Origin of the sequence: Citrobacter sp. CK199, assembly GCF_030333285.1 — a bacterium.
In the GTDB taxonomy this organism is placed as follows: Bacteria; Pseudomonadota; Gammaproteobacteria; order Enterobacterales; family Enterobacteriaceae; genus Citrobacter_B; species Citrobacter_B koseri.
Genome location: NZ_JAOWGF010000024.1, coordinates 519,044 through 575,669 on the forward strand (window position 1 = coordinate 519,044; position 56,626 = coordinate 575,669).

Below are 56,626 nucleotides of genomic sequence, written 5' to 3' on the forward strand. Positions count from 1 at the left end.
ATGTGCTGTCACCGGATTCTCAGAGCGATATTATGAAAACCTTTATCCTTGGCCTCTCACTCATAGCCCTGACGGGATGTACCCTCACCAAGCAAGCGCAGGTCAGTGAAACCAACCCGACAAGCGGGATTGTCCGCCTCAGTTATAACCAGGCGATGATGCAAACGGCGCGCGCGGATGATTATGTTGCGCACGGTACGGCGACACGCGAATGTCAGCAGATGGGATACGCCAACGCCATCGCATTCGGTCAGCCAGTGTCAACCTGTAGCGTTTATGCCGGTTCGCTGTGCATGAACACCAGAATCACGCTGTCTTATCAGTGTCAGGGCGTAGCCATCCAGCCAATATCCGCTGGCGGGTATTAATATCTTTAGCCAGCATGACGCTGCTGGCTTTAATTATTCTCATTGTATATTTTTATATTTAATAGCGTTAATGCGTTTTATTCCCATTCGCATTTTTAATAATTAAATTTATTATTTTACCTTTTGCAAATAATTAAATAACAAATTATAGTGACGCCACATCAACGTATAATGATTCTTTGTGGAGCGGAACCATGCTGAAAACAGAAATGATCGACAAACTGAATGAGCAAATGAACCTTGAATTATATTCTTCTCTGCTCTACCAACAGATGAGCGCATGGTGCAGCTACCATAGCTTTGAAGGGGCGGCAGCGTTCCTGCGTCGTCACGCGCAGGAAGAGATGACGCATATGCAGCGCCTGTTCGATTATCTGACCGATACCGGTAGCTTACCGTGCATCAATACGATCTCTTCGCCTGCTGCCGAATATGCTTCACTGGATGAACTGTTCCGCGCCACCTACGAACACGAACAATTAATTACGCAGAAAATTAATGAACTGGCGCATGCCGCGATGACCAACCAGGATTATCCGACATTCAACTTCCTGCAATGGTATGTCGCTGAACAGCATGAAGAAGAGAAGTTATTTAAATCTATTATTGATAAATTAACGCTGGCAGGGAAAAGCGGTGAAGGTCTGTACTTCATCGATAAAGAACTGTCTACGCTTGATACCCAAAACTAAAATTAAACGGTGAGGCTCCCTCACCGTTTACGCTCAATGGCGGCAGATCTTGCTTTCGTGCGTAGAGAAGCCGTCATCCTTCGCAATAAACTTACCCTTCGCCGCCAGAAACGCCACCAGCTCCGCCGCCGTCATATCAGCAGCCGAACAGGTATGAAAACGCGCCTGTTCACCAAAACGCGCCGTAATCGCCGCTTCCAGGCTGGCATTCGAATACTGCTCGCCTGACTCAATCATCATATTCAGCACTTCGTGGCCGTGAATAGAATCCATACATCCTCCTCAATAAAGCCTGTAGCCTACCGGGAGCCGGCGAATACCGCTTTGCGCTAACGCAGGTTTACATGCACAGCCGATGCAATCGTGGTGGCGCACGCCTTCATGCCAATTTTCGTAAACAATGGTATACACATGTTGTAACGGTCATTTGACGAAAATAATGTTATGCCTTACCCTGCGCCGCAGATATAACCGTTGATTATCTCTGGGACAGAGGAAAGCGTGAAAAATAGAACTCTGGGTAGTGTTTTTATCGTAGCGGGCACCACTATCGGCGCCGGTATGCTGGCGATGCCGTTGGCCGCCGCTGGCGTTGGTTTCAGCGTCACACTGGCGTTATTGATTGGGTTATGGGCATTAATGTGCTACACCGCGCTGTTGCTTCTGGAAGTATATCAGCACGTTCCGGCAGATACCGGGTTAGGAACGTTGGCAAAACGCTACCTCGGACGTTATGGGCAATGGATCACCGGCTTTAGCATGATGTTTCTGATGTATGCGCTCACAGCGGCCTATATCAGCGGGGCTGGCGAGCTGCTGGCCTCAAGCATCAGCGACTGGACGGGCGCCGATATGTCTCCGGCGATGGGCGTTTTGCTGTTCACCGTGGTTGCCGGTGGCGTCGTGTGCGTCGGAACCTCGCTGGTCGATCTGTTCAACCGCTTTCTCTTCAGCGCCAAAATTATCTTCCTGGTCGCCATGCTGGCGCTGCTGATGCCGCATATTCATAAAGTGAATCTGCTTACGCTGCCGCTGCAACAGGGTCTGGCGTTATCAGCAATTCCGGTCATTTTTACGTCGTTCGGTTTTCACGGCAGCGTACCCAGCATCGTCAGCTATATGAACGGTAATATTCGCAAACTGCGATGGGTATTTATCACCGGTAGCGCAATCCCGCTGGTGGCATACATTTTCTGGCAGCTTGCCACGCTCGGCAGTATCAACTCCTCTACCTTTATGGGCTTGCTGGCCGATCATGCCGGGTTAAATGGCCTGTTGCAGGCCTTGCGTGAGGTGGTTGCCTCGCCGCACGTTGAACTGGCGGTGCATCTGTTTGCCGACCTGGCGCTGGCGACATCGTTTTTGGGTGTGGCGCTGGGATTATTTGATTATCTGGCAGATCTGTTCCAGCGACGCAACACCGTCGCCGGGCGTCTGCAAACCGGCGCAATTACCTTCCTGCCGCCACTGGCGTTCGCACTCTTTTACCCACGCGGCTTTGTGATGGCGCTGGGATACGCTGGCGTCGCGCTGGCGGTGCTGGCATTGCTGATCCCTTCCCTGCTCGCGTGGCAAAGCAGGAAGCATAATCCGCAGGCAACGTATCGCGTAGCGGGCGGCGTTCCGGCATTAGCCCTCGTCTTTACCTGTGGGATAGTGGTGATCGGCGTACAATTCTGTATCGCTGCCGGGCTGCTGCCTGAAGTGGGATAAAACAAAAGGGGCGCTAAGCCCCTTTTTTGTGTTTAGTGCAGACAGCACTGTTTATATTTTTTACCGCTGCCGCAGGGGCAAGGATCGTTGCGCCCTACCTTTACTTCCGCTCTTACCGGCACCTGCACCGGCGCTTCCTGCGGGTGCGCCATCCAGTACGCGTGTAAATCCAGGGCCGCCAGACGAATCGCGTTAACGCTCTCCTCAAACGCTTCTGGTGACATTTTTTCAACCACGGCGAAGTTCTCTTCCGTACCGTGCAACGCAATGGCTTTCAGCGCGGGTTGTAGCGTATCCGGTAAGGTGGACCAGTCAGAGAGCGCGACCCCGCGCATATAGCCAAAGCACCACTCTTCCACGATGGTCAGCTCATGACCTTCGACTTCACGCAGACCGAACAGCGGTTCAAACTGTTCCGGGAACTCATTAAGCCTGTCTGCCGTATCCGCCATATGCTGAAACGCCAGTTCCATAAAACGCGTCATCTCCTTTTCAGAGGACCAGCGCGGAACATATTGCGCCCCCCCCCATACCGCGACCAGCCATTGCTCTGGCTCAATCTCATACGGCGAACTGAGTACAGCCGTCAGTAAACCATCCAACTCTGACACATCCAGAATCGCGTGATCGGTATTGTACTTTGTCAGTACATCATCCAGCCATTCCAGCTCGCTTTCGTTTAACGGTCCTGTTTTCATAACGCTTTTCCTCAGTGAAATACTCTCGCCCGCAATTATCTTACATGGCTGACGAAGTAAGGGATACTTATTGGGGAAGGAATGGCAGACAAGATCATCAGCGAACAGATGACAGACACAAAAAAACCACCCGGAGGTGGTTTTACGACACTGCTTATTGCTTTGATTATTCTTGTCTTTCCCATGGTACCCGGAGTGGGACTTGAACCCACACAGCGCGAACGCCGAGGGATTTTAAATCCCTTGTGTCTACCGATTCCACCATCCGGGCTCGGGAAGAAAGTGGAGGCGCGTTCCGGAGTCGAACCGGACTAGACGGATTTGCAATCCGCTACATAACCGCTTTGCTAACGCGCCATATTCTTCAGGCTTTTCAGCCGGACACCCGCTATTGCCGATGTCTTTAAACTGGAGCGGGAAACGAGACTCGAACTCGCGACCCCGACCTTGGCAAGGTCGTGCTCTACCAACTGAGCTATTCCCGCATCATCAAGTAACTTTGTTAATCACTTGATTTTGTTATCGTCTGGCAACCTGCGCCGCCGTTCGATGCGTTGCATTCTACTTACCTGACGCAACGAGTCAACGATATTTTTCGCCACCCACGATCGTTTGCTGAAATTTGCGGCGAAACGATCACTGATCAAGCAAATCCCCGCGTGCAGCGCTCAAATACTGGAACATAGACCACAGCGTCAGCACGGCAGCAACGAAGAAAAGCGCGATCCCGGCATATTCCACCCAAATGTTTGGACGCCACAGCAGCCACGCCAGCGCCGCCATTTGCGAGGTGGTTTTCACTTTGCCGATCCAGGAGACCGCCACGCTGCTGCGTTTGCCCAGCTCGGCCATCCATTCACGCAGCGCGGAAATAATAATTTCACGCGCAATCATGGTCGCGGCAGGCAGCGTCACCCACCAGCTGTGATAATGCTCCGTCACCAGCACCATGGCGATCGCCACCAGCACCTTATCCGCCACCGGATCAAGGAACGCGCCAAAACGCGTACTCTGGTTCCAGCGACGCGCCAGAAAACCGTCGAACCAGTCGGTCACGGCGGCGATACAGAAGATTAGCGCGGTAACGAAGGGAGCCCATGTAAATGGCAGATAAAACACCAATACAAAGAATGGGATCAGAATGACGCGAAACAGCGTGAGCAACGTAGGGATATTAAATTGCATAGTGACGGGTAACTATCTGTTGTCAGAGAAATTACCCCTATGTTGCTACAGAGACCTCAATGTTTCAACGAGTAGAAGATCTTTTCTGCCAGACCTTGCGAAATACCCGGCACTTTTGCAATTTCCTCAACACTCGCGTTACGTAGTCCTTGCAAACCGCCCATATATTTCAACAGCATTTGTCGACGTTTTGGCCCGACGCCTTCGATAGTTTCCAGCGTGCTGGTGTTTTTCACCTTCGCCCGTTTTTTGCGGTGCCCGCTGATGGCGTGATCGTGCGATTCATCGCGGATATGCTGAATAACGTGCAGCGCAGGCGAATCCGGCGGCAGGCTAAAGCCCTCCCCTTCGGGTTCAAAGAACAACGTCTCCAGACCGGCTTTACGATCGGCGCCTTTAGCAACGCCCAACAATAAAGGATGATTTTTATCCCACGGCACATCCAGTTCAGCAAAAACGGTCTTCGCCTGACCAAGCTGGCCTTTACCGCCATCAATCAGGATAACGTCAGGAATCTTACTTTCTTCAATCGCCTTGCCATAGCGTCGGCGCAGAACCTGATTCATCGCCGCATAATCATCGCCCGGCGTAATTCCGGTAATGTTGTAGCGACGATACTCCGCACGCAGCGGCCCGTTAGCGTCAAAAACCACGCAGGAGGCCACCGTCTGTTCTCCCATCGTGTGGCTGATGTCAAAACACTCCATCCGCTTCACCGCAGGCAACTTCAGCACGCTTGCCAGCGCGGTCAGACGCTGCGTGATCGTTGATTGCTGCGACAGTTTGCTGATCAGCGCCGTCGCGGCATTGGTTCGCGCCAGCTTCAGGTAACGAGCGCGATCGCCGCGCGGTTTGGTCTGCACATTAATGCGCCGCCCGGCCAGTTCGGACAAAGAATCCGCCAGCAGCGTTTTATCGCTCAGGTTGAAATCCAGCAGGATCTCTCCTGGCAGCGTGCGCATCTGGCTGCCTTGCAGATAGAACTGGCCGACGAACGTTTCCACCACTTCGCCCAGTTCCGTCCCGTTCGGCACTTTCGGGAAATAGCTACGGCTGCCCAGCACCTTGCCCTGGCGGATAAAAAGCACATGCACACAGGCCATACCCGCATCGAACGCCACGCCGATAACGTCCAGATCGTCGCCGGTATTGGAGACAAACTGTTTCTCAGTAACGCGGCGCACAGCCTGAATTTGGTCGCGTATGCGCGCGGCCTCTTCAAATTCCAGATTCTGGCTGGCTTTTTCCATTCGGGCGATCAATTGGGTCAGAACCTGATCGTCTTTCCCGGATAAAAACAGCCGAACGTACTCCACCTGCTGCGCATACTCATCTTCACTCACCAGTCCTTCTACGCACGGCCCGAGGCAGCGGCCAATCTGATATTGCAGACAAGGACGCGAGCGGTTGCGGTAGACGCTGTTTTCGCACTGACGAATGGGAAAGACTTTTTGCAGCAGGGCCAGGGTTTCACGCACGGCATACCCGTTCGGGAACGGGCCAAAGTATTCACCTTTGGCATGTTTCGCCCCGCGATGCATTGCCAGGCGTGGATGGGTGTCACCGCTGAGAAAGATGAAAGGATAGGATTTATCATCGCGCAATAACACGTTATAGCGCGGTTGATACAATTTGATGTAGTTGTGTTCGAGCAATAGCGCTTCGGTCTCGGTGTGCGTCACCGTGACATCAATTTGCTGAATTTGCGCAACCAATGCTTCGGTTTTTCGCGAAGCAAGGTTGCTGCGGAAATAGCTGGAAAGCCGTTTTTTCAGGTCTTTCGCTTTACCGACATAAATAACCGTACCACCGGCATCATACATACGATAAACGCCGGGTTGGCTGGTCACGGTTTTTAAAAATGCTTTCGCATCAAACAGAACACTCACTAGCTTGTTAACGTCTCCGCATTACACAGGCCGTGGCGAATTGCCAGGTGAGTCAACTCAACATCACCATGAATGTTTAGTTTACTGAACATTCTGTAGCGATAGCTGTTCACCGTTTTAGGACTGAGATTCAGTTGTTCCGAGATCTCATTAACCTTCTGGCCCCTGGTGATCATCAGCATAATCTGCAACTCGCGTTCAGACAAACTGGCAAAAGGCGTTTCTGTTTTCTCAGGCTCAATCTGGCTCAGCGCCATCTGTTGAGCGATATCTGAAGCAATATAACGCTGCCCGGAAAAAACCGAACGAATCGCGCTGACCACTTCCTGAGGCGCAGCGCCTTTACTCAGATACCCTGCGGCTCCGGCCTGCATGACTTTCGCCGGTAGCGGGTTTTCCGTATGGATCGTCAGCATGATCACTTTAATATCAGCGCTTGAGCGGGCAATTTTGCGCGTCGCCTCAAGACCGCCGATTCCGGGCATGTTCATGTCCATCAGCACAACGTCGACGGTGTTCGCGCGGCACCACTTTACGGCGTCCTCGCCACAACAGGCTTCACCGACAACCTTTATGCCCTTTATATCTTCCAGAATGCGTCGTATCCCTGCGCGCACCAGTTCGTGGTCATCAACAAGAAGAACGTTGATCAAAGGAATATCTCCAGAATAGGGATAACGCTACTGATAGTTAATCGACCCTATATTAGCGGGTTTTATCTCAACTTTGAAACGTAAAAAACGTGGGGCATTCGATTTTGCTCTCGTTTTTGGAAATTAGATTGTACGCTTCGTGGAAACTCCCACAGCTAACGGCCTTTTTTTACCCTCTATTTCTGCATAATAGTTTCAGAATAGTGACAAAAAATTCACTCACTTCCGTCGAAATGCTAAATAGGCAAGCAAGTTTGTAACAATAATTAACGCGTGAAATACGCGAGGTAAACAAAAAAATGAGGAAAATATATGCCTCGCAAGGCGTTGTTTATTTTAATGGCGCTGGTTTGATTTGCGATCAAAAAACAACCACTGCTATTTTTGGCGCAGCTTATGGTATACTCCGCCGCCTTAACATTTGCCATCGCACTTTTTCACTGAAACATAACGAGGAAAATAAATGAGTACGCCTGATTTTTCCACTGCCGAGAATAATCAAGAACTGGCCAATGAAGTCACCTGCCTGAAAGCCATGTTGACCCTGATGCTACAGGCAATGGGGCAAGCCGACGCAGGGCGCGTGATTCTTAAGATGGAAAAACAGATCGCGCAGATTGAAGATGAAACGCAGGCCGCGGTATTTTCCAGCACTGTTAAGCAAATTAAACAAGCTTACCGCCAGTAACAGGAAACCGGCTGAGAGTGAAACTTTCAGCCGGTTTTGCGTCTGGCACGCAGAACATTCGTTTTTTCAGATCAGGCCCGTCGCGGCCGCATAGCAGGCAATCTGCGTTTTATTCGGCGCGTTAAACTTTTTCTGCATGTTTTTCTGATGAAAGTTAACGGTGTTCTCTGAGATTGACAGAATCATCGCGATCTCTGATGACGTCTTTCCTTCCGCCGTCCACTTCAGGATCTCTTTCTCTCGCTTACTGAAGCGCATTTCTGGCGTCATCACCATTTCATCCTCCAGCCGCGTCAGCGCCGACAGGCTCTCACGCACCAGCAGTTGCAACCGGAGTTCAATTTCATCATGTGCAAACGGCGCATGGCGGGCGCTCGCCCGGGAGACAGAGAGGAAGCCCAGCGCCCGATTCGGCAGCATCAGGCATTGCGTCGCCCCCCGGCGTAGACCGTGCGCGCGCGCCGCGTCCCATAGCGACTGCGCTTCGCTAAATAAGGCATCATTCCATGCCAGATGCCCCTGGCGGAAATTTTCCGGCTTTAATACCGGATCAATAGAGAAATAGTTTTCAGACTGATAATGCGCCACCCACGCTTGCGGGTACGTGGTGTGAACGGAGATTTTTGGCCGCGTAAACGGGACGGGATGGCGAACGCACAGCGCATAATAATCATATTCAAGCTGCTGTGTCTGATGTTGTAATTCAGTGTAGACATCTTCTGCCGTCGCCATTTCCTGAAAGCGTACCAGCATACTCCGTCGCCAGGTGAAGAAATCATTTTCCTGCATACTAAACGGTAACACCCCTGAGATTGATAATCATTATAATGTTTAAAACAAGCTAACACATAAATGAAGTTTATATGTAGAAAATATCGGTCAGATGGCGAATTACTTGAGGTGTGTTTCACCCGGCAGGAGAACACAAAGGGATTACGGCTATAATCAGGCGGGTATTATTGATATTTATTTAAATACACTCGCCCAAAACGGGATTATTTCAGGCGAGTGCGCAAAAACACTTATTGCATCAGGAACTTCTCAAGAAACTGACGCGTGCGTGGTTGCTGAGGATTGGCAAATAACGGTTTGGCCGCGCCCTGCTCCACAATGCGCCCTTGATCCATAAATATCACCCGGTCAGCCACGTCGCGCGCAAAGCTCATTTCATGCGTCACAATGACCATCGTGCGCTTTTCCTGCGCCAGCTGGCGTATCGTACTGAGCACCTCCCCCACCAGCTCAGGGTCGAGCGCGGAAGTCGGTTCATCAAACAAAATCACCTCCGGGCGCATCGCCAGCGCGCGGGCAATCGCCACACGCTGCTGCTGCCCGCCGGACAGACGACGCGGATAGCTGGTCTCTTTCCCGGCCAGTCCTACCTTCGCCAGCAGTTCCCGCGCTAATGCCGTTGCTTCGGCTTTGGGCTCGCCTTTCACAATCACCGGCCCTTCAATGATGTTCTCCAGTACGGTACGGTGCGGAAACAGATTAAAGTTCTGGAATACGAACCCCACATGCTGACGCAACTGGCGAATTAGCCCTTTTTGCTTGTTTAACGAGCTTGCGGTATCAATGGTAATGTCGCCCACTTTGATGGTGCCCGCCTCAGGCTGCTCCAGCAAATTAATGCTGCGCAACAGCGTTGTTTTACCGGAACCGCTGGGGCCGATAATCGCCACCACCTCACCAGGTTTCACCTCCAGGTCGATGCCGTGCAACACCGTCTGACCGTGGAACTTTTTCACCAGGTTTTTAACTTCAATCGCACTCATTTTGGATCTCTCTCCTGGCGGTTAAGCTGCTCTTCAAAATAGTTTTGCAGCGCGGAAAGTACCGTCGCCATCACCCAGTAGATCAGCGATGCCGCCAGATACATGGTGAAGACTTCCAGCGTACGCGAGGTAATCAGCTGCGCCTGACGGAACAGTTCCGGCACCTGAATCGTCGCGGCCAGGGAGGTATCTTTCACCAGGCTGATGAAACTGTTGCTCAGCGGCGGCAACGCCACGCGGGCGGCCTGCGGCAAAATCGCGCGACGCAGCGTTTGCCACGGCGTCATACCGATACTTGCCGCGGCTTCCCACTGACCTTTGTCGATAGAAGAGATCGCCGCACGCAGCGTTTCCGAAGTGTAGGCTGCGGTATTCAGCGACAGGCCAATCATCGCCGCCGGGATCGGGTCCAGCTCAATGCCAAACTGCGGCAGGCCGTAGTAGATCATAAAAAGCTGGGCAATCAGCGGCGTACCGCGAAAAATGGAGATATAAAAACGCGCCAGCCAGCGGACAGGCAGCAGGGGCGACATGCGCATCAGCGCGAGAATGAAGCCCAGCAGCAGGCCGAAAAACATCCCGCCAATACTCAGCTGTAGCGTAAACACCGCACCTTTAAGCAGATACGGCAGCGAGTCAATCACCAGTTGGATACTTTCTTGCATGAGTGTTTTTCTACCCGGAAGTTACACGTGAGGATGGTAGGCAAACAGCGCTGGCGCCCCACCGGTATGAATAAAGAGAATCGGACCTTCATCGTTGAAGCGCTTCTGGCTGATGCCATCGATCAGGCCCGCCATCGCTTTCCCCGTATAGACCGGGTCAAGCAGAATGCCTTCCAGGCGCGCCAGCAGCTTCACGGCCTCCATCCCCTCTTCATTCGGCGTTCCGTATCCCGGCGCGAAATAGTCGTCCCACAGCAGGATGTCCGCCGAGGCGGTCAGTTCCAGCTCTTTAGCAATCGCTTGTTGTAGCGTAACCACTTTGGGCTTCTGATCGATAACCTTGCGCGACACGGTCACGCCGATCAACTCAACATCTGGCATCAGTTGTTCCAGACCTACCGCCAGCCCGGCGTGCGTACCGGCGCTTCCCGACGCCACCACAACGGAGGACAGCTGTACCGCGCCCTCGCACTGTTGGGCGATTTCCAGCGCGCTTTCCACGTATCCCATTGCGCCTAATGGGCTGGAGCCGCCGACCGGAATCACATACGGCCTGAACCCCTGCGCCTCAATACGGGTCGCCAGTTCCTGTAGCTGGGCGTCAGGATCGGTCAGCGCGTCGCACATCTCAATTTGCGTGTTAAAAAGATCCAGCAGCAGACGATTGCCGTTGGTCAGGTAGTTTTCCGCCGTCGTACCGATGGGATTTTCCAGTAACGCAACGCAGTGTAATCCCAGTTTTGCCGCTACCGCCGCCGTCTGGCGAACGTGGTTCGACTGGATGGCGCCCGCCGTAATCAGCGTATCCGCGCCTTCACGCAGCGCATCGGCAGCCAGAAATTCAAGCTTACGCAGTTTATTCCCGCCCATCGCCATCGGCGTTACGTCATCGCGTTTAATGAAAATGTCGCGACCCAGATAATCAGATAAACGCGGCAGGTATTCGAGTGGCGTTGGTGCGCCAATAAATTCCAGGCGTGGGAACCGCGTTAAATTATGCAGTGGCATAAAGCCTCCGGTATTCATTGTTGTGATGTTCTTTTTATTATGCACGTTCAAACGGATGAAATAAAAAAGGCGCCGTATTAAAGCGCCTTTTTTTGCAATTATGACGATTATTTAGTCACATCTGCGCCAAACCATTTCTCAGACAGCGCTTTCAGCGTGCCGTCTTTCTGCATATCGGCAATGGCGCCATCTACCGCTTTCAGCAGATCTTCATTGCCTTTACGCAGCGCCACACCGGCTTCCTGACGGGAGAACGCTTCGCCGGTAACGGCCAGCGTGTCTTTGGTTTTCTTCACCAGATCCAATGCGGCCAGGCGATCCACCAGAATAGCGTCAATACGGCCTACGCGCAGATCCTGGTATTTCGTCGGATCGTCATCATAGGTGCGAATGTCTACACCCTGTACGTTCTGGCGCAACCACTCTTCGTAGTTTGTTCCCAGACCAACGCCGACTTTCTTACCTTTCAGGTCAGCCGCCGTTTTGATGCTGCCTTCATTGCCTTTTTTCACCAGCGCCTGAATACCAGAAATGGTATAAGGTGTTGAGAAGTCGTATTTTTTCTTACGTTCGTCGGAGATGGTGACCTGGTTGATAACCACATCAATACGTTTGGAATCCAGCGACGCCAGCATACCGTCCCATTTGGTCGGTTTCAGCGAGGCTTTTACGCCGAGGTGTTTCGCCAGTTCTTCTGCGAACTCCACTTCAAACCCGGTCAGTTTGCCGTCATCACCCTGGAAACTGAACGGCGGGTAAGTCCCTTCCAGGCCTACCAGCAGCGTGCCGCGCTCTTTTACTTTGTTTAACAGACCTTCATCTGCATAACTCTTCACGCTCATCCCGGCGACAAGTGCAACTGCCATCACACCCATCAGAGCCTGACGTCCCAGAAGTGCTAATTTCATAGTTACCCCGAATGTTGTCATTGATGACCGTAGTGTAGAGGGTTTGCTGCTAATCACAAACACGACTCCGCTACATGTTATTCATTTTTAATATATATCAGAAGTAGCCATCCGGGATGATTTCTGCATCTGTCCGGCATGCGTATGCGTTTTATACTGTTCGTACTTACGCAGCGCGATCCGATAGTTATTGGTGCTGGTTTCGGGTAACCACGGGGCCAGGTTTTCATCAAGAAAACCTTCCTGTAGCAGGTCGTGAGAGATGTTCTGTTCGGTGAGATGGTTGCCCAGGCGACGCAGGCGTACGACATATTCACGCACGGTGCCGTGGCTCATTTCGGTTTGCTCAAACAAAAATTGTTTAAAACCGATGATGTCAAAGAAGTCACTCTGCTCTTTGCAGTGCAGATCGCCGCAGAAACGGCACAGCGCCGACCACTCCTTCTGCTCCTCCTGCCATTGTGCGTCGTCCATCAGCGTATCCAGGCGGGAAATCGCGATTTTATTGACAATCTGCCCCCGGCGAACCAACGTGATCCTGTCGAGCAATTTATGGCAATGAGCGCAATGCGTCTGGCTGTGTTTAAAGTCTTTGAGGTAGCGGCTTAGTGGCCGTCTTTTAGATTGCTGCACCGTCATGAGAACTCCTGGTAGTCAATACGTTGTGCGGCACTATTAAGGGGCGACGACGATCGCCCTTTATAACTTACCCAGCTTGGTGCGTAGACGTTTGATGGCCTGGCTGTGCAACTGGCTTACCCGTGACTCGCCGACTTCCAGCACCGCGCCAATCTCCTTCAGATTGAGCTCTTCCTGGTAATACAGCGTCAACACCAGCTGTTCGCGTTCTGGCAACGATTCAATCGCATCCATCACACGCTGGCGTAAATTGCTCTCAAGGAGCTGTTGTAACGGGTTTTCCTGCTGGTGTTCTTCCGTCACCAGCTCAATGCTATCGCCATGCTCTTCCCGCCACTCGTCATAAGAGAAGAGTTGGCTGTTATTGGTATCAAGCAACATCTGACGATACTCTTCCACAGGAATCGCCAGCCGCTCCGCCACCTCAGTTTCCGTCGCGTTGCGCCCTAATTCCTGCTCCAGTTGCCCCATCGCCTGCGCCACTTCGCGAGCATTGCGCCGGACGCTACGCGGCACCCAGTCACGGCTGCGTAGTTCATCCAGCATCGCTCCACGAATACGCTGCACTGCGTAAGTGGTAAATGCCGTTCCTTGCAGAGCGTCATATCGGTCAACTGCATTCAATAACCCGATACCGCCCGCTTGTAGCAGATCGTCCAGTTCCACGCTCGCCGGCAAACGCACCTGCAGGCGCAATGCTTCGTGACGCACCAGCGGTACATAACGCTGCCACAGCGAGTGTTTATCCATTACACCTTCAGCGGTATACAGTGAATTCACGATAAACAGCCCTGCGTTAGTTGAGTTATCGGCATGATTATCCGATTCTGGAGGGGTTTTAATCGGGTGAATAGTGGGTGAAATGAGGGGTTATTTGGGGGTTACCCGTAAAAGCCAGATAGAAAAAACCCCGCCGAAGCGGGGTTTGCGCGATAAATATGAATTAACGCAGCAGGGACAGCACGTTCTGAGGAACCTGGTTGGCCTGCGCCAGAACAGAGGTACCCGCCTGTTGCAAAATGTTTGCACGAGACATGTTGGATACTTCAGTCGCGTAGTCAGCATCTTCAATACGGCTACGAGCTTCAGACAGGTTATTTACGGTGTTGCCCAGGTTGGTGATAGCAGAATTGAAACGGTTTTGTACCGCACCCAGATCGGAACGTAAATCAGCGACTTGCGCCAGGGCGGCATCAATTTTCGCCAGCGGACTTTCAGTTTTGGTTGCAGCCACTTCGTTCAGTTCAGTACCTGACTGGAAGTTATGACCTTTAACATTCGCTGCAAGGTACTGTTTGTCGTCAACAGTAACCACTTCTGTTTTACCGTTCACTCCGCCAAACTGGACAGCCGCTTTCGCAGAGGCACCGGCATCATCAGTGTAATCAACGGTTTTAGCGGTGATTTTGCCTGTTTTCTCGTCATAATCCGCCGCATAGAACTTACCATCTACTTTCAACGCATAACCGCCGTCAATAGATTTGCCGTTTTTGTCTTCAAAGGACATTTTCACCAGGGAGGTGTTAGCGGCAGTCGCACCAGTCACGCCCGCAGCCACCAGATCGGCTGCCGCATCAGTGGTATCGATGGTGTTGGCTTCTTGCACATTAGCTACGGCAGTTGTTTCGGCCAGAGTCACGGTAGTTTCTTTAGCGCCGATAGTAATGGCACCCGTACCAGCATCTACGGTTGCTTTATACAGACCATCACCATTCGTACCACCGGTAGAACCTGTAATATTGACGTAATAGTTGCCATCTTTGAACTGAATAGTTCCAGCACCACCATCACCCGCAGCAGTCCCCGCTGCAGCTTCTAGTTCACCAGCAGTCGGTGCAGTAATAGCCTGTGTACCATCGTGATAACCCGTTGCGTTAACTGCAGTATCTACTTGCTTGTAGGCATCCTGTACGCTCAGGCTATCAAGGCCCAGCGTTTTGGAATTAATTTCTTTCAGGTTAATATCAATGGTTTCGCCATCGTCAGCACCAACCTGAATAGTCAGAGTGCCTTCTTTTGCCAGCACTTTCACGCCGTTGAACTGAGTTTGACCAGATACACGGTCAATTTCATTCAGACGTTGGGTAATTTCGGCCTGGATGGAGTCCAGGTCTGACTGGGAGTTAGTGCCGTTGGCGGACTGCACTGCCAGCTCACGAACACGCTGCAGGTTGTTGTTGATTTCGTTCAGCGCACCTTCGGTGGTCTGTGCGATAGAGATACCGTCGTTAGCGTTACGGGAAGCCTGAGTCAGGCCTTTAATGTTAGAAGTAAAACGGTTTGCAATCGCCTGACCAGCAGCATCATCTTTCGCGCTGTTGATACGCAGACCGGAAGACAGACGCTCAATAGCGGAACTCAGGGAGGACTGAGATTTATTCAGGTTATTCTGGGTCAACAGCGACAGGCTGTTTGTATTGATGACTTGTGCCATGATCTTTTCCTTATCAATTTACATCTTGATGTTATTGGGCCGTTGCCCACGGTTTCTCACCGTAACCCTTGTATCGGCACCTTAAATTCGAACTTTAGAAAATTTTTTGTTTCCGCATCACTTTTTCTTAGTCCACGAAATACCCGCTTTATAGGCCATTATTCTGCGCATCATTTTCACAAAATTATTATTAAACTTTGCCTCCAGATTGCCGATAACGCGCTTATCTACTGTTTGCAATCACAAGGAATAAGGCATGGCTTCAATCTCATCACTGGGCGTCGGTTCAAACTTGCCGTTGGATACTTTGCTGACGAATCTGACCACCGCCGAAAAAGGACGTTTAACGCCAATCACCAAGCAACAGAGCGCCAATACAGCTAAGTTGACGGCCTACGGCACCCTGAAAAGCGCGTTGGAAAAATTCCAGACAGCAAATACCGCATTAAATAAAGCAGACTTATTTAAAACAACAACCGCTTCCAGTACCTCCGAAGATCTTAAAGTCAGCACTACAGCAGGTGCTGCGCCAGGTACATATAAAATAAATGTAACCCAACTTGCCGCAGCACAATCGCTGGCAACCGATGCGACTTTCGCCACGACAAAAGAACAGTTAGGTGATACCTCAGTCTCTTCACGCACCATCAAGATTGAGCAACCAGGACGTAAAGAGCCGCTGGAAATTAAGCTCGACAAAGGTGATACCTCAATGGAGGCCGTTCGAGATGCAATCAACGATGCAGACAGCGGTATTTCTGCAAGTATCGTCAAGGTATCTGAGGACAAATATCAGTTAGTCCTCACCGCAGACAGCGGTACAGACAACACAATGAAGATTTCTGTCGAAGGGGATACCAAGCTCAACGAACTGCTAGCCTACGATAGCACTACCGGCACTGGAAATATGAAAGAGCTGGTTAAAGCACAAAACGCAGAACTTAATGTTAATGGTATCGACATTGTTCGTCAGAGCAACACCGTCACCGATGCGCCACAAGGCCTGACATTGAACCTGACGAAAACCGTTAATGACGTGACAGTCACAGTGACAAAAGACGATTCCAAAGCAACAGAGGCGATAAAAACCTGGGTAGATGCTTATAACTCACTGGTCGACACATTCAGCACTTTAACGAAATACACAGAAGTAGAACCTGGTGAAGAAGCAAGCGACAAAAATGGCGCACTATTGGGCGACAGCGTTTTACGGACGATTCAAACAGGTATTCGTTCGCCATTTGCAAACAGCGGTAGTGATTCGTCTTTCAAAACGATAGCAGAAATTGGTATCACCCAAGATGGTACTACCGGAAAACTCAAAATTGATGAAGAAAAACTCGCAAAAGCACTAAAAGAGAATACAGCATCAACCCGTGAATTATTGGTTGGCGACGGTAAAGAAACTGGAATTACGACGAAGATCGCCACCGAAGTAAAAAGTTACCTGGCTGATGACGGCATTATTGATAATGCCCAGGACAACATCAACGCCACTCTTAAGAACCTGACCAAACAATATTTATCAGTCAGTAATAGTATTGATGAAACCGTCGCCCGTTATAAAGCCCAGTTTACCCAACTGGATACAATGATGAGCAAGCTCAATAGCACCAGTTCTTATCTGAGCCAGCAATTTGCTGCAATGAGCAATTCCTGATAACACGAGGTAACCATGTACACCGCGAGCGGTACCAAAGCTTATGCGCAAATCGGAGTGGAAAGCGCCGTAATGAGCGCCAGTCCGCACCAGTTGATAGAGATGTTGTTTGACGGCGCGAATAGCGCCCTGGTGCGCGCTCGCCTGTTTTTAGAACAAGGCGACATCGTCGCTAAAGGCGAAGCATTAAGTAAAGCCATTAACATTATCGATAATGGCCTTAAAGCGGGTTTAGATCAGGAAAAAGGCGGTGAAATTGCCGCCCATCTTTCAGACTTATACGACTATATGATCCGCCGTTTGCTACAGGCAAACTTGCGTAATGACAGTCAGGCTATTGAAGAAGTGGAAGGGTTACTCGGCAACATTGCGGAAGCCTGGAAGCAGATTTCACCGAAAGTATCTTCCCAGGAGTCTCGTTAATGACCTCAGCCGTGGAGTTTATCAACCGTTGGCAGCGTATTGCGCTGCTTAGCCAATCGTTACTGGAACTTGCGCAGCGAGGAGAATGGGACCTGTTACTGGAACAGGAAGTCACCTACCTGCAAAGTATTGAAACGGTTATGGAAACACAAACTCCACCGGGCATTACGCAAAGCCTTCAGGATAGGGTTGCGGGGTATATCAAACAGACGCTGGATAATGAACAGCTTTTACGCGAGTTGCTACAAAATCGGCTGAACGAACTCAGCAATTTGATTGGTCAGTCGACGCGGCAGAAATCGCTGAATAACGCCTATGGTCGGCTATCCGGTATGTTGCTGGTTCCTGACGTCCCTACCGCCCCACAATAATTTTTATCCACCTGTGAAAAATCATCCATACTCCAGAAGTTGGCCTGACGGCTTCTGGAGCACGGAAGATGAAAAACCCCACGCTATTGCAGTACTTCCACTGGTATTACCCTGACGGCGGCAAGCTCTGGCCAGAACTGGCTGAGCGCGCTGGCGGCCTCAATGATATCGGCATTAATATGGTCTGGTTACCGCCCGCCTATAAAGGCGCGTCCGGCGGATATTCCGTAGGTTATGATTCGTATGACCTGTTTGATCTGGGTGAGTTTGATCAGAAAGGATCTGTCGCCACAAAATATGGCGACAAAGCGCAGCTGCTGGCCGCCATTGAGGCGCTAAAACAAAATGACATTGCGGTTTTGCTCGACGTGGTCGTCAACCACAAAATGGGCGCGGATGAAAAAGAGTCCATTCGCGTACAGCGGGTCAATGAAGATGATCGCACGCAAATCGATGACGAGATCATCGAATGTGAAGGCTGGACGCGTTACACCTTCCCTGCCCGCGCCGGTCAATATTCGCAGTTTATCTGGGATTTCAAATGCTTCAGCGGTATTGATCACATCGAAAACCCGGACGAAGACGGCATCTTTAAGATCGTCAACGACTACACTGGCGACGGCTGGAACGACCAGGTCGATGATGAAATGGGTAATTTCGACTATTTGATGGGCGAAAACATCGACTTTCGCAACCATGCGGTCACCGAGGAGATCAAATACTGGGCGCGTTGGGTCATGGCGCAAACCCATTGCGACGGCTTCCGCCTGGATGCGGTCAAACACATTCCGGCCTGGTTTTATAAAGAGTGGATAGAACACGTCCAGGAGGTAGCGCCAAAGCCGCTGTTCATTGTGGCGGAGTACTGGTCTCATGAAGTGGACAAGCTACAAGCCTATATCGATCAGGTGGATGGAAAGACCATGCTGTTCGACGCGCCGCTACAGATGAACTTCCACGAAGCCTCTCGTCAGGGGCGTGATTACGATATGAGCCAGATTTTCACCGACACGCTGGTGGAAGCCGATCCTTTCCATGCCGTAACGCTCGTGGCAAATCACGATACCCAACCGTTACAGGCACTTGAAGCGCCCGTTGAAGCCTGGTTTAAGCCGCTGGCCTATGCGTTGATCCTGTTGCGGGAGAACGGCGTACCGTCAGTGTTCTACCCTGATCTCTACGGCGCACACTACGAGGATACGGGCGGCGACGGTGAAACCTACACCATTGATATGCCCGTTATCGAACAACTCGATCAACTGATTCTCGCGCGCCAGCGTTTTGCCCACGGCATCCAGACGCTCTTTTTCGACCACCCCAACTGCGTTGCCTTTAGCCGTAGCGGTACAGACGACGATCCTGGCTGCGTGGTCGTACTTTCCAACGGCGATGACGGCGAGAAGACCATTACGCTAGGTGAAAATTACGCCAACAAGACCTGGCGTGATTTTTTAGGCAATCGGGAAGAGCGCGTAACCACCGATGAACAGGGGGAGGCCACGTTTACCTGCAACGGTGGCTGCGTCAGCGTATGGGTCATTGAAGATGTGCTGTAAGTACAGGAGAGAACACCGGCCGGGTAAGCGTTAGCGCCCCCGGCATCAACATGATTACCGCCAGCGTTTACCGAAAATGTTTACGGTAACTGACTCGCGAGCGGATGTTTCGATAAATAGTCGGCGCATTCGGTCGTGGGTCGGTCCACGCGTTGCAGCGTCATACCATCATATTCCAACGTGTTCCCTTCACGCTCAATCTCATAGAGTTCGCGCTTCACCGTAACGTTGGTTAAATCACCGGAAAGCAGCGTCAGTTTACCCGGCAGGGCAATCACCCGCTGCCACTGACGGCAATCCAGGGTATCTCCTTCTTTGGTCACCACCAGACTGGCTATCGCCTCAGGGCTTACCAGTTTGCGCTGAGGGCCTTTTGACTGCCAGTATCCTTCCAGTCCGGCTGGCGCTGGCGTCTTCACCACATCGTTATAATTCTGTACCTCTGCACACCCGGTAAGGACCAGAAATGCGCCAACGATCGCTATTTTTTTCATCATTCATCCTGCATGCGAAGAAAACAGGATTGTGGCATTAAAGCCCTGATGTCGCCAGCCTTTCAGGGCCAACAAGTAATATTGATCCAGTCGATATTACTTCTTATTGGTAGTAGGCAAAAAATCTGATCGGTGTACTATCCGCTCTTCTTTTATTTTCCTTCTGAGTTCAGAGGCTAAGAAAGCATGTCATGGCAACAATTCAAACAAGCCTGGTTAGTTAAATTCTGGGCGCCTGTCCCTGCGGTCATCGCAGCAGGTATTCTCTCCACTTATTATTTCGGTATCACCGGTACGTTCTGGGCTGTTACGGGCGAATTCACCCGCTGGGGTGGACAAATCCTCCAGCTGTTTGGCGTTCATGCTGAAGAGTGGGGTTACTACAAGCTGATCCATCTGGAAGGCTCCCCCCTTACCCGCATCGACGGGATGATGATCCTCGGCATGTTCGGCGGCTGCTTTGCCGCGGCACTGTGGGCCAACAACGTTAAATTACGTATGCCGCGCAGCCGTATCCGCATTATGCAGGCGATTATCGGCGGGATGATTGCCGGTTTTGGCGCACGCATGGCGATGGGCTGCAATCTGGCAGCCTTCTTCACCGGTATTCCGCAGTTTTCTCTTCATGCCTGGTTCTTTGCGCTGGCAACCGCCATCGGTTCCTGGTTCGGCGCGCGCTTCACGCTACTGCCCATATTCCGTATCCCGGTCAAAATGCAGAAAGTCTCCGCTGCCTCGCCGCTGACGCAGAAGCCGGATCAGGCGCGCCGCCGTTTCCGTCTGGGGATGCTGGTCTTTATCGGCATGATCGGCTGGGCGCTGCTGACGGCGATGAACCAGCCAAAACTGGGGCTGGCCATGCTGTTCGGCGTGGGTTTTGGTCTGCTGATTGAACGTGCGCAAATTTGTTTCACCTCGGCCTTCCGTGACCTGTGGATCACCGGTCGCACCCATATGGCGAAAGCCATCATCTTCGGGATGGCGGTGAGCGCTATCGGAATTTTCAGCTACGTGCAGTTAGGCGTGGAAGCGAAGATTATGTGGGCTGGCCCGAACGCCGTTATCGGCGGTCTGCTGTTTGGTTTTGGCATCGTGCTGGCGGGCGGGTGTGAAACCGGCTGGATGTACCGCGCCGTGGAAGGTCAGGTGCACTACTGGTGGGTGGGCCTCGGCAACGTTATCGGCTCCACTATTCTGGCATATTACTGGGATGATTTTGCCCCGGCGCTGGCAACCCGTTGGGACAAAGTGAATCTGCTCGACACCTTCGGCCCGCTGGGCGGCCTGCTGGTCACTTATCTGCTGTTGTTTGCCGCGCTGATGCTGATAATCGGCTGGGAAAAACGTTTCTTCCGTCGCACCGGGTTAACCCCTGCTAAGGAATCCGCATGAAAAATATCGTTCCTGATTACCGTCTTGATATGGTTGGCGAGCCCTGCCCTTACCCGGCCGTCGCCACGCTGGAAGCGATGCCGCAGTTAAAAAAGGGAGAAATTCTGGAAGTGGTGAGCGACTGCCCGCAATCCATCAATAATATTCCGCTGGATGCGCGCAATCACGGCTATACGGTGCTGGATATTCAGCAGGATGGCCCAACGATTCGCTATCTGATTCAGAAGTAATCATTTGCCGGATGACGGCGCAAGCGCCTTATCCGGCCTGTATGATGCATTCAGCAGGTCTGGCTACACCTGCATCGACATCACTTCCTGGTACGCCGACATCAGTTTGTTGCGCACCTGAATGCCCATCTGCATTGAGACAGACGCTTTTTGCATATCGGTCATCACATCATTAAGCGCAATGCCTGGCTCACCCAGAGTAAATTTTTCTGCCTGTACGCGCGCGGTGGTTTGCGTGTCACTGATGCGATTCAGTGCCGCATGCAGTTGACCGGCAAAACTTACGGTTGGTTGCGGCAGCGCGTCTTGCGCCCGTGCGGACATCGCCGTTGCCTGTAGCTGGCTGATGACCCCTTCAATCCCCTGTATTGCTGACATGCTAATCCCCTGGATGATTTTTTACACAGCAGAGATTACCAGTTTGTCAATAAGATAAAGGCGCTAAATAGCGATAAAAAACCTCGGTTTTTGGCGCATAGAAAAATTCGAAACCGCAAATAATGAGACCGTCAATTTTTCGAGTTTGCTGACCCGGGAGTGAGTCTTGTTCCACTTTGCAAAAAACGCCGTCCACGATCAGTCACGAGGTGCGAGATGAGTGCGACTGCATCGACTGCAACCCAACCTAAACCTCTCGAGTGGCTTAATCGCCTGCGCGCGAATCCCAGAATTCCTCTGATTGTGGCGGGATCAGCCGCCGTTGCCATCATCGTTGCTATGGTTTTGTGGGCGAAAGCGCCAGATTATCGCACGCTGTTCAGCAACCTTTCCGATCAGGATGGCGGGGCCATTGTCACGCAGCTGACCCAGATGAACATCCCTTACCGCTTCACCGAAGGAAGCGGTGCGATTGAAGTGCCTGCCGATAAAGTGCATGAGCTTCGCCTGCGCCTGGCGCAACAGGGATTGCCAAAAGGCGGCGCTGTCGGCTTCGAGTTGTTAGACCAGGAAAAATTCGGCATCAGCCAGTTCAGCGAGCAGGTCAATTACCAGCGCGCGCTGGAAGGCGAGCTGGCCCGCACTATCGAAACCCTGGGGCCGGTAAAACGCGCCCGTGTCCACCTGGCGATGCCGAAACCTTCTCTGTTCGTGCGCGAGCAGAAATCCCCTTCCGCTTCCGTGACGGTCAATCTTGAACCAGGCCGCGCGCTGGATGAAGGGCAAATCAGCGCGGTGGTGCATCTGGTATCCAGCGCCGTTGCGGGTCTGCCGCCAGGTAACGTCACGCTGGTCGATCAGGGCGGTCATCTGTTGACTCAGTCCAATACCAGCAGCCGCGATCTGAACGACGCGCAGTTGAAATACGCCAGCGATGTGGAAGGACGCATTCAGCGCCGTATCGAATCGATCCTTTCGCCAATCGTCGGCAACGGCAACGTCCATGCTCAGGTTACTGCGCAGCTGGATTTTGCCAACAAAGAGCAAACGGAAGAGCAATACCGTCCGAACGGCGACGCATCGCAGGCCGTGCTGCGCTCACGCCAGCTTAATGAAAGCGAGCAAATCGGCTCCGGCTATCCGGGCGGCGTACCGGGTGCGCTGTCGAATCAGCCTGCGCCGGCGAATGCTGCGCCGATCAGCACACCGCCTGCTAATCAGCAAAACGCGCAGAACACGCAGACGACCAACAATGCGAACAGCAATGTGCCGCGCAATACGCAGCGCAACGAAACCAGTAACTATGAAGTGGATCGCACCATTCGCCACACCAAACTGAACGTGGGCGATGTGCAGCGACTCTCCGTGGCGGTCGTGGTGAACTACCGCGCCCTGCCGGACGGCAAACCGCTGCCGTTAACCACGGAACAGATGAAGCAGATCGAAGATCTGACCCGCGAAGCAATGGGCTTCTCCGACAAACGCGGCGATACCCTTAACGTGGTGAATTCACCGTTTACCGCAACGGACGACCTGGGCGGCGAGCTGCCATTCTGGAAACAGCAAGCCTTTATTGAGCAGTTGATCTCCGCAGGTCGCTGGCTCCTGGTTCTGCTGGTTGCCTGGATTCTGTGGCGCAAAGCGGTTCGACCGCAGCTTGCTCGCCGCGCTGAAGAGACGAAAGCCGCGCAGGAACAGGCGCAGGTTCGTCAGGAAACCGAAGAAGCGGTAGAAGTTCGCCTCAGCAAAGACGAACAGACCCAGCAGCGCCGGGCGAACCAGCGTCTGGGTGCAGAAGTGATGAGCCAGCGTATTCGCGAAATGTCAGATAACGATCCGCGCGTCGTGGCGCTGGTCATTCGCCAGTGGATGAATAACGATCATGAGCAATAAACTTACCGGCACCGATAAAAGCGTCATCCTGCTGATGACCATTGGCGAAGACCGTGCGGCAGAGGTGTTTAAGCACCTCTCCACGCGCGAAGTGCAAACCCTGAGTTCGGCAATGGCGAACGTGCGCCAGATTTCCAACAAACAGCTGACCGATGTGCTGGCGGAATTTGAGCAAGAAGCCGAACAGTTTGCCGCACTCAACATCAACGCCAACGAATACCTGCGTTCCGTGCTGGTTAAAGCGCTGGGTGAAGAGCGTGCCGCCAGCCTGCTGGAAGATATCCTCGAAACGCGGGATACCGCCAGCGGTATTGAAACGCTCAACTTTATGGAGCCGCAAAGCGCCGCCGACCTTATCCGCGACGAACACCCGCAGATTATCGCCACCATCCTGGTGCATCTCAAACGCGGCCAGGCCGCCGATATTCTGGCGCTGTTCGACGAACGTCTGCGCCACGATGTCATGCTGCGTATCGCGACCTTCGGCGGCGTACAGCCAGCCGCACTGGCGGAACTGACCGAAGTGCTGAATGGCCTGCTCGACGGTCAGAACCTCAAGCGCAGCAAAATGGGCGGCGTGAGAACCGCGGCAGAAATCATCAACCTGATGAAAACCCAGCAGGAAGAAGCGGTTATCAGCGCCGTACGCGAATTCGATGGCGAACTGGCGCAGAAAATTATCGACGAAATGTTCCTGTTCGAAAATCTGGTGGAAGTCGACGATCGCAGCATCCAGCGTCTGTTGCAGGAAGTGGATTCCGAGTCGTTGCTGATCGCCCTGAAAGGCGCCGAGCCGCCGCTACGCGAGAAATTCCTGCGCAACATGTCGCAGCGTGCTGCCGATATTCTGCGCGACGACCTCGCCAACCGTGGCCCGGTACGTCTGTCTCAGGTGGAGAACGAACAGAAAGCCATTCTGCTTATTGTGCGTCGTCTGGCGGAAACCGGCGAAATGGTAATCGGCAGCGGCGAGGATACCTATGTCTAACGAATTGCCGTGGCAGGTCTGGACACCGGACGATCTCGTCCCTCCCCTGGCCGAGTTTGTGCCAATGGAGCACCGCGACGAACCGATAGCCATCGATGACGAACCGGAGCTGAGTGCCGAACAGCAGCTTGAGCAGCAACTGGCGCAGCTGAAAATGCAGGCGCACGAGCAAGGGTATAACGCGGGCCTCGCCGAAGGCCGCCAGAAAGGCCACGAACAGGGCTATCAGGAAGGATTAGCGCAAGGGCTGGAGCAAGGCCAGACACAGGCGCGCGCTCAACAGGCACCGCTGAATGCCCGAATGCAGCAACTGGTCAGCGAGTTTCAGAATACGCTGGACGCGCTGGACAGCGTGATTGCCTCGCGCCTGATGCAAATGGCGCTGGAAGCCGCTCGTCAGGTGATCGGCCAGACGCCAGCGGTGGACAACTCCGCGCTCATTAAACAGATCCAGCAATTGTTGCAACAGGAACCGTTGTTCAGCGGGAAACCGCAATTACGCGTTCACCCGGATGATTTACAGCGCGTCGAAGAGATGCTCGGGGCCACGCTCAGCCTGCACGGCTGGCGTTTGCGCGGCGATCCCACGCTGCATCATGGCGGCTGTAAAGTGTCCGCCGATGAAGGCGATCTGGACGCCAGCGTCGCCACGCGTTGGCAAGAACTCTGCCGCCTGGCGGCTCCCGGAGTCGTCTGATGACTACGCGCCTGACCCGCTGGCTGAATACGCTGGATAACTTCGAAGCCAAAATGGCGCAGCTCCCGGCGGTACGTCGCTACGGGCGACTGACCCGCGCCACCGGTCTGGTGCTGGAAGCCACCGGCTTGCAGCTACCGCTCGGCGCGACCTGCGTCATTGAACGGCAGGACGGGACGGAAACACGCGAAGTGGAAAGCGAAGTCGTCGGCTTTAATGGCCAGCGGCTGTTTTTAATGCCGCTGGAAGAGGTCGAAGGCATTCTTCCCGGCGCACGCGTTTACGCAAAAAATATTGCCGGGGAAGGTCTGCAAAGCGGAAAACAGCTGCCGCTCGGCCCTGCCCTGCTGGGGCGCGTGCTGGACGGCGGCGGCAAGCCGCTGGATGGTCTTCCCGCGCCAGACACCACGGAAACCGGCGCGTTAATCACTCAGCCATTCAACCCCTTGCAGCGAACGCCCATTGAGCATGTGCTGGATACCGGCGTCCGCCCCATCAACGCGCTGCTTACCGTCGGACGCGGACAGCGTATGGGGCTGTTTGCCGGTTCCGGCGTAGGTAAAAGCGTTCTGCTCGGCATGATGGCGCGCTATACCCGCGCGGACGTTATCGTCGTCGGGCTGATTGGCGAACGTGGCCGCGAAGTTAAAGATTTTATCGAAAACATTCTGGGCGCTGACGGGCGCGCGCGTTCGGTGGTGATTGCCGCGCCTGCGGATGTCTCGCCACTGCTGCGAATGCAGGGAGCGGCCTATGCCACGCGTATTGCCGAGGATTTCCGCGATCGCGGGCAGCACGTACTGCTGATCATGGACTCCCTGACCCGCTACGCGATGGCGCAGCGTGAGATTGCGCTGGCGATCGGCGAACCACCTGCGACCAAGGGGTATCCGCCTTCGGTCTTCGCAAAATTACCTGCGCTGGTGGAACGTGCGGGGAACGGCATTCACGGCGGCGGCTCCATCACCGCGTTTTATACGGTATTGACCGAAGGCGACGATCAGCAGGACCCGATCGCCGACTCGGCGCGTGCGATCCTGGATGGACACATTGTGTTATCCCGTCGTCTGGCCGAAGCCGGTCACTACCCGGCCATTGATATTGAAGCGTCGATCAGCCGTGCGATGACGTCGCTGATCACCGAGCAACACTATGCACGCGTACGGAATTTCAAACAGTTGCTGTCCAGTTTCCAGCGTAACCGCGATTTGGTGAGCGTCGGCGCGTATGCCAAAGGCAGCGATCCCATGCTGGATAAAGCCATCGCGCTGTGGCCGCAGCTGGAGGCGTTTTTGCAACAAGGTATTTTCGAACGAGCCGACTGGGAAGATTCTCTCCAGGCGCTGGAACTGATTTTCCCGACGGTGTGATGAAGCAGGAGGGCATAGGTCATGGCACAACATGGTGCGCTGGCAACATTAAAAGATCTGGCCGAGAAAGAAGTGGATGATGCCGCTCTCTTATTAGGGGAAATGCGACGCGGATTCCAGCAGGCGGAAGAACAACTGAAAATGCTGATCGATTATCAGCATGAGTATCGCAACAATCTCAATGCCGATATGGGCCAGGGGATTGCCAGCAACCGCTGGATTAACTATCAGCAATTTATTCAGACGCTGGAGAAGGCCATTGAGCAGCATCGCCAGCAGCTGACGCAGTGGACACAAAAAGTGGACGTGGCGCTGAACAGCTGGCGTGAAAAGAAACAACGGCTTCAGGCCTGGCAGACCTTACAGGACAGACAAAGTGCGGCAGCGTTATTGGCTGAAAACCGCCTGGATCAGAAAAAAATGGATGAATTTGCTCAGCGTGCTGCAATGAGGAAAACCGAATGATCACCTTGCCCCAACTGATCACGACCGACACAGACGTAACGACAGGCCTTCAGGCCGGTAAAACAGCCGATTCAGCCCAGGATTTTCTGGCGCTGTTAGCCGGTGCTTTGGGTGCAGGCGACGCGCAGGGTAAAGATGCCCCGCTTTCGCTTGCCGATCTCCAGGCGGCAGGCGGCAAACTGCAAAAAGGATTGCTGCAAAAAAATGGCGATACGCCGCAGACGACAGCGCTGGCCGATCTTCTGGCGCGCCAGGATCTGCTGACGGATGACGCCACAGCAGACCTGACCGACGCACAGCAGTTGCTGTCCACGCTGACGCCTTCGCTGAAAAGCAACGCCCTGAACGCGTTAAGTAAGACTGCCCGGCAGGACGACAACGCACCGGCGCTGAGCGATGAGGATCTCGCGAATCTGAGCGCGCTCTTCGCCATGTTACCGGGCCAGCCGGCGCTGACGCCAACCACGCGAACCGCGTCGGCTGAAGGCGCACTCTCCGCCCCGGCATCGCTGCGTGGCGATACACGCGCCGCTATGCAGGATGCGGTTGCCGGGCTGACGACGGGCGAGCTGAAAAAAGGGAAAGTCGATGCCGCGCCTGACGTCACCGCAAACTCAGCAAGCAACCAGCCGGTAACGCCGCTGGTCGCCGCCGCTGCCGCTAAAGCCGACATGGAAAGCACGCCTTCTCCGGTCACGACCATTGGCGCCATGACCACGCCTGGCGGTATGACGACGCAGACGCAACCCGCGCCTGTCGCAGCCGCCCCGGTGCTCAGCGCGCCGCTGGGCAGCCATGAGTGGCAGCAGTCATTAAGCCAGCATGTGACGCTGTTTACCCGCCAGGGGCAGCAGAGCGCGGAACTGCGTCTGCACCCGGAGGAACTGGGGCAGATTCAAATCTCCCTCAAAATGGATGATAACCAGGCGCAACTGCAAATGGTGTCAGCGCATAGCCACGTTCGCGCCGCGCTGGAAGCCGCGTTACCCGTACTGCGTACCCAACTGGCGGAAAACGGCATCCAGCTGGGACAAAGCAGTATCAGCAGTGAAAGTTTCGCCGGACAGCAGCAGTCGTCATCCCAGCAGCAGCACGCTTCCCGCGCACAGGGACAAGAGGCTTTTGCCGCCGAAGATGACATCGCACTGACGACGCCGGGCTCACTCCAGGCTGCCGCTCGCGGCGATGGCGCGGTGGATATCTTCGCCTAACGCCAGAGGTAGCATGATTATCCGCGTCTTTTCCACGCTTTGCCGTGGACAGGACACGGGATAATCAGCCAATAAGCTGTACCGAAACAGGAAGCCCGTATCTGATGACTGACTCCGCGATTAACAGAAAGAGCAAACGCTCAATTTGGATCCCTTTGCTGGTGTTGATTACTCTTGCCGCCTGCGCAACCGCCGGCTATAGCTACTGGCGGATGCAGGAGCACCCGACCGCCAGCGCTAGCGCGGCCCCGCCACCGCCGCCAGCGCCCGTATTTTTCGCGCTGGATACGTTTACCGTCAATCTGGGCGATGCCGATCGCGTGCTGTATATCGGGATTACGCTGCGCCTGAAGGACGAAGTGACGCGCGCGCGTCTGAGCGAATATCTGCCAGAAGTGCGCAGCCGTCTGTTGCTGCTGTTTTCGCGTCAGGATGCCACTGCGCTTTCGACGGAAGCCGGGAAGCAGACGCTGATCGCGGCAATCAAAGAAACGCTCTCTACTCCGCTCGTTGCTGGACAACCGAAACAGGAAGTCACCGACGTTCTTTATACAGCTTTCATTCTGCGGTAAAGACATGGGCGATAGTATTCTTTCTCAGGCTGAAATCGATGCGCTGCTCAACGGCGACAGCGAGGCCAAAGACGAACCCACCCCTGGCGGCGTGGGCGACAATGATATTCGTCCTTATGATCCCAATACACAGCGTCGCGTGGTGCGCGAGCGCTTGCAGGCGCTGGAGATCATTAACGAACGTTTCGCGCGTCAATTCCGTATGGGACTGTTTAACCTGCTGCGTCGCAGCCCGGATATTACCGTAGGCGCGATCCGCATTCAGCCATATCACGAATTTGCGCGTAATTTACCCGTACCGACCAACCTGAACCTGATCCATCTGAAGCCACTGCGCGGTACGGGTCTGGTGGTGTTTTCGCCGAGTCTGGTGTTTATCGCCGTGGATAACCTGTTTGGCGGCGACGGGCGTTTTCCGACCAAAGTGGAAGGTCGTGAGTTTACGCATACCGAACAGCGCGTTATCAACCGCATGCTGAAGCTGGCGCTTGAAAGCTACAGCGACGCGTGGAAAGCGATTAACCCGCTGGAAGTGGAGTACGTTCGCTCTGAGATGCAGGTGAAATTCACCAATATCACCACCTCTCCGAACGACATTGTGGTGAACACGCCGTTCCACGTCGAAATTGGCAACCTGACAGGCGAGTTCAACATCTGCCTGCCTTTCAGCATGATTGAGCCGCTGCGGGAGCTGTTGGTGAACCCGCCGCTGGAAAACTCGCGTCATGAAGATCAGAACTGGCGCGACAATCTGGTGCGTCAGGTTCAGCATTCAGAGCTGGAGCTGGTGGCGAACTTTGCGGACATCCCGCTGCGCCTTTCCCAGATATTAAAGCTGAAACCCGGCGACGTGCTGCCGATTGAAAAACCCGACCGCATTATTGCTCATGTGGACGGCGTACCTGTACTGACCAGCCAGTATGGCACCGTGAACGGTCAGTATGCGTTGCGCGTAGAGCATTTGATCAACCCGATTTTGAATTCGCTGAATGAGGAACAGCCCAAATGAGTGACATGAATAATCCGTCCGATGAGAATACCGGCGCATTGGACGATCTGTGGGCTGACGCGTTAAACGAGCAAAAAACAACGACCAGCAAAAGCGCGGCCGATGCCGTCTTCCAGCAGTTGGGCGGCGGCGACGTCAGTGGAAACCTACAGGATATCGATTTAATCATGGATATTCCGGTCAAGCTGACCGTGGAGCTGGGTCGCACGCGCATGACCATCAAAGAGCTGCTGCGCCTGACGCAGGGTTCAGTGGTCGCGCTGGACGGACTGGCAGGCGAGCCGTTGGATATTCTGATTAACGGCTACCTGATTGCCCAGGGTGAAGTCGTGGTGGTCGCCGATAAATACGGCGTGCGCATCACGGATATCATCACGCCGTCTGAACGTATGCGTCGTCTGAGCCGTTAAGCATGAAAACCCAGGCTACCGTTTCACAGCCCTCTGCCGTATCAGGCTCGCCGTTAGTTCAGGTGAGCGGCGCGCTGTTTGGGATCATCGTGTTGATTCTGGTCGCAGCCTGGGTCATTAAACGCCTGGGGTTTGCGCCCAAAGGCGCCGGTACGCGAGGGTTGAAAGTGTCAGCCAGCACCTCGCTGGGCCCGCGTGAGCGCGTGGTCATTGTCGATGTTGAAGACGCTCGGCTGGTACTGGGCGTCACGGCCACGCAAGTCAATGTGTTGCATACCCTCCCCCCTGCGCCTGTCGTTGCAGAAGAAAAACCGGCCGCCCCTGCGGATTTCCAGGCCATGATGAAGAGTTTGTTGAAGCGTTCCGGGAGATCCTGATGCGCCGTTTGTTATCCCTCACGCTGATGGCTTTGTGGTTTATCAGCCCTGCCGCGTTCGCACAATTACCCGGACTGGTCAGCCAACCGCTACCCGGCGGCGGGCAAAGCTGGTCCCTGCCGGTACAGACACTGGTCTTTATTACGTCACTGACGTTCCTGCCCGCCATTTTGCTGATGATGACCAGCTTTACCCGCATCATTATCGTCTTCGGCTTGCTGCGAAACGCGCTGGGAACGCCCTCTGCGCCGCCAAACCAGGTGCTTCTCGGGCTGGCGCTGTTCTTGACGTTTTTTATTATGTCGCCGGTTATCGACAAAATTTACGTGGATGCCTGGCAGCCTTTCAGCGAAGAGAAGATTTCCATGCAGGAAGCGCTGGAAAAAGGCGCTCAGCCGCTACGGGAGTTTATGCTGCGGCAGACCCGTGAGGCTGACCTGGGCCTGTTCGCGCGTCTGGCAAACAGCGGCCCGCTACAGGGGCCGGAAGCCGTGCCGATGCGAATTTTGCTCCCGGCCTACGTCACCAGCGAGTTAAAAACCGCTTTTCAGATCGGTTTTACGATTTTCATCCCCTTCCTGATTATCGATCTGGTTATCGCCAGCGTGTTGATGGCGCTCGGGATGATGATGGTGCCGCCGGCCACCATTGCGCTGCCGTTTAAGCTTATGCTTTTTGTCCTGGTCGACGGCTGGCAGTTGCTCGTTGGCTCTCTTGCCCAAAGTTTTTACAGTTAGAGGCGCGAAATGACACCCGAATCGGTCATGATGATAGGCACGGAGGCAATGAAGGTCGCGCTTGCGCTTGCCGCGCCTCTGCTGCTGGTTGCGCTGTTTACCGGCCTTATCATCAGTATTTTACAGGCCGCCACCCAGATCAACGAAATGACGCTGTCATTTATCCCGAAAATTGTGGCGGTATTTACGGCGATTATTGTGGCGGGCCCCTGGATGCTTAACCTGCTGCTGGATTACGTGCGTACGCTGTTCAGTAACTTGCCGTATATCATCGGATAAGACGCGATGTTGCAGGTCACAAGCGATCAATGGTTATACTGGCTTAACCTCTACTTCTGGCCGCTGCTACGTGTACTGGCGCTGATCTCTACCGCGCCGATCCTCAGTGAACGCACGGTTCCCAAACGGGTAAAGCTGGGGCTGGGGTTTATGATCACTCTCATTATCGCCCCTTCACTCCCGGCAAATAATGTGCCTGTTTTTTCCACCGAAGCCTTATGGCTCGCCATGCAGCAAATCATGATCGGCATTGCGCTAGGGTTTACCATGCAGTTTGCCTTTGCTGCGGTGCGTACGGCGGGGGAATTCATCGGTCTGCAAATGGGTCTCTCTTTCGCCACGTTTGTTGACCCGGGCAGCCGCCTCAATATGCCGGTACTCGCCAGAATCCTCGACATGCTCGCCATGCTGCTGTTTCTTACGTTTAACGGCCATCTGTGGCTGATCTCGCTGCTGGTAGACACCTTCCATACGCTGCCTATCGGCGGCGACCCGGTCAACAGCAATGCGTTTCTGGCGCTCGCCCGGGCAGGCGGACTGATCTTCCTCAACGGACTCATGTTAGCCTTGCCGGTCATTACGTTACTGCTCACCCTCAACCTGTCGCTCGGGCTATTAAACCGTATGGCTCCGCAGTTATCCGTATTTGTTATTGGCTTCCCGTTAACCTTATCCGTCGGCATTTTGTTAATAACCGCGCTCATGCCATTAATTGCCCCTTTCTGTGAACACTTATTCGGTGAAATTTTCAATTTGCTTGCTGATATCGTTAGCGAAATGCCGACAACCAATAACCCATAATTTTCATCCTGTCTTACTAAGGATTTTCCTAAATTTAAAATCTAAAAACATCTACCAGGATATATCTGCTGCGCTTTATTTGTTTTTACCTTACTCACATAACATAACATTTACTTTACTTTGAGAAGATTCCTGGCAAATTATACGTAACTTTACGGGATAGTAAGTTCGCCTGAAAACAGCGAAAGCGTCATCTTAGGTCACTATTATTGTTCCGTTGGGTTGTGATGAGATATTCAGGTAAGGGGAATTATCGTTACGCATTGAGTGAGGGTATGCCATGTCAACGATTATTATGGATTTATGCAGTTACACCCGGCTAGGTTTGACCGGGTATCTGGTAAGCAGAGGGGTGAAAAAAAGGGAAATCAACGACATTGAGACCGTTGACGAACTCGCCATCGCTTGTGACTCACAGCAGCCTTCTGTGGTGTTTATTAATGAGGACTGTTTCATCCATGATCCATCTAACAGTCAGCAAATAAAGCAGATCATTAATCAGCATCCCAACACGTTATTTATTGTTTTTATGGCAATTGCTAATGTGCATTTTGATGAATACTTATTAGTAAGAAAAAACTTATTGATTAGTTCAAAATCAATTAAGCCCGATTCTCTGGATGATATTCTTGGCGATATTCTGAAAAAAGAGACGGATATTGTAGGAGTAGTAAATTTACCTACGTTATCTTTAAGCCGTACTGAATCCAGTATGCTGCGAATGTGGATGGATGGACAGGGAACAATACAGATTTCAGATCAAATGAATATCAAGGCAAAGACAGTATCATCCCACAAAGGGAATATTAAACGGAAGATAAAAACGCATAATAAACAGGTTATCTATCATGTCGTGCGGCTGACGGATAACGTGACAAACGGAATTTTTGTTAACATGCGATGAGGCCCCCTGACTGGTGGATATTCCACCAGTCAGGGTAAAAGCGACGAAAATCACATTACTCTGTTTTTTCCACAAAGATCCCATCCTGATGGCCTGACTCATTGAAGAACCAGATACCGAGCGGGTAGTCTTCCAGCGAAACCAGGTACATCGTACCTTCACTAAACTCTTCAACCGCCAATACCACGCCTGGCCGACGAGGGCCGCCGTCTGTTTTGACTGTTACCCGATCATTCACCTTCATCAATTATCCTCCTGTGGCTTTGTGCCAGTGTAGAACAAATTCCTTTTTCTGGCAGCGTCTGCCGCGCGTGATTGCTGGTTTTCTCAACGGTCTATACTTACAGATGCCACGGTTAAATGAGGTACTGAAGATGAAAACCGCGAAAGAGTACAGCGAAACGGCCAAGCGCGAAGTCAGCGTTGATGTTGACGCCCTGCTCGCGGCGATCAATGAAATCAGCGAAAGCGAAATTCATCGCAGCGCTGATGATCCTGAGAAAGTCAGTGTGGATGGCCGCGATTATCATACATGGCATGAATTAGCGGATGCGTTTGAACTCGATATTCATGATTTTAGCGTCACGGAAATCAATCGCTGATCTGGGGTGAAAAAAATCCCGGCTCGCAGAGCCGGGATCAAACTTGCTTATGCAAGAAGCACTTGAAAATTCGTTACACCAGAAAATCTGATGTGCGTTTTACCTTATCTGCAATTTTTTTGTATGACAAGCAAATATTTCTCGCAGAAATGATTAATACAGCTAATGGTTCAGCGTGTATCAGGCGACGGCGCGGGATGGTCGTCACGGACACAAACCTGATTGCGTCCGGCCTGTTTTGCCAGATACAACCGGCGATCCGCCAGCGACTGCAACTGTTCAAAATCGTAGTCTCCGTTCTCCTGCGCCCCGCTTACGCCCAGCGATGCGCTAATGCGCAGGGTCGTGCCTTTTGCGATCAGGATTTCTTTGTCGTTCACGCGCTGGCGTATCCGCTCTGCGATCTGTGCTGCCTGCACCAGCGTCGTCCCCGGTAAGACAATACAGAACTCTTCGCCGCCTACGCGCCCGGCAAGGTCATGCGAACGTATTGTGCCGCTAATAAGCCCGGCGGCATGGGAGAGCACCCGGTCTCCCGCCTGATGGCCGAAACGGTCATTGACACTCTTAAAGTGATCCAAATCGATCTGAATAACGGAAAACGGCTGTCGCTGCTCATGGCAGCGCTGTATCAGTACGCGCGCCCTCTCAAACAATGCGCCACGGTTATACAGCCGCGTCAAAGGATCGTGCCAGGCCTGCCATTGCAGGGAACTTTGCAGCACAAACATATTGCTGACCATCTTGCGGATAACAACCCATGAGATGAGCAACATCATCGTGAAAAGCGCCCACAGGAGACCAAGCGCAATACTGATACTGCCAAAAGCCCCCTGCACGCCTTCTCTCAGGGTATGAACACGCAAAAGCACGCCATCGAAATGATCCAGCCTTTCCCAACTGATATAGCGGCTGCCCATACGGATACCGCCATGCGTATCATGTTCGATGTCATTCGCGAGCAACGCCAGTTCAAGGTCATCAAAGGTATTAACCTGACGCTTTTCCGGCGTTGAGGTCGCCAGTAGCCTGAGCTGATAGTCGTAGAGCTGGTACTCCCCTTCGGAATCTTTTTCGACCGCATCCTCCAGGAAACGCTTCATGGATGACACGGGAATATCCATTGCCAGCACGCCATACCAGTGTCTTTCGTTATCCAGCGACAGGCTCACGGTGACCTTTTGTTGCACTTCGCCGCCCGGCACCGGCGAGCTAAACCAGCGCACGCCGCGCGCTGAATTTTGTCGTTGGGATTGCCCGCTGAACCAGGGTTGGATCACATACTGGTAATAGCGGGACATAATGTCGCCGCCATTGGTTGTGGGTTCAGTTGAGACATAAAAGCCTGAACGCGAAACATACATTGTCCGCTGCGCCAGCATGGTAGAAGAATGCGCCAGCCGTAACAAATACCCCAGTTCCAACGCGGCGCTTAACTCGTTTGCCAGCGCATCGTTATCCCGCGTGAGAAGCGTTGTACGGTTAACAAACGCATCAGAGACGCCGTTAAGCGGTAACGTTCGCCGTCTGTCTAGCTCCAGTTGCCAGAAACTTTTGCCGCGCAGTTGCGCAAATTGCGCCACCGCATCGTGCAGGTCGGCAAAATCGAGCGGCGTGACCAGCGCTTCGTACATACCGTTGCGCAGAAACAAGAGTTTATCCACGCTGAATTGCAGCTGTCTGTCCAGCACATTAGCAACGTTTTCCAGATGGTTACGTTGACTGGCCCGGTATGCCGACTCCAGCACGACCACTTCACGCCAGGTCAGCAATGTTGAACAAATCATCACAACCAGAAAACAGATATTTACGACATGGCCTGGCCCAAAACGTCGTGCTAACTTTCTCAGCCAGCTCCAGTTTCCTGGCGTTGTTTCATGCGGCACCTGACGGCTCCCTACTTTTATTCCTGAACTATGTGTCGCGACTCAACGGCTATTTTCTGGGGTAACAAAACGCCCGGCATTAACCGGGCGTTCCTTTATCAGACATCTTCCCGCAACCGCCTGCCATCACCGGGCATAAGTTCATTCTCGTGGAATGCTTCCCGTTTGACGCCAAAACCGTCATACCAACGGCACTCCACCATGCCGCTGGAATAACCGGTTACGATCATGCGTGGACCACCTTCTTTTGCGATAACTTCCTCACTGACAAAAAAGACCATACCTGCCTCCTGTATCCAGTGAAACTTTTTCACCTTAGACGACGATGGCCTTTTTTGCATAATCCGGCGAGGCATAAATTAGTGCGAACCACCGCGAACGTTAGCAACAGTTTTTACCAGCCCTACCACCACGCTGCCGATGATGAAACCGAGCACCAGATTAATCAACGTGGGAAGCGTGAGCGCAATAAGACCATTCTGCTGCTGAGCAAAATGTTCGATCGCGTGGTGTAATGGCGCGATGCCGTGCACCACGATCCCGCCCCCCACCAGGAACATCGCGAGTGTGCCGACAATGGACAGCGCCTTCATAAGCCAGGGCGCCGTAACCAGTAGCCCTTTGCCCACCGCCTGAGCCAGTACGCTGCGTTTTTCCGCCAGCCAGTACCCCATGTCGTCTAGTTTTACGATGAGTCCCACCAGACCATAAACGCCGATCGTCACCACCAGCGCGATACCGGACAACACCAGAACCTGATTGAGCAACGGCGCGTCCGCGACAATTCCCAGCGTAATCGCGACGATCTCCGCAGAAAGGATAAAGTCAGTGCGCACGGCCCCTTTCACTTTCTCCTTCTCAAACGTGAGAGGATCTTGTGCGGCGATCGCGGCCAGACGCTGCTGACGCGCCTCCGGGCTCTCTTTGTGCTTTCGGGCCTCAAGCGTGTGTAAAACTTTCTCTACGCCTTCAAAACAGAGAAAAGCGCCCCCAATCATCAACAACGGTGTAATCGCCCACGGGATAAAAGCGCTGATCAGCAGCGCCAGAGGCACCAGGATGACCTTGTTGATCAACGACCCTTTCGCCACGCTCCAGACGACCGGCAGTTCGCGGTTCGCCCGCACGCCCGTCACCTGTTGCGCGTTTAGCGACAGGTCATCACCCAATACGCCTGCCGTTTTTTTCGCGGCCAGTTTTCCCATCATCGAGATATCATCCAGCAGCGTGGCGATATCATCGAGCAACGTCAGCAAACTACTTCCTGCCAAAATAAATCCCTCAATATTTTTCTTTTGAAGAGGTAAGTATGAAGTAAAAAACGTAATGCCGAAACGGGTAGCAATCGTCAACAAAAATTTAACAAAAGAGTGCAATTATAACGCTCGCCAGCGCGATAGTTTTGACGTTTACTATGTTGCACCTTTTTATTTCCGCCGTGAGGGATTATGCGTTTCAGGCAGTTACTACCACTTTTTAGCGCGCTCTTCGCGCTGTATATCATTTGGGGTTCCACGTACTTCGTTATTCGTATTGGCGTTGAGAGTTGGCCGCCGCTGATGATGGCGGGCGTCCGTTTTCTGTCTGCGGGGATTTTGTTAACAACATTCTTACTTCTTCGTGGGCATAAACTGCCCCCTTTGCGTCAATTACTCAATGCCGCGCTGATTGGCATTCTGCTGCTGGCGGTGGGGAACGGTCTGGTTACCGTAGCGGAACATCAGGATGTACCGTCCGGCATCGCCGCCGTGGTGGTCGCGACGGTCCCACTCTTCACGCTGTGCTTCAGCCATTTCTTTGGCATTAAAACGCGAAAACTGGAGTGGGCAGGCATCGCCATCGGCCTGGCGGGGATCATCATGCTCAATAGCGGCGGAAATTTGAGCGGCAACCCCTGGGGCGCGCTGTTGATCCTGATTGGCTCGATGAGCTGGGCATTCGGCTCCGTGTTCGGCGCCCGCATCGCGTTGCCGACAGGGATGATGGCCGGAGCAATTGAAATGCTGGCTGCCGGTGTTGTGCTGATGTTCGCTTCCTTTATCGCCGGGGAAAAGCTGACGACGATGCCGACGCTCCCCGGCTTCATGGCGGTAGGTTATCTGGCGCTATTCGGTTCCATTATCGCCATTAACGCCTATATGTATTTGATCCGTAATGTCAGCCCGGCGCTGGCGACCAGTTACGCTTACGTCAACCCGGTAGTGGCGGTGTTACTGGGAACAGGTCTGGGGGGAGAAAGCCTTTCTTCCGTCGAGTGGCTGGCATTAGGGGTAATTGTTTTCGCTGTCGTCCTGGTGACGCTGGGGAAATATTTGTTTCCCGCCAGACCCGCGACCGCAGTGAGCGAATCGGAGAAATCACTCCAGTAAATGAATACCCTGCGTGTCGATCTGCGCGGTGGGGCCACCGCCGCAGATCCACTCCTCAAGCCGTTCCGCCAGTGCGGCGTCGCTGAGTTTCAACCGGCCACGCAAAGCACACTCCCAGACAATCAGCACACGCCAGCCAAGCTCGCGAAGCCTCAGCATGTCTCGCCGATCGCGCTCCACATTTTTACCGATTTTGTTCAGCCAGAACTCGGTACGCGTGGCGGGAACTTTGAACAGGTGGCAGTCGTGATGATGCCAGAAACAGCCGTGCGTGAAGATAACGCAGCGATACTCATCCACGACAAAATCCGGGCGTCCGGGCAACGTGGCGTCCTGCACATGAAACGCCATCCCCTGCTCCTGCAACAGACCGGCAAGGCGTTTTTCTATCGCCGTATCGCGCGTGGCTATCGCCCGCATATTCTTGCTGCGCGTCGCCTTATCGTGTACGTCCGCCATGCTGGCTCTCTTTCTGGCGCAATGTAACGGCCTGTTTAATTCTCGACTCCAGCAGTTTTGCTACTGCGGCAAATGCCGGAACCACGACGGAGTTACCAAACTGACGGTAGGCCTGGGTGTCTGAAACGGGAATGCGGAACTGATATCCCTGCGGCGATTCGAATCCCATTAACCGCGCGCACTCTCTGGGCGTTAACCGGCGTGGACGGTGCTGCTGATTCACCGGATCGTCGAAATTCGCCTCTCCTGCGGCCATATCCCAGCCACGGTCAATCAGTATCTCCGCGCCATCTTTATAGTAACGCGCCGACAATGTGCGCGTTACGCTGCCGGGATTCGCAGGATAGACCATCCCATAGCCGAAACCGTTACCCCGGGCCTGATGCTTTTTCGCGTAGCGGTACAAATACTTCCACAATACCGGCGTCAGCACATATTTCGCTTCAACCGCCGGTTCAAGCAGTTCCGCCAGCGTGATGCGCTGCTGCGGATAGCGTGTGGCAATATCCCGCAGCGTAAAATCGGTTTTCAGATTAAGATCGCGGCGGAATCCCACCAGCACAATCCTCTCCCGATGCTGGGGTAAAAAATGGCGGCCATCAATAATTTTCGGATCGTCCGGCCCGTTATCCGCAGCATCGGCGACGTCATACCCCAGTTCGTCAAGCGTTTGCATAATGATGCGAAACGTTTTTCCCTGGTCGTGGCTTTTCAGGTTTTTGACGTTTTCGAGCACAAAAATCGCCGGGCGTCGGGCGTCAATAACCCGCACGACATCGAAAAAGAGCGTCCCCTGCGTATCGCAGGCGAAACCATGCGCCCGTCCCATCGCGTTTTTCTTTGATACCCCTGCCAGAGAGAATGGCTGGCAGGGAAAACCGGCCAGTAGAACATCGTGCTCCGGTATGTGCTGGCGAATATGCTCCGCCGCTTCGCTATCGCTCACGCCGTCGCGGTGGCTCAGCGTAATATCGCGAATATCTTCATTGAAATGATGCCGTTGTGGATCGCAGTAATAATTGGCTTTATAGGTGCGTACCGCGTGTTTATTCCATTCGCTGGTAAACACGCACTGCCCGCCTATCGCTTCAAAGCCACGGCGAATTCCGCCGATCCCGGCGAAGAGATCGACAAAACGAAAGGCATAATGCGGATGGTGTGCCGGAGGCGTTGGCAACAATGTCCTGAGGTGCGTATATTCGCTCTCGCTCAGACGATGCCACGCCGTTGCGTTCGCCACGACGCGTTTAAAAATAGCCGGGCTCCAGTGGTTCTCCCCAACGCCATTCAGATGCGCCACCAGCGTTTTCACATCATAGATTTCCAGCAGTTTGCCCAGCAGCGCCTGTACGGCAGCCCCGGCATTGTCCGTCATCAGATCCTGGAAACCTGTTACTGAAAGATTTTCCTGCATACATTTAACCGGCGAAATTGATATTCGACAGGTTAACACAAAATGAACGCGTTTACGTTTTGGGTATGGTCGCTACTTATCGCGGCTAAAAGCCTGAATTACCGTCTGATCCAACGAGTCGTACTCCCCTCTTAGCTCCGCGCTTAGCTTCGCCATCCAAGTCACCAGGAAGTCGGCGTTATGCTCTGCCAGCAGCTTTCCCCGCGCGGTTTGCATGGTTTGCGGCAAGGTCAGAAGTTTTGTCTGAAAATGGTCGAGGGCGAATTGCTTATCGTTAAGCGGGCGACGTTGCGCGAAGGGATCTTCAGCATCAAATAGCGAAACGCCCAGCCCGCCGGAAACGGCAAACACGCGCGCCAGACCGATTGCGCCCAGTGCTTCAAGCCGGTCGGCATCCTGCACAATCTTCGCCTCGCTGGTCATTGGCGCAATGTGGGCGCTAAAACTGTGCGCCTCAATCGCATGACTGACTGCCGCTAATTTCTCTTCAGGATACGCAGGGAAATCGTTCATTAATATGCGACGTGCCGCGTCAGCGGCCAGCACGGATGAACGATGGCGATCGGGATGATTTTTCGGCAGGCTGACGATATCGTGGAAATAACACGCGGTCAGTACAACAAGCCAGTCAACATCCTCATCCGTCGACAGCTTTTGTGCCGTTCCCCAGACGCGACGAAAATGAAAAATGTCATGAGCGCTATCCTGCTCGTGGTGATTTTTGCCCAACCACGCTTCGAACTGCGATTGCCAGTAGTGTAAATCCACGCTGCCTCCTCTGAATCAGAAAGCAACATTAGCAATATTCCGCCTTGTCTTCACGCTCAATGATTACGGGAGGAGGTATCAGACAGGTTGACGAAGGCAATAAATGGAATAAAAAGCAAATCCGAACGACGTTAAAATAGCGCTAATCACGATAAAACATTCACAAAATAAATTCTAAAAACGCAAACCATAATTTATTAAAAGAAAAACATAATACAGTTAAATATAAAGCAATAAATATATATTAAATTATTTATAATCACACCCAAAGAAACAATTAGAAATATTTTAAATACATTTGTTACATGTAATATTTAAAAAATAATGAACTTCCTGGAATAGTATTCAACAGTGATCTTCAGGATTCGATCACTTATTCATATCAATTATTATTATAGGGAATACATAATGAAAAGAAAAGTTCTGGCGATGCTTGTCCCTGCTCTATTAATTGCAGGCGCTGCAAATGCGGCTGAAGTGTATAATAAAGACGGCAATAAACTGGACCTGTACGGTAAAGTTGATGGCCTGCGTTATTTCTCTGACGATGCAGGCAGCGACGGCGACATGTCCTATGCCCGTCTGGGTTTTAAAGGCGAAACGCAAATTGCCGAGCAGTTAACCGGTTACGGTCAGTGGGAATACAACATTCAGGCCAACGGTACTGAAGGTGATAAAGGTGACTCCTGGACTCGTCTCGGCTTCGCTGGTTTAGGTTTTGGTCAAAACGGCACTTTCGATTACGGTCGTAACTACGGCGTGGTTTACGACGTAGAAGCCTGGACCGATATGCTGCCAGAATTCGGCGGCGATACTTACACTCAGACTGACGTTTATATGTTAGGCCGTACTAACGGCGTAGCAACCTACCGTAATAACGGCTTCTTTGGTCTGGTTGATGGTCTGAACTTTGCGCTCCAGTATCAGGGTAATAATGAAGGCACCGGTTTTGGTCAGGAAGGTTCCGGCAATAGCGCAGGTCGCAAGCTGGCCAAAGAAAACGGCGACGGCTTCGGTATGTCCACCTCCTACGACTTCGACTTCGGTTTAAGCCTGGGTGCGGCATACGCCAATTCCGATCGTACCGATGCTCAGGTTGCTCGTGGTTACGGTGACGGCATGAACCAGCGTAATAACTATGCTGGTGGCGATAAAGCTGAAGCCTGGACCGTTGGTGCTAAATACGACGCCTACAATGTTTATCTCGCCGCCATGTACGCTGAAACCCGTAATATGACTTACTATGGCAATGGCGACAGCGAACTTAATGGCGGTATCGCCAACAAAACGCAGAACTTTGAAGTTGTTGCACAGTATCAGTTTGATTTCGGTCTGCGCCCGTCTATTGCCTACCTGCAATCTAAAGGCAAAGACTTAGGTGGTCAGGAAGTAAGACACGGCAACTGGCGTTACACCGATAAAGATCTGGTAAAATATGTTGATGTGGGTATGACCTATTACTTCAACAAAAATATGTCCACCTATGTTGATTATAAAATCAACCTGCTGGATGAAGACGACAGCTTCTACGCAGACAACGGTATCGCAACCGATGATATCGTAGCCGTCGGTCTGGTTTACCAGTTCTAATATTCATTAGATACTGCACTAAGCCCGCATAATGGAATAATTTCATGATGCGGGCTTTTTATTATCACGCGCGCCCTTTAGACCAATATGCCATAAAGTTAATCGCTTTGTGCTCGACGCCACGCTCGCCAATTAAATGGCGGCGCAGCAGTTTGACGACGGTGGACTCTGCGGCCACCCACCCATAAAACGCCGTGCTGCTGGTCGTGGCCTTATCCCAGAGAAGCTCCCCTTCGGCTTCTTCTTTCACCGTACCCACCGTATCGGGATGGCGACTTTCGGGTACTCTGGCATGCGTTTTCACGGCCTGAATCAGGCATTCACCGTGCTTCGCCGCTGCGGGGTTACGCGGCAACCAAAAAATGTCGGCGAACTTAAACTCGCTTAAATTCGCGCAGTCGCCCTGTTCAGGAACTTCAAAGAACGCCTGAACCTGTGGCGGGTTGGTCTGTCTCGCCAGCATCTCAAGGATACCGCGCGCGGCGGGGAGCGCCGTCTCATCAGCAATGATTAACGCATTCCGCAGTCCCTGGGGAGGCGTCCATTCATAGCCGCCGCTGTCTTCAGCATACGCCGCGTCAGGTGCCACCATCTGAATGGCGTCGCCGGGTCTGGCGTTAATCGCCCATGCCGAAGCCGGTCCCTCTGTACCATGATTGATAAATTCCACGGTGACCTCCTGGCGAGCAGGATCGACATGTCGCAGCGTATAGGTACGGATAACCGGGCGCTTCTCTTTTGGCATCCCCAGTACAAGCTGATACCAGTGCCCTTCGGCAGGCAACGACGGCGGCGTACCGTCTTCAGACGGAAACAACATCTTAATGCGCTGATCCGGCGAGTCGCATTTCATCTGCGCCACCTCCTGCCCGCTGAAAACCAGGCTCAGCAGCGAAGGGGAAACCTCCGTCTTACGCGCCAGTTGAACGTTGAACAGGCGGTAGCCCTGAACTCCAGCCATAACTTTTCCTTACGCTTAAATCGCGGAATGACGTGAACGGTAGCGGCTGCGCCAGATAAAGCCAGACACCACGGTAAATAACACAGCGACGAAAAAAGCCGCCACAATCAGCGCCGCTGCGGCGCCGGTTTTCGACACCAGCGGCACCAGCAATGCGCAAAGCCCATAGCCAAGCGTGTGGCTGGTCGCGATCCAGCCCGCGCCTGCGCCGTCTGTCAGCTTATCATTCAGTAAAAGCTGATAAGCGGGTGTTGCCAGAGCAGCCCCAAACGACAGCACCGCACAGCCGAGGTAAAACAACCATAGCTGTTCGGCGAGCATTATCGCCAGGCCACAAATCATCAGCGCTCCGGCACTCAAAAGCAGCGCCATCGGCGTCAGGCGCTGCGGGCGGAGCACCCCGAACTGTGCGATAAGCGCAGCAACCGCGGCCAGCCCTAACAGCCACGCCACCTGGTGGCTAATGGCGGCGGTATCCGTGGCGAACTGGCGAGTAAGGGCGGGCGAAAGACCAAGCTGCATCATGCTCACCGCCGCGGCTAATAACAGCGCGCAAAGCAGATAAGGCAGGCAATCCAGCCTCGGGCTGGCGCTCTTGCGCTCCGCTGCGGGCTGCGGTGGCGTGCCAGGCAACCGCAGCAGCATCACCAGCGCCAGCAGTGGCGCTGCCATCAGCAGCCCCATCGGCGCCAGAGGGTGAATTGCCAGCATCGCCGCCGCGCACAACGGCCCGAATAGTCTGCCGCAGCTCAAGCCGGAGCTAATGGTTGCCAGAGCGACCATGCGATTCCCTTCCCCCGCTCTCTGCAATGCCCAGACCTGACAGGCCGGCACCATCGCCGACACGGTAAGCCCGTAGGCGATCCGCGCGATGATTAATATTCCCAGCCCCACCGCTGTTGTTACGGCGCCGGTCGCCATCAGCATGCTTCCCAGCCCAAGCAGAGTAAAACTTGCGCCGTATCCCCCCAGTGCCCACAGCACCACAGGCTTACTGCCCGCATGGGCAATTTGCTTTCCCCACCACGGGGAAGATGGCAGGAACAGCATTGAGCCAAGCATCAGCAAAGCCGCCCAAATCGACAGGCTCAGGTTTGTCTGAATCACCAGTACAGGGATCGCGACCAGCAGGCCGTTTTGCCCGACACCGAGTAACCCCGCACTGAACGCAAGCGGCCAGCAGGACAATGGTTTTTGCGGCGTTTCCGCGCTCTCAAGAGACGTCACGATGTTGCAATTCCATGTATTAATTGTGTTTATTTGTAAAATTAATTTTACCGATTCTAACAATTGTTATTGATAATGAGAAACCTTATCGGCAAAATTCGCATTATCATAACGAGTGGGATCTGTTTGATTATGACTTTGCCAACTAAAACGTCAGCCCTGGATGTGGCTGCGCAGTGCTTCCTGAATTCCCTGGTTCGTGAAACCAAAGACTGGCGGCTGACGGAATACCAGCCAACCGAATTGATCATCCCGCTGGGCGAACAGCAGGCGCTCCATTTCAGAGTGGCTTATTTTTCCCCAACCCAGCATCACCGCTTTGAATTTCCGGCGCGTCTGGTCACGGCCTCCGGCAGTCACCCCGTCGATTTCGCCACCCTCTCCCGGCTTATTGTTGATAAGCTCCAGCACCAACTCTTGCTGCCCGCGACCAGTTGCGAAACCTTCCACCAGCGCGTGATGGAAAGCCACGCCCATACGCAGCAGGCGATTGATGCCCGCCATGACTGGGCAGCCCTGCGTGAAAAAGCGTTGAACTTTGGCGAGGCGGAGCAGGCTCTGCTGGTCGGGCACGCCTTCCACCCGGCGCCTAAGTCTCATGAACCGTTTAACCAGCAGGAGGCCGAACGCTACCTGCCAGACTTCGCGCCCCACTTCCCGCTGCGGTGGTTTGCGGTGGACAAAACGCAGATCGCCGGTGAAAGCCTGCATCTCAACCTGCAACAGCGGTTGACGCGATTTGCCGCAGAGAATGCGCCGCAGTTACTTAACGAATTAAACGACAATCAATGGCTATTCCCACTGCACCCGTGGCAGGGGGAGTATCTGTTGCAGCAGGAGTGGTGCCAGGAGCTTGTCGCTAAAGGGCTAATTAAAGATTTAGGCGAAGCCGGCGCGCCGTGGCTACCGACCACCTCTTCCCGCTCGCTCTACTGCGCCACCAGCCGCGACATGATCAAATTCTCCCTGAGCGTGCGCCTGACCAACTCCGTCCGTACCCTGTCAGTGAAAGAAGTGAAGCGTGGAATGCGCCTGGCGCGCCTGGCGCAAACCGACGACTGGCAGATGCTACAGGCCCGCTTCCCGACTTTCCGGGTGATGCAGGAAGACGGCTGGGCCGGGCTGCGCGATCTCCACGGCAACATCATGCAGGAAAGCCTGTTTGCCCTGCGTGAAAACCTGCTGGTGGATCAGCCGCAAAGCCAGACTAACGTACTGGTCTCCCTGACCCAGGCCGCACCGGATGGAGGTGATTCGCTGCTGGTTGCGGCGGTAAAACGCCTGAGCGATCGCCTCGGCATCACTGCGCAACAGGCCGCCCACGCATGGGTCGATGCTTACTGTCAGCAGGTGCTGAAGCCGCTGTTTACGGCTGAAGCGGATTACGGCCTGGTGCTGCTGGCGCATCAGCAAAATATTCTGGTTCAGATGCTTGGGGATCTGCCGGTCGGGCTTATCTACCGTGACTGCCAGGGCAGCGCGTTTATGCCTCACGCGGCAGGCTGGCTCGACACCATTGGCGAGGCGCAGGCGGAAAACGTCTTCACCCATGAGCAGTTGCTGCGCTACTTCCCTTATTACCTGCTGGTTAACTCCACTTTTGCCGTGACCGCCGCGCTGGGCGCTGCCGGGCTGGACAGTGAAGCGAATCTGATGGCTCGTGTACGAACGTTGCTGGCTGAAGTGCGTGATCAGGTGACTCATAAAACCTGCCTCAACTACGTGCTGGAAAATCCGTACTGGAACGTAAAAGGTAACTTTTTCTGTTATCTGAACGACCACAACGAGAACACCATCGTCGATCCCTCGGTGATCTACTTCGATTTCGCCAACCCGCTGCTGGCTCAGGAGGGTTAAATGTCTAAGGCAAACATCGTTCACAGCGGATATGGACTGCGCTGTGAAAATCTCGACAAGCCTCTGAATCTTAGCTGGGGGCTGGACAATAGCGCGGTGCTGCGCTGGCCGGGGCCTCTGCCGACAGGGTGGCTGCGCGACGCGCTGGATCAGATATTTATCGCCGCACCGCAACTTTCAGCGGTGGTTCTCCCCTGGGCCGAATGGCGCGAGGAGCCACAGGCGCTGACGCTTTTCGGGCAGGTAAAAAGCGACATCATCCATCGCACCGCCTTCTGGCAGTTACCGCTATGGCTGAGTTCTCCGGCAAACCGGGCCTCCGGCGAAATGGTTTTTGATGCAGAGCGTGAGATTTATTTCCCGCTGCGCCCGCCCCGTCCGCAGGGCGAGGTTTATCGCCGTTACGATCCACGCGTTCGCAAGACGCTGAGTTTCCGCGTTGCCGATCCCGTTCTTGATGCAGAACGTTTCACCCGCTGGATGAACGATCCGCGCGTTGAGTATTTCTGGGAGCAAAGCGGCTCGCTGGAGGTACAGACCGCCTATCTGGAGCGCCAGCTCACCGGTAAACATGCGTTCCCGCTGATCGGCTGCTTCGACGATCGGCCGTTTAGCTATTTCGAAATCTACTGGGCGGCGGAAGACCGCATTGGCCGCCACTATTCATGGCAACCCTTTGACCGTGGCCTGCATCTGCTGGTTGGTGAACAGCAATGGCGCGGAGCCCACTACGTACAAAGCTGGCTGCGCGGGCTGACGCATTACCTGCTGCTGGATGAGCCCCGCACGCAGCGCACCGTACTTGAGCCACGCGCCGATAACCAGCGACTGTTTCGCCACCTTGAGCCTGCGGGATACCGGACAATTAAAGAGTTCGACTTCCCACACAAGCGCTCGCGCATGGTGATGGCGGATCGCCATCACTTCTTCACGGAGGTCGGTCTGTAATGAATCACAAGGATTGGGATTTTGTTAACCGCCAGTTGGTGGCAAAAATGCTGGCCGAGCTGGAGTATGAGCAGGTTTTTCACGCGGAATCTCAGGGCGATGGCCGCTACTGCATTAACCTGCCGGGTGCGCAATGGCGCTTCAGCGCTGAACGCGGCATCTGGGGCTGGCTGTGGATTGATGCTCAAACGCTGCGCTGCGCGGACGAGCCCGTTCTGGCGCAAACGCTACTGATGCAACTAAAGCCGGTGCTGTCGATGAGCGATGCCACCGTTGCTGAGCATATGCAGGATTTGTATGCCACGCTGCTGGGCGACCTGCAACTGCTGAAGGCACGGCGCGGGCTGAGCGCCAGTGACCTGATTGATCTTGATGCCGACCGCCTGCAATGCCTGCTAAGCGGCCATCCTAAATTCGCTTTTAATAAAGGCCGTCGGGGCTGGGGCAAAGAGGCGCTGGAGCGATATGCGCCAGAGTACGCCAACACCTTCAGACTGCACTGGCTGGCGGTAAAACGTGAGCATATGGTCTGGCGCTGCGACAGCGAGCTGGATATTCAGCAGTTGTTGACGGCCGCGATGGACCCGCCGGAGTTTGCCCGCTTCAATCAGGTCTGGCAGGAAAACGGGCTGGATAACGACTGGCTACCACTGCCGGTACATCCGTGGCAGTGGCAGCAAAAAATCGCCCTCGACTTCATCGCCGATCTTGCCGAAGGCAGGATGATTTCTCTCGGCGAGTTTGGCGACTTGTGGCTCGCCCAGCAGTCGCTGCGCACCCTGACCAACGCCAGTCGCCAGGGCGGGCTGGATATCAAGCTGCCGCTGACCATCTACAACACCTCCTGCTATCGGGGGATTCCGGGCAAATACATCGCTGCCGGGCCGCTGGCCTCACGCTGGCTGCAACAGGTTTTTGCGACCGACGCCACGCTTAAGCAAAGCGGCGCGGTGATCCTCGGTGAACCGGCGGCGGGCTATGTGTCCCATGAAGGCTATGCCGCTCTTGCCCAGGCCCCCTACCGCTACCAGGAGATGCTCGGCGTTATCTGGCGTGAGAATCCGTGTCGCTGGCTGAAGCCGGACGAAAGTCCGATTCTGATGGCGACACTGATGGAGTGCGATGAAAACAATCATCCGCTGATAGGTGCATATATCGACCGCTCCGGGCTGGACGCTGAAACCTGGCTTACGCAGCTGTTCCGGGTGGTAGTGGTTCCGCTGTATCACCTGCTTTGCCGCTACGGCGTCGCGCTTATCGCCCACGGACAAAATATAACGCTCGCCATGAAAGAGGGCGTACCGCAGCGCGTACTGTTGAAAGACTTCCAGGGCGATATGCGGCTGGTGAAAGATGCGTTCCCGGAGATGGACTCTCTGCCTCAGGAGGTGCGTGACGTCACCGCTCGCCTGAGCGCCGACTACTTAATTCATGATTTGCAGACCGGCCACTTCGTGACGGTTCTGCGCTTTGTTTCGCCGCTGATGGCTCGCCTTGGCGTACCGGAGAGGCGTTTTTATCAACTGCTGGCAGCAGTGTTGAGTGATTACATGCAGGAACATCCACAAATGTCAGCGCGCTTTGCGCTTTTCTCACTCTTCAAGCCACAAATCATTCGCGTAGTGCTGAACCCGGTAAAACTGACCTGGCCCGACCAGGACGGCGGCAGCCGCATGTTGCCGAATTACCTTGAGGATCTGCAAAACCCGCTGTGGCTGGCAACCAGGGACTGAATCATGACAAACACTGTAGATTTTATTGGCGTAGGCATCGGCCCGTTCAACCTGAGCATCGCGGCGCTGTCTCATCAGGCCGAAGAATTAAGCAGCCGCTTCTTTGACGGCCGCCCGCATTTTGCCTGGCATCCCGGCATGCTGGTGCCGGACTGCCATATGCAAACCATGTTTCTGAAAGATCTGGTTAGCGCTGTGGCTCCCACAAGCCCGTACAGCTTTGTTAACTATCTGGTGAAGCGCAAAAAATTCTACCGCTTCCTGACCACCGAATTGCGTACCGTGTCCCGCGATGAGTTTTCCGACTACCTGCGCTGGGCCGCCGAAGGGATGAACAATCTGCATTTCAATCATATCGTTGAGAGTATTGATTTCGACGAGAGACGCCAGCGGTTTGTGGTGCAGACCAGCCAGGGCGAAAGCGTTGCCCGCAATATCTGCCTTGGCATTGGCAAGCAACCGCACCTGCCGCCTTGCGTAAAAACGGCGACGCAAACCTGCTTCCACGCCAGTGAAATGAGCCTGCGCCAGCCAGACCTCGGCGGCAAGCGAGTCACCGTGGTTGGCGGCGGGCAAAGCGGCGCCGACCTGTTCCTCAATGCGCTGCGCGGAGAATGGGGCGACGTTGCAGAGATCAGTTGGGTCTCGCGCCGCAATAACTTTAACGCGCTGGATGAGGCGGCGTTCGCCAACGAATACTTCACGCCTGAGTACGTTTCAGGCTTCGTCGGTCTGAATGAAAGCGCGCGCCAGAAGATGCTCGACGAGCAGAAAATGACCTCCGACGGCATCACGGCCGACTCGCTACTGACCATCTATCGCGAGTTGTATCACCGCTTCGAGGTACTGAGGCAACCGCGTAACGCCCGTCTGCTGCCAAGCCGCTCGGTCACCGGGCTGGAAAGTCGTGGCCAGAGCTGGCAACTGCTGCTGGAGCATCATCTGGATAACGGCTATGACACTCTGGAAAGCGACGTGGTGATTTTCGCCACCGGCTACCGTCCCGCGCTGCCGCAGATACTTTCACCGCTGATGTCGCGAATCGCCATGCGCGATGAGTGCAATTTCAAAGTACGCGACGACTTCACCCTGGAGTGGAACGGCCCGAAAGAGAACAACATCTTCGCGGTCAACGCCAGTATGCAAACCCACGGCATCGCCGAACCACAGCTCAGCCTGATGGCCTGGCGCTCCGCCCGTATTCTTAATCGCGCGCTGGGGCGTGATTTATTCGATCTCAGTATGCCGCCCGCCCTGATTCAATGGCGCAGCGGCAGCCGGGAAAAACCGCAGCCGGAGGCTGCTTCTTTAACTCGCTACACAGCATCTTTGGGCTGATTTTTTCCGCCCGTGTGAAGGAATAATGATGATAAGCAAAAAGTATACGCTTTGGGCTCTCAACCCACTGCTTCTCGCCATGATGGCGCCAGCAGTCGCTCAACAAACCGATGATGAAACGCTCGTGGTGTCTGCCAACCGCAGCAATCGCACCGTAGCGGAGATGGCGCAAACCACCTGGGTTATCGAAAACGCCGAACTGGAACAGCAGACTCAGGGCGGCAAAGAACTGAAAGACGCGCTGGCTCAGCTGATCCCTGGCCTTGATGTCAGCAGCCAGAGCCGCACCAATTACGGTATGAACGTGCGTGGCCGCCCGCTGGTCGTGTTGGTTGACGGCGTGCGTCTCAACTCTTCACGCACCGACAGCCGACAGTTGGACTCTATCGATCCTTTCAATATCGACCATATTGAAGTGATCTCCGGCGCGACGGCCCTGTACGGCGGCGGCAGTACCGGTGGTCTGATCAACATCGTGACCAAAAAAGGCCAGCCGGAAACCCAGATGGAGTTTGAGGCTGGCACCAAAAGCGGCTTTAACAGCAGTAAAGATCACGATGAGCGCATTGCCAGCGCCATCTCCGGCGGCAATGACCATATCTCCGGGCGTGTTTCAGTGGCGTACCAGAAGTTTGGCGGCTGGTTTGACGGTAACGGCGATGCCACCCTGCTCGATAACACCCAGACCGGCCTACAGTATTCCGATCGCCTGGACATCATGGGCACCGGTACGCTGAACATCGATGAAACCCAGCAGCTTCAGCTGATCACGCAGTACTATAAAAGCCAGGGCGACGACGATTACGGGCTGAATCTTGGGAAAGATTTCTCCGCCATTAGCGGGGCCAGCACGCCATACGTCAGTAAGGGGCTGAATTCCGACCGTATTCCCGGCACCGAGCGTCATCTGATTAGCCTACAGTACTCCAACAGCGATTTCTTTGGTCAGGAGCTGGTCGGCCAGGTTTACTACCGCGATGAGTCGCTGCTGTTCTACCCGTTCCCGACCGTAAATGCGAACAAACAGGCGACGGCTTTCTCCTCGTCACAGCAGGACACCGACCAGTACGGCATGAAACTGACTCTGAACAGCAAACCGCTGGACGGCTGGCAAATCACCTACGGGCTGGATGCCGACCACGAGCGCTTTACCTCCAACCAGATGTTCTTCGATCTGGCCCAGGCAAGCGCTTCCGGGGGGCTGAACAACCAGAAGATTTACACCACCGGGCGCTATCCGTCGTATGACATCACCAACCTGGCGGCCTTCCTGCAATCGAGCTATGACATCAATGATATCTTTACCCTCAGCGGCGGCGTACGCTATCAGTACACCGAGAACAAGATTGATGATTTCATCGGCTACGCGCAACAACAGCAGATTGCCGCCGGGAAGGCGACATCCGCCGACGCCATTCCAGGCGGCTCGGTCGATTACGACAACTTCCTGTTCAACGCCGGTCTGCTGATGCACATCACCGAACGCCAGCAGGCATGGCTCAACTTCTCCCAGGGCGTGGAGCTGCCGGACCCGGGTAAATACTACGGTCGCGGCACCTATGGCGCAGCGGTGAACGGTCACCTTCCTCTGACCAACAGCGTGAACGTCGGCGACAGCAAGCTGGAAGGCGTGAAGGTCGATTCTTATGAGCTGGGCTGGCGCTTTACCGGCGACAACCTGCGCACCCAAATCGCGGCCTACTACTCGATTTCCGATAAGAGCGTGGTGGCGAATAAAGATCTGACCATCAGCGTGGTGGACGACAAACGCCGCATTTACGGCGTGGAAGGCGCGGTGGACTACCTGATTCCAGATACCGACTGGAGTACCGGTGCGAACTTCAACGTGCTGAAAACCGAGTCGAAAGTGAACGGTAGCTGGCAGAAATATGACGTGAAGGTGGCAAGTCCATCGAAAGCGACAGCCTACATTGGCTGGGCGCCGGACCCGTGGAGCCTGCGCGTACAGAGCACCACCTCCTTCGATGTGAGCGATGCAGAAGGCTACAGCATTGATGGCTATACCACCGTCGATTTACTCGGCAGCTATCAGCTTCCGGTGGGTAAACTCAGCTTCAGCGTTGAGAACCTCTTCGACCGTGACTACACCACCGTCTGGGGGCAGCGCGCACCGCTGTACTACAGCCCTGGTTACGGCCCCGCTTCCCTGTATGACTACAAAGGACGCGGCCGCACCTTTGGTCTGAACTACTCAGTTCTGTTCTAAACCGCCCTCCTTGCCCGGCACATGCCGGGCAAATTCACCGAATGTCAATACGCAATCAATAGCATTGAACTATTTTTGAAAATTCAACAATAGGCCGCATCCTTTTATTTTTAATAAACAGGCGATCGCAACATGGGATAATAATCTGAAAGGACATTGTATTTTAGAGAGATGGTATGTCAGAAGGAGTTTCGAAAAAATCCAGATATGAAATTATTGCTATCCTGAGAGAAGAATTCAGGGTTAAGTCTAAACTGGATTTTAGTTTTAACGATCTGAGCTGGCAATCAGATTTACGAAAAGTTGACAGTTCATCTTTTTATATCGATCTCCCTCCCTCTTTTCAGCCTTCGTTATCTGAAAACGACGATGTCTGTTTTCAGATCCACAGTAAACTTGGCAGGATTGAGTTTGCCACCGCACAGATAAATACTGAGCACAATAGCCCGGATAACGTTTTCCGCTTTGCCATTCCTGAGAGCATAAACATACTGCAACGGCGATCGTCCCCCCGACTTAAGACAAGAGAGAGTTATCAATTCTGTTGTTCTGGTCGTTATAAAAATGGCGTTACTTTTAAACATACGTTAAATGATGTCTCTGACGGCGGGTGTTCTTTCATATCCACCCAATCTCAACTTAAATTTATGCGTAAAGATAATGTGTTAGAAAATGTTGAGATGAGCTTTGGTGAATATGGCAGCGTAATGACTAACTTAAAAATCATCAGCGTAACAGAACTCCATAGCGAAAAATCGTATGAAGAAGCAGATTTCCGCATCTCTTGTATGTTTCAGCATAAAAGTGACGATTATAAACATTACATAGAGAATGTTATCGTCAAATTAATTATTGACAATAAAATTAAAAATAAGATTTTTTTAGTTTAACAGACCGGGAAAACATTGAGTAATTTATTATTTTACACTGATGATAATCTCATTGGGCAATCAATCCTGCATTACATGGTAGACAATGAGATAAATATTACCACGCTGGGCTATCAGGAGATCGCCGGGAGAACCTGTGCCCCTCAGTCGGGTACGATTATTATCAATGTCATTCATAAGGATATCTCTGCGGCCAGAACGGTCGCCTTACTCAATAGATTACGAATGTATCTCACGCACTGCACGCTGCTCGTTCTGATTGTAAAAAGCGACCTCGCCAGCTTATGTCGTGAACTTCTCGATCTTGAAAATGTATTGATTCTGACGGAAAACGCGTCTTGCTCCGATCTCTCGGCCATCTTCAAACATCCTTTAACGGCCCGCGAATATCAGCGCTTATACACCCGGCGAAAACTCACTACCAGGGAGCAGCAGGTGCTGGCGCTAATGATTGCCAACCATAACAATAAACAAATAGCAGAGCTTCTCAATATTGACTATAAAACAGCCCACACTCACAGAGCGAGTATTATGAGAAAGTTAGGCATGAATAACTCGCAAGTGATGAACAAAAGAATCGTCAATATGTTTCGATGCTAAACATATTAAATGTGCAGATGACCAATCAAAAACCGATAATTAATTGTTAACCAGCCCCCTGTCAATCATTTTCACCGACAAAAATATCACTTATATTAATACCACCTCCTCCCACCGTTGACCTGATTTCTGACGAGATATAATGGACGCACTTATGTTTTTCAATCATAATTTGTCACGTAGCGATATATCCGTTCGATATGTCTTCCAAAAAATGTTTTCACCTCTCGGGGCGCTTGTCGCCGTTGAGTGCCTGAGCCGCTTTGACCATATCCCTGTTTCTCCAGAAGAGTTATTTCGTTATGCCAATGCGGACTTACGGGAAAGTATCTTTATGGAACAACTGGCGTTAATAGAAAAACATAAAGCGTGGTTTATAAAAAACAATGTTTCTGCCACGATTAACATTGACGACCATATACTCAGCGTCCTGCTACGGCCAGAAGTGAAAGCGAAAGTCAAAGCACTGGGCTGCGTTCACTTTGAACTCACGGAAAACTCTAACGAACTGTTGAATAACTCTCTCGCCGCCTGGTGTGATTCCCACAGCTCCTTACTCTGGCTCGATGACTTTGGCGCTGGCTACGCGGGAATTAACGCGATTCGTGGCTATCATTTTGACTATGTCAAAATCGACAGAAACTTCTTCTGGCATTTAATGCAGAAAGAGTCTGGTCGGCCATTAATGGATGCGCTGGTCACTTTCCTTTCCCGTAACCAACATAATGTGATTATTGAAGGCGTCGAAAGCGAAGCGCATAAGAAATGGTTGCAGGGTATGGAGTGGTTTGCCATTCAGGGGCATTACTGGAAAGAAGTCAGTATTGAACAACTGGTCAAAGAAGAGGTTACGGTTTAAAAAAGGGAAAAAAATGCCGGAAGATTCCGGCATCAAAATCAACCTTCACACGCAAGAAATCAGTTATACACTAACTCCCAGGTTGCCCAACTGGTCAACGGGCCACTGGTCGCTTTCTCCGGCGCTGGTGTAACGTAACCGATGTAATAAGTAAACACACCGCCGCTTACCGCTTTTTCCACCAAAGGCACCCGGTTTTGCTGCGGGTCAGCCGGAACAATTTTGTTGCTTTTATCCAGCGTATTATTGTCGTTGGTCGACAGCGCCAGAAAAATATGGCTGGCCCCATCCGCTCGTGTATTCGCCAGATAACCGGCATTTTCGTTGCCGACGGTATTGACCGTGAATCCATCAATCCAGCGCACACTTACCGTGCTGATCTCATCGTTATTCGCAGCGCCACCATCATGACGTAACTGACAGTTCGACAATTCCAGGGTGAAGGATTGCGGTTTCATAAATGCGCCCGCGCCACGGGCATGTACTTCCGCCAGGCTTACCGGAGCCAGCCAGACGCTACCGCTGCCCGCATTGTCGCCCCCGTTGAGCGCCACGCTACAGGAGATATCCGTCACTCGTCCTGCGAAGTCCACCCGTCCGCTATCGTAATTGGTTTCAAATCCCCACGCTGAAGAGGCGACAAGCATTCCGCTTATCAGGGTCAACTGAGTGAGTCGTCTGATATTTTTATACTGTGCTGAATCACGCATACCCACCTCCCGAATTAATCGTACGTCAGGTTAAAGATCATGTGCGACTCCACCTCACCGGTACTTGTGGTCGATGCGTATTGATAGAAGCGTGCACGATAAGGCAATGTAATGTAACGGGTTTCCTGGGTCTGCAAGGTGCCGATATTATATTTCTTGCTAAATTCCAGCGGGGTGCCATCTTTCAGTACCTGGACGCCAATCCCTTTCGCCGCAGCGTTTCCGCTTTTTTCGTTGATGAGCACGCCCTGAGCGGCAGTGGTGCTTGTCGCCAGGTTGCCGGAAAAAGTCGTATGGATATTGGCGAAACCGGATTCACTTACGCCGCCGCTGCACTGCAACTGGATATTAAAATCTTTGCCTCCCGCCGTGGTGCCAACGCCATTCAGATCGCTGCGCTTAATCGTACCGATATCAACGTTCATATTCTTACCGCTTAACACGGTACAGGAGGGCGAGACGACGGTGATGGCATTGGCGCTGAGGAACGTTTCAAGGATCGGGTTACTGCCGTTTTCCCAGTCATAAGAGGTATATTTCCCCGCCGCCAGGGTGCCACTGCCGGTCACGTTCGCAGTTTTAATCACTTCCAGCGTAAAGCGGGAGCCTTCCAGTGAATAATTGGTCTGCCTGTTGACATAGGAGGAGTAGACATC

General features: G+C 53.3%; 62 protein-coding genes and 3 tRNA genes (1 of these 65 only partly in view). 36 read left to right on the top strand and 29 right to left on the bottom strand.

Annotation, left to right across the window (positions count from 1 at the left end; all coding sequences use genetic code 11):
* Positions 1–32: 32 nt before the first annotated feature.
* Positions 33–368 carry a YecR-like family lipoprotein gene (locus OGX75_RS06495; protein WP_047464021.1) on the top strand — a complete coding sequence of 112 codons (336 nt, stop codon included), beginning with the start codon at positions 33–35 and terminating at the stop codon, positions 366–368.
* 194 nt (positions 369–562) lie between these two features.
* Positions 563–1,060: a non-heme ferritin gene (gene ftnA, locus OGX75_RS06500; RefSeq protein ID WP_012131939.1), complete on the top strand. Its 498-nt coding sequence runs from the start codon at positions 563–565 to the stop codon at positions 1,058–1,060.
* 33 nt (positions 1,061–1,093) lie between these two features.
* Here the strand turns inward: ftnA and OGX75_RS06505 are convergent, their stop codons facing one another.
* Positions 1,094–1,333: a YecH family metal-binding protein gene (locus tag OGX75_RS06505; protein ID WP_012131938.1), complete on the bottom strand. Its 240-nt coding sequence runs from the start codon at positions 1,331–1,333 to the stop codon at positions 1,094–1,096.
* Positions 1,334–1,561: 228 nt separating this feature from the next.
* On the opposite strand from OGX75_RS06505, the gene tyrP reads away from it, so the two are divergent.
* Positions 1,562–2,773 (top strand): tyrosine transporter TyrP, encoded by a 1,212-nt coding sequence (gene tyrP / locus OGX75_RS06510; protein WP_286451251.1) that lies wholly within the window; start codon positions 1,562–1,564, stop codon positions 2,771–2,773.
* A 32-nt stretch (positions 2,774–2,805) separates the two neighbouring features.
* Here the strand turns inward: tyrP and OGX75_RS06515 are convergent, their stop codons facing one another.
* The 7 genes from OGX75_RS06515 to uvrY form a co-directional block, all read right to left on the bottom strand.
* Positions 2,806–3,471 (bottom strand): YecA/YgfB family protein, encoded by a 666-nt coding sequence (locus OGX75_RS06515; protein WP_047463105.1) that lies wholly within the window; start codon positions 3,469–3,471, stop codon positions 2,806–2,808.
* A 184-nt stretch (positions 3,472–3,655) separates the two neighbouring features.
* A tRNA-Leu gene (locus tag OGX75_RS06520) sits at positions 3,656–3,742 on the bottom strand.
* A 12-nt stretch (positions 3,743–3,754) separates the two neighbouring features.
* Positions 3,755–3,828: transfer RNA gene (locus OGX75_RS06525), tRNA-Cys, on the bottom strand.
* 52 nt (positions 3,829–3,880) lie between these two features.
* Positions 3,881–3,956 (bottom strand) — tRNA-Gly (locus OGX75_RS06530).
* Between the two features lie 151 nt (positions 3,957–4,107).
* Positions 4,108–4,656 carry a CDP-diacylglycerol--glycerol-3-phosphate 3-phosphatidyltransferase gene (gene pgsA / locus OGX75_RS06535; RefSeq protein ID WP_012131934.1) on the bottom strand — a complete coding sequence of 183 codons (549 nt, stop codon included), beginning with the start codon at positions 4,654–4,656 and terminating at the stop codon, positions 4,108–4,110.
* A gap of 56 nt (positions 4,657–4,712) precedes the next feature.
* A complete protein-coding gene (gene uvrC, locus OGX75_RS06540) occupies positions 4,713–6,545 on the bottom strand; it encodes an excinuclease ABC subunit UvrC (RefSeq protein ID WP_049011661.1) in 1,833 nt (610 codons plus the stop codon).
* Entirely contained in the window at positions 6,545–7,198 is a 654-nt protein-coding gene (uvrY, locus tag OGX75_RS06545; protein ID WP_110494116.1) for a UvrY/SirA/GacA family response regulator transcription factor, read from the bottom strand. Before uvrY ends, uvrC begins: the two co-directional genes overlap by 1 nt.
* Before the next feature lie 396 nt (positions 7,199–7,594).
* Here uvrY and OGX75_RS21270 point away from each other — a divergent pair, with 396 nt between their 5' ends.
* The gene (locus OGX75_RS21270; RefSeq protein WP_418222342.1) at positions 7,595–7,642 is read left to right on the top strand and encodes a hypothetical protein; all 48 of its coding nucleotides are present in this window, start codon (positions 7,595–7,597) and stop codon (positions 7,640–7,642) included.
* 19 nt (positions 7,643–7,661) lie between these two features.
* The gene (locus OGX75_RS06555; RefSeq protein WP_012131931.1) at positions 7,662–7,886 is read left to right on the top strand and encodes a DUF2594 family protein; all 225 of its coding nucleotides are present in this window, start codon (positions 7,662–7,664) and stop codon (positions 7,884–7,886) included.
* Between the two features lie 66 nt (positions 7,887–7,952).
* On the opposite strand, the gene sdiA is transcribed toward OGX75_RS06555, so the two are convergent.
* The 8 genes from sdiA to OGX75_RS06595 form a co-directional block, all read right to left on the bottom strand.
* Positions 7,953–8,675, bottom strand: a complete 723-nt coding sequence (gene sdiA / locus OGX75_RS06560) for a quorum-sensing transcriptional regulator SdiA (RefSeq protein ID WP_012131930.1) — start codon at positions 8,673–8,675, stop codon at positions 7,953–7,955.
* Positions 8,676–8,908: 233 nt separating this feature from the next.
* Positions 8,909–9,661: an L-cystine ABC transporter ATP-binding protein TcyN gene (tcyN, locus tag OGX75_RS06565; protein WP_012131929.1), complete on the bottom strand. Its 753-nt coding sequence runs from the start codon at positions 9,659–9,661 to the stop codon at positions 8,909–8,911.
* The gene (gene tcyL / locus OGX75_RS06570) at positions 9,658–10,326 is read right to left on the bottom strand and encodes a cystine ABC transporter permease (RefSeq protein ID WP_012131928.1); all 669 of its coding nucleotides are present in this window, start codon (positions 10,324–10,326) and stop codon (positions 9,658–9,660) included. The genes tcyN and tcyL overlap by 4 nt, the downstream gene beginning before the upstream one ends.
* Positions 10,327–10,347: 21 nt before the next feature.
* Complete coding sequence (gene dcyD / locus OGX75_RS06575; RefSeq protein WP_275155647.1) at positions 10,348–11,334, bottom strand: D-cysteine desulfhydrase; 987 nt, start codon at positions 11,332–11,334, stop codon at positions 10,348–10,350.
* A gap of 107 nt (positions 11,335–11,441) precedes the next feature.
* Positions 11,442–12,242: a cystine ABC transporter substrate-binding protein gene (gene tcyJ, locus OGX75_RS06580; protein WP_071258756.1), complete on the bottom strand. Its 801-nt coding sequence runs from the start codon at positions 12,240–12,242 to the stop codon at positions 11,442–11,444.
* Between the two features lie 87 nt (positions 12,243–12,329).
* Positions 12,330–12,881, bottom strand: coding sequence for a flagella biosynthesis regulatory protein FliZ (gene fliZ, locus OGX75_RS06585; protein WP_012131925.1), 552 nt, complete (start codon positions 12,879–12,881; stop codon positions 12,330–12,332).
* Between the two features lie 60 nt (positions 12,882–12,941).
* Positions 12,942–13,661: an RNA polymerase sigma factor FliA gene (fliA, locus tag OGX75_RS06590; RefSeq protein WP_024130237.1), complete on the bottom strand. Its 720-nt coding sequence runs from the start codon at positions 13,659–13,661 to the stop codon at positions 12,942–12,944.
* Positions 13,662–13,824: 163 nt separating this feature from the next.
* The gene (locus OGX75_RS06595; protein WP_110494114.1) at positions 13,825–15,315 is read right to left on the bottom strand and encodes a FliC/FljB family flagellin; all 1,491 of its coding nucleotides are present in this window, start codon (positions 15,313–15,315) and stop codon (positions 13,825–13,827) included.
* Between the two features lie 256 nt (positions 15,316–15,571).
* Between OGX75_RS06595 and fliD the strand changes: the two genes are divergently transcribed.
* From fliD to amyA, 4 genes are all read left to right on the top strand, one after another.
* Entirely contained in the window at positions 15,572–16,975 is a 1,404-nt protein-coding gene (gene fliD / locus OGX75_RS06600) for a flagellar filament capping protein FliD (protein ID WP_110494113.1), read from the top strand.
* A gap of 15 nt (positions 16,976–16,990) precedes the next feature.
* Complete coding sequence (fliS, locus tag OGX75_RS06605) at positions 16,991–17,398, top strand: flagellar export chaperone FliS (RefSeq protein WP_049011655.1); 408 nt, start codon at positions 16,991–16,993, stop codon at positions 17,396–17,398.
* Positions 17,398–17,769, top strand: coding sequence for a flagella biosynthesis regulatory protein FliT (gene fliT / locus OGX75_RS06610; protein ID WP_049011654.1), 372 nt, complete (start codon positions 17,398–17,400; stop codon positions 17,767–17,769). The genes fliS and fliT overlap by 1 nt, the downstream gene beginning before the upstream one ends.
* A gap of 68 nt (positions 17,770–17,837) precedes the next feature.
* The gene (gene amyA / locus OGX75_RS06615) at positions 17,838–19,325 is read left to right on the top strand and encodes an alpha-amylase (RefSeq protein ID WP_047463079.1); all 1,488 of its coding nucleotides are present in this window, start codon (positions 17,838–17,840) and stop codon (positions 19,323–19,325) included.
* 80 nt (positions 19,326–19,405) lie between these two features.
* Here amyA and yedD read toward each other — a convergent pair whose 3' ends face one another.
* Positions 19,406–19,819, bottom strand: a complete 414-nt coding sequence (gene yedD / locus OGX75_RS06620) for a lipoprotein YedD (protein ID WP_047463076.1) — start codon at positions 19,817–19,819, stop codon at positions 19,406–19,408.
* Between the two features lie 186 nt (positions 19,820–20,005).
* Here yedD and yedE point away from each other — a divergent pair, with 186 nt between their 5' ends.
* Together yedE and yedF are read left to right on the top strand one after the other, a co-directional pair.
* Positions 20,006–21,211: a selenium metabolism membrane protein YedE/FdhT gene (gene yedE / locus OGX75_RS06625; protein ID WP_047462916.1), complete on the top strand. Its 1,206-nt coding sequence runs from the start codon at positions 20,006–20,008 to the stop codon at positions 21,209–21,211.
* On the top strand, positions 21,208–21,441 hold the full coding sequence (gene yedF, locus OGX75_RS06630; protein ID WP_000790504.1) for a sulfurtransferase-like selenium metabolism protein YedF: 234 nt from the start codon (positions 21,208–21,210) through the stop codon (positions 21,439–21,441). Before yedE ends, yedF begins: the two co-directional genes overlap by 4 nt.
* 63 nt (positions 21,442–21,504) lie before the next feature.
* Here the strand turns inward: yedF and fliE are convergent, their stop codons facing one another.
* A complete protein-coding gene (gene fliE / locus OGX75_RS06635; protein WP_012131910.1) occupies positions 21,505–21,819 on the bottom strand; it encodes a flagellar hook-basal body complex protein FliE in 315 nt (104 codons plus the stop codon).
* Between the two features lie 216 nt (positions 21,820–22,035).
* On the opposite strand from fliE, the gene fliF reads away from it, so the two are divergent.
* The 14 genes from fliF to rcsA all read left to right on the top strand — a co-directional run bounded on the left by fliF (position 22,036) and on the right by rcsA (position 33,532).
* Positions 22,036–23,712: a flagellar basal-body MS-ring/collar protein FliF gene (gene fliF, locus OGX75_RS06640; RefSeq protein ID WP_058669296.1), complete on the top strand. Its 1,677-nt coding sequence runs from the start codon at positions 22,036–22,038 to the stop codon at positions 23,710–23,712.
* Entirely contained in the window at positions 23,702–24,700 is a 999-nt protein-coding gene (fliG, locus tag OGX75_RS06645) for a flagellar motor switch protein FliG (protein WP_012131907.1), read from the top strand. Before fliF ends, fliG begins: the two co-directional genes overlap by 11 nt.
* On the top strand, positions 24,693–25,397 hold the full coding sequence (fliH, locus tag OGX75_RS06650) for a flagellar assembly protein FliH (protein WP_047462909.1): 705 nt from the start codon (positions 24,693–24,695) through the stop codon (positions 25,395–25,397). Before fliG ends, fliH begins: the two co-directional genes overlap by 8 nt.
* Positions 25,397–26,767, top strand: a complete 1,371-nt coding sequence (gene fliI / locus OGX75_RS06655; protein ID WP_012131905.1) for a flagellar protein export ATPase FliI — start codon at positions 25,397–25,399, stop codon at positions 26,765–26,767. The genes fliH and fliI overlap by 1 nt, the downstream gene beginning before the upstream one ends.
* A 21-nt stretch (positions 26,768–26,788) precedes the next feature.
* Positions 26,789–27,232 (top strand): flagellar export protein FliJ, encoded by a 444-nt coding sequence (gene fliJ / locus OGX75_RS06660; protein WP_012131904.1) that lies wholly within the window; start codon positions 26,789–26,791, stop codon positions 27,230–27,232.
* On the top strand, positions 27,229–28,443 hold the full coding sequence (fliK, locus tag OGX75_RS06665; protein WP_110494110.1) for a flagellar hook length control protein FliK: 1,215 nt from the start codon (positions 27,229–27,231) through the stop codon (positions 28,441–28,443). The genes fliJ and fliK overlap by 4 nt, the downstream gene beginning before the upstream one ends.
* A gap of 104 nt (positions 28,444–28,547) precedes the next feature.
* Positions 28,548–29,015: a flagellar basal body-associated protein FliL gene (gene fliL / locus OGX75_RS06670; protein WP_047462901.1), complete on the top strand. Its 468-nt coding sequence runs from the start codon at positions 28,548–28,550 to the stop codon at positions 29,013–29,015.
* 4 nt (positions 29,016–29,019) lie between these two features.
* Entirely contained in the window at positions 29,020–30,024 is a 1,005-nt protein-coding gene (gene fliM / locus OGX75_RS06675; RefSeq protein ID WP_012131901.1) for a flagellar motor switch protein FliM, read from the top strand.
* Complete coding sequence (fliN, locus tag OGX75_RS06680) at positions 30,021–30,434, top strand: flagellar motor switch protein FliN (protein WP_012131900.1); 414 nt, start codon at positions 30,021–30,023, stop codon at positions 30,432–30,434. The genes fliM and fliN overlap by 4 nt, the downstream gene beginning before the upstream one ends.
* A 2-nt stretch (positions 30,435–30,436) precedes the next feature.
* Positions 30,437–30,811, top strand: a complete 375-nt coding sequence (gene fliO, locus OGX75_RS06685) for a flagellar biosynthetic protein FliO (protein WP_012131899.1) — start codon at positions 30,437–30,439, stop codon at positions 30,809–30,811.
* Complete coding sequence (fliP, locus tag OGX75_RS06690; protein ID WP_012131898.1) at positions 30,811–31,548, top strand: flagellar type III secretion system pore protein FliP; 738 nt, start codon at positions 30,811–30,813, stop codon at positions 31,546–31,548. The genes fliO and fliP overlap by 1 nt, the downstream gene beginning before the upstream one ends.
* 9 nt (positions 31,549–31,557) lie before the next feature.
* A complete protein-coding gene (gene fliQ / locus OGX75_RS06695) occupies positions 31,558–31,827 on the top strand; it encodes a flagellar biosynthesis protein FliQ (protein WP_012131897.1) in 270 nt (89 codons plus the stop codon).
* 6 nt (positions 31,828–31,833) lie between these two features.
* Positions 31,834–32,628 carry a flagellar biosynthetic protein FliR gene (fliR, locus tag OGX75_RS06700; RefSeq protein WP_012131896.1) on the top strand — a complete coding sequence of 265 codons (795 nt, stop codon included), beginning with the start codon at positions 31,834–31,836 and terminating at the stop codon, positions 32,626–32,628.
* A 280-nt stretch (positions 32,629–32,908) separates the two neighbouring features.
* Positions 32,909–33,532 carry a transcriptional regulator RcsA gene (gene rcsA, locus OGX75_RS06705; protein WP_047462896.1) on the top strand — a complete coding sequence of 208 codons (624 nt, stop codon included), beginning with the start codon at positions 32,909–32,911 and terminating at the stop codon, positions 33,530–33,532.
* 55 nt (positions 33,533–33,587) lie between these two features.
* Here rcsA and dsrB read toward each other — a convergent pair whose 3' ends face one another.
* On the bottom strand, positions 33,588–33,776 hold the full coding sequence (gene dsrB, locus OGX75_RS06710; protein ID WP_012131894.1) for a protein DsrB: 189 nt from the start codon (positions 33,774–33,776) through the stop codon (positions 33,588–33,590).
* A gap of 130 nt (positions 33,777–33,906) precedes the next feature.
* Between dsrB and yodD the strand changes: the two genes are divergently transcribed.
* Positions 33,907–34,134 carry a YodD family peroxide/acid resistance protein gene (gene yodD, locus OGX75_RS06715; RefSeq protein WP_024130232.1) on the top strand — a complete coding sequence of 76 codons (228 nt, stop codon included), beginning with the start codon at positions 33,907–33,909 and terminating at the stop codon, positions 34,132–34,134.
* Between the two features lie 170 nt (positions 34,135–34,304).
* Here the strand turns inward: yodD and dgcQ are convergent, their stop codons facing one another.
* The 3 genes from dgcQ to OGX75_RS06730 all read right to left on the bottom strand — a co-directional run bounded on the left by dgcQ (position 34,305) and on the right by OGX75_RS06730 (position 37,291).
* On the bottom strand, positions 34,305–36,020 hold the full coding sequence (gene dgcQ / locus OGX75_RS06720) for a cellulose biosynthesis regulator diguanylate cyclase DgcQ (RefSeq protein WP_200029938.1): 1,716 nt from the start codon (positions 36,018–36,020) through the stop codon (positions 34,305–34,307).
* A gap of 98 nt (positions 36,021–36,118) precedes the next feature.
* Positions 36,119–36,301, bottom strand: a complete 183-nt coding sequence (locus OGX75_RS06725) for a YodC family protein (RefSeq protein ID WP_024130230.1) — start codon at positions 36,299–36,301, stop codon at positions 36,119–36,121.
* A 78-nt stretch (positions 36,302–36,379) separates the two neighbouring features.
* Positions 36,380–37,291 (bottom strand): DUF808 domain-containing protein, encoded by a 912-nt coding sequence (locus OGX75_RS06730; RefSeq protein WP_286450608.1) that lies wholly within the window; start codon positions 37,289–37,291, stop codon positions 36,380–36,382.
* Between the two features lie 177 nt (positions 37,292–37,468).
* Between OGX75_RS06730 and yedA the strand changes: the two genes are divergently transcribed.
* The gene (yedA, locus tag OGX75_RS06735) at positions 37,469–38,389 is read left to right on the top strand and encodes a drug/metabolite exporter YedA (protein WP_199972272.1); all 921 of its coding nucleotides are present in this window, start codon (positions 37,469–37,471) and stop codon (positions 38,387–38,389) included.
* On the opposite strand, the gene OGX75_RS06740 is transcribed toward yedA, so the two are convergent.
* The 3 genes from OGX75_RS06740 to OGX75_RS06750 form a co-directional block, all read right to left on the bottom strand.
* On the bottom strand, positions 38,378–38,848 hold the full coding sequence (locus OGX75_RS06740; protein WP_047462890.1) for a very short patch repair endonuclease: 471 nt from the start codon (positions 38,846–38,848) through the stop codon (positions 38,378–38,380). The two genes, yedA and OGX75_RS06740, sit on opposite strands and share 12 nt — an antisense overlap.
* Positions 38,829–40,262, bottom strand: coding sequence for a DNA cytosine methyltransferase (locus tag OGX75_RS06745; protein ID WP_071258789.1), 1,434 nt, complete (start codon positions 40,260–40,262; stop codon positions 38,829–38,831). Before OGX75_RS06745 ends, OGX75_RS06740 begins: the two co-directional genes overlap by 20 nt.
* A gap of 72 nt (positions 40,263–40,334) precedes the next feature.
* On the bottom strand, positions 40,335–41,030 hold the full coding sequence (locus OGX75_RS06750) for a phosphohydrolase (protein ID WP_047462884.1): 696 nt from the start codon (positions 41,028–41,030) through the stop codon (positions 40,335–40,337).
* A 408-nt stretch (positions 41,031–41,438) separates the two neighbouring features.
* Here OGX75_RS06750 and ompC point away from each other — a divergent pair, with 408 nt between their 5' ends.
* A complete protein-coding gene (gene ompC, locus OGX75_RS06755) occupies positions 41,439–42,620 on the top strand; it encodes a porin OmpC (protein WP_012131883.1) in 1,182 nt (393 codons plus the stop codon).
* 64 nt (positions 42,621–42,684) lie between these two features.
* Here the strand turns inward: ompC and OGX75_RS06760 are convergent, their stop codons facing one another.
* On the bottom strand, positions 42,685–43,581 hold the full coding sequence (locus OGX75_RS06760; protein ID WP_286451250.1) for a siderophore-interacting protein: 897 nt from the start codon (positions 43,579–43,581) through the stop codon (positions 42,685–42,687).
* Positions 43,582–43,596: 15 nt separating this feature from the next.
* Positions 43,597–44,808 carry an MFS transporter gene (locus OGX75_RS06765; RefSeq protein WP_286451249.1) on the bottom strand — a complete coding sequence of 404 codons (1,212 nt, stop codon included), beginning with the start codon at positions 44,806–44,808 and terminating at the stop codon, positions 43,597–43,599.
* Positions 44,809–44,940: 132 nt separating this feature from the next.
* Here OGX75_RS06765 and iucA point away from each other — a divergent pair, with 132 nt between their 5' ends.
* The 8 genes from iucA (at position 44,941) to mrkJ (ending at position 55,260) form a co-directional block, all read left to right on the top strand.
* Complete coding sequence (gene iucA, locus OGX75_RS06770; RefSeq protein ID WP_286451248.1) at positions 44,941–46,665, top strand: aerobactin synthase IucA; 1,725 nt, start codon at positions 44,941–44,943, stop codon at positions 46,663–46,665.
* Positions 46,666–47,613, top strand: a complete 948-nt coding sequence (gene iucB, locus OGX75_RS06775; RefSeq protein ID WP_248623471.1) for a N(6)-hydroxylysine O-acetyltransferase IucB — start codon at positions 46,666–46,668, stop codon at positions 47,611–47,613. It begins immediately after the preceding gene.
* Entirely contained in the window at positions 47,613–49,346 is a 1,734-nt protein-coding gene (iucC, locus tag OGX75_RS06780; RefSeq protein WP_286451247.1) for an NIS family aerobactin synthetase IucC, read from the top strand. Before iucB ends, iucC begins: the two co-directional genes overlap by 1 nt.
* A 3-nt stretch (positions 49,347–49,349) precedes the next feature.
* Positions 49,350–50,684, top strand: coding sequence for an NADPH-dependent L-lysine N(6)-monooxygenase (iucD, locus tag OGX75_RS06785; RefSeq protein WP_286451246.1), 1,335 nt, complete (start codon positions 49,350–49,352; stop codon positions 50,682–50,684).
* Between the two features lie 25 nt (positions 50,685–50,709).
* On the top strand, positions 50,710–52,911 hold the full coding sequence (iutA, locus tag OGX75_RS06790) for a ferric aerobactin receptor IutA (protein ID WP_286451245.1): 2,202 nt from the start codon (positions 50,710–50,712) through the stop codon (positions 52,909–52,911).
* 176 nt (positions 52,912–53,087) lie between these two features.
* A complete protein-coding gene (locus OGX75_RS06795; protein ID WP_104868515.1) occupies positions 53,088–53,801 on the top strand; it encodes a flagellar brake protein in 714 nt (237 codons plus the stop codon).
* Between the two features lie 15 nt (positions 53,802–53,816).
* Complete coding sequence (locus tag OGX75_RS06800; protein ID WP_024130227.1) at positions 53,817–54,401, top strand: helix-turn-helix domain-containing protein; 585 nt, start codon at positions 53,817–53,819, stop codon at positions 54,399–54,401.
* 142 nt (positions 54,402–54,543) lie between these two features.
* Complete coding sequence (gene mrkJ / locus OGX75_RS06805) at positions 54,544–55,260, top strand: cyclic-di-GMP phosphodiesterase MrkJ (protein ID WP_110494101.1); 717 nt, start codon at positions 54,544–54,546, stop codon at positions 55,258–55,260.
* A 59-nt stretch (positions 55,261–55,319) separates the two neighbouring features.
* Here mrkJ and OGX75_RS06810 read toward each other — a convergent pair whose 3' ends face one another.
* Both OGX75_RS06810 and OGX75_RS06815 read right to left on the bottom strand, forming a co-directional pair.
* A complete protein-coding gene (locus OGX75_RS06810) occupies positions 55,320–55,970 on the bottom strand; it encodes a fimbrial protein (RefSeq protein ID WP_012131869.1) in 651 nt (216 codons plus the stop codon).
* 14 nt (positions 55,971–55,984) lie between these two features.
* Positions 55,985–56,626 carry the 3' portion of a fimbrial protein gene (locus OGX75_RS06815; protein ID WP_047462854.1) on the bottom strand. It continues 354 nt past the right edge of the window, so only the last 642 of its 996 coding nucleotides appear in the window; its start codon lies off the right edge, out of view; the stop codon is at positions 55,985–55,987.

Coding starts and splice junctions, on each gene's coding strand:
- amyA (WP_047463079.1), top strand. CDS start 17,838: ATGAAAAACCCCACGCTATTGCAGTACTTCCACTGGTATTACCCTGAC.
- fliT (WP_049011654.1), top strand. CDS start 17,398: ATGACCTCAGCCGTGGAGTTTATCAACCGTTGGCAGCGTATTGCGCTG.
- fliF (WP_058669296.1), top strand. CDS start 22,036: ATGAGTGCGACTGCATCGACTGCAACCCAACCTAAACCTCTCGAGTGG.
- fliG (WP_012131907.1), top strand. CDS start 23,702: ATGAGCAATAAACTTACCGGCACCGATAAAAGCGTCATCCTGCTGATG.
- OGX75_RS06505 (WP_012131938.1), bottom strand. CDS start 1,333: ATGGATTCTATTCACGGCCACGAAGTGCTGAATATGATGATTGAGTCA.
- fliZ (WP_012131925.1), bottom strand. CDS start 12,881: ATGACGGTGCAGCAATCTAAAAGACGGCCACTAAGCCGCTACCTCAAA.
- yedD (WP_047463076.1), bottom strand. CDS start 19,819: ATGAAAAAAATAGCGATCGTTGGCGCATTTCTGGTCCTTACCGGGTGT.
- fliM (WP_012131901.1), top strand. CDS start 29,020: ATGGGCGATAGTATTCTTTCTCAGGCTGAAATCGATGCGCTGCTCAAC.
- rcsA (WP_047462896.1), top strand. CDS start 32,909: ATGTCAACGATTATTATGGATTTATGCAGTTACACCCGGCTAGGTTTG.
- ftnA (WP_012131939.1), top strand. CDS start 563: ATGCTGAAAACAGAAATGATCGACAAACTGAATGAGCAAATGAACCTT.
- dsrB (WP_012131894.1), bottom strand. CDS start 33,776: ATGAAGGTGAATGATCGGGTAACAGTCAAAACAGACGGCGGCCCTCGT.
- OGX75_RS06495 (WP_047464021.1), top strand. CDS start 33: ATGAAAACCTTTATCCTTGGCCTCTCACTCATAGCCCTGACGGGATGT.
- pgsA (WP_012131934.1), bottom strand. CDS start 4,656: ATGCAATTTAATATCCCTACGTTGCTCACGCTGTTTCGCGTCATTCTG.
- sdiA (WP_012131930.1), bottom strand. CDS start 8,675: ATGCAGGAAAATGATTTCTTCACCTGGCGACGGAGTATGCTGGTACGC.
- fliK (WP_110494110.1), top strand. CDS start 27,229: ATGATCACCTTGCCCCAACTGATCACGACCGACACAGACGTAACGACA.
- OGX75_RS06760 (WP_286451250.1), bottom strand. CDS start 43,581: ATGGCTGGAGTTCAGGGCTACCGCCTGTTCAACGTTCAACTGGCGCGT.
- yodD (WP_024130232.1), top strand. CDS start 33,907: ATGAAAACCGCGAAAGAGTACAGCGAAACGGCCAAGCGCGAAGTCAGC.
- OGX75_RS06515 (WP_047463105.1), bottom strand. CDS start 3,471: ATGAAAACAGGACCGTTAAACGAAAGCGAGCTGGAATGGCTGGATGAT.
- OGX75_RS06595 (WP_110494114.1), bottom strand. CDS start 15,315: ATGGCACAAGTCATCAATACAAACAGCCTGTCGCTGTTGACCCAGAAT.
- fliS (WP_049011655.1), top strand. CDS start 16,991: ATGTACACCGCGAGCGGTACCAAAGCTTATGCGCAAATCGGAGTGGAA.
- fliL (WP_047462901.1), top strand. CDS start 28,548: ATGACTGACTCCGCGATTAACAGAAAGAGCAAACGCTCAATTTGGATC.
- yedA (WP_199972272.1), top strand. CDS start 37,469: ATGCGTTTCAGGCAGTTACTACCACTTTTTAGCGCGCTCTTCGCGCTG.
- OGX75_RS06810 (WP_012131869.1), bottom strand. CDS start 55,970: ATGCGTGATTCAGCACAGTATAAAAATATCAGACGACTCACTCAGTTG.
- yedF (WP_000790504.1), top strand. CDS start 21,208: ATGAAAAATATCGTTCCTGATTACCGTCTTGATATGGTTGGCGAGCCC.
- tcyL (WP_012131928.1), bottom strand. CDS start 10,326: ATGCAAGAAAGTATCCAACTGGTGATTGACTCGCTGCCGTATCTGCTT.
- fliO (WP_012131899.1), top strand. CDS start 30,437: ATGAAAACCCAGGCTACCGTTTCACAGCCCTCTGCCGTATCAGGCTCG.
- yedE (WP_047462916.1), top strand. CDS start 20,006: ATGTCATGGCAACAATTCAAACAAGCCTGGTTAGTTAAATTCTGGGCG.
- iucC (WP_286451247.1), top strand. CDS start 47,613: ATGAATCACAAGGATTGGGATTTTGTTAACCGCCAGTTGGTGGCAAAA.
- tcyN (WP_012131929.1), bottom strand. CDS start 9,661: ATGAGTGCGATTGAAGTTAAAAACCTGGTGAAAAAGTTCCACGGTCAG.
- tcyJ (WP_071258756.1), bottom strand. CDS start 12,242: ATGAAATTAGCACTTCTGGGACGTCAGGCTCTGATGGGTGTGATGGCA.
- dcyD (WP_275155647.1), bottom strand. CDS start 11,334: ATGCCACTGCATAATTTAACGCGGTTCCCACGCCTGGAATTTATTGGC.
- fliJ (WP_012131904.1), top strand. CDS start 26,789: ATGGCACAACATGGTGCGCTGGCAACATTAAAAGATCTGGCCGAGAAA.
- fliI (WP_012131905.1), top strand. CDS start 25,397: ATGACTACGCGCCTGACCCGCTGGCTGAATACGCTGGATAACTTCGAA.
- fliR (WP_012131896.1), top strand. CDS start 31,834: ATGTTGCAGGTCACAAGCGATCAATGGTTATACTGGCTTAACCTCTAC.
- iucD (WP_286451246.1), top strand. CDS start 49,350: ATGACAAACACTGTAGATTTTATTGGCGTAGGCATCGGCCCGTTCAAC.
- mrkJ (WP_110494101.1), top strand. CDS start 54,544: ATGGACGCACTTATGTTTTTCAATCATAATTTGTCACGTAGCGATATA.
- fliE (WP_012131910.1), bottom strand. CDS start 21,819: ATGTCAGCAATACAGGGGATTGAAGGGGTCATCAGCCAGCTACAGGCA.
- iutA (WP_286451245.1), top strand. CDS start 50,710: ATGATGATAAGCAAAAAGTATACGCTTTGGGCTCTCAACCCACTGCTT.
- iucB (WP_248623471.1), top strand. CDS start 46,666: ATGTCTAAGGCAAACATCGTTCACAGCGGATATGGACTGCGCTGTGAA.
- OGX75_RS06745 (WP_071258789.1), bottom strand. CDS start 40,262: ATGCAGGAAAATCTTTCAGTAACAGGTTTCCAGGATCTGATGACGGAC.
- fliH (WP_047462909.1), top strand. CDS start 24,693: ATGTCTAACGAATTGCCGTGGCAGGTCTGGACACCGGACGATCTCGTC.
- fliD (WP_110494113.1), top strand. CDS start 15,572: ATGGCTTCAATCTCATCACTGGGCGTCGGTTCAAACTTGCCGTTGGAT.
- iucA (WP_286451248.1), top strand. CDS start 44,941: ATGACTTTGCCAACTAAAACGTCAGCCCTGGATGTGGCTGCGCAGTGC.
- OGX75_RS06725 (WP_024130230.1), bottom strand. CDS start 36,301: ATGGTCTTTTTTGTCAGTGAGGAAGTTATCGCAAAAGAAGGTGGTCCA.
- fliQ (WP_012131897.1), top strand. CDS start 31,558: ATGACACCCGAATCGGTCATGATGATAGGCACGGAGGCAATGAAGGTC.
- OGX75_RS06795 (WP_104868515.1), top strand. CDS start 53,088: ATGTCAGAAGGAGTTTCGAAAAAATCCAGATATGAAATTATTGCTATC.
- fliN (WP_012131900.1), top strand. CDS start 30,021: ATGAGTGACATGAATAATCCGTCCGATGAGAATACCGGCGCATTGGAC.
- fliP (WP_012131898.1), top strand. CDS start 30,811: ATGCGCCGTTTGTTATCCCTCACGCTGATGGCTTTGTGGTTTATCAGC.
- ompC (WP_012131883.1), top strand. CDS start 41,439: ATGAAAAGAAAAGTTCTGGCGATGCTTGTCCCTGCTCTATTAATTGCA.
- OGX75_RS06555 (WP_012131931.1), top strand. CDS start 7,662: ATGAGTACGCCTGATTTTTCCACTGCCGAGAATAATCAAGAACTGGCC.
- OGX75_RS06740 (WP_047462890.1), bottom strand. CDS start 38,848: ATGGCGGACGTACACGATAAGGCGACGCGCAGCAAGAATATGCGGGCG.